This window comes from Nocardia sp. MDA0666, from assembly GCF_003023875.1.
In the GTDB taxonomy this organism is placed as follows: Bacteria; Actinomycetota; Actinomycetes; order Mycobacteriales; family Mycobacteriaceae; genus Nocardia; species Nocardia aobensis.
Genome location: NZ_PYHT01000008.1, coordinates 1 through 56,647 on the forward strand (window position 1 = coordinate 1; position 56,647 = coordinate 56,647).

At 68.9% G+C, this 56,647-nt stretch carries 58 protein-coding genes (1 of these 58 cut by a window edge); 24 read left to right on the forward strand and 34 right to left on the reverse strand.

The annotated features are described in order from the left end of the window. The coding region (locus C8258_RS13645; RefSeq protein WP_146161231.1) for a FeoA family protein at positions 1 to 256 on the forward strand (256 nt) is incomplete at its 5' end. Positions 257 to 274: 18 nt separating this feature from the next. Here the strand turns inward: C8258_RS13645 and C8258_RS13650 are convergent. After that, entirely contained in the window at positions 275 to 1,336 is a 1,062-nt protein-coding gene (locus C8258_RS13650; protein WP_106955519.1) for a tartrate dehydrogenase, read from the reverse strand. Next, entirely contained in the window at positions 1,336 to 2,811 is a 1,476-nt protein-coding gene (locus C8258_RS13655; RefSeq protein WP_106955520.1) for an NAD-dependent succinate-semialdehyde dehydrogenase, read from the reverse strand. The genes C8258_RS13650 and C8258_RS13655 overlap by 1 nt, the downstream gene beginning before the upstream one ends. A 148-nt stretch (positions 2,812 to 2,959) precedes the next feature. Between C8258_RS13655 and C8258_RS13660 the strand changes: the two genes are divergently transcribed. From C8258_RS13660 to C8258_RS13675, 4 genes are all read left to right on the forward strand, one after another. Beyond that, positions 2,960 to 4,201, forward strand: coding sequence for an aspartate aminotransferase family protein (locus tag C8258_RS13660; RefSeq protein ID WP_106955521.1), 1,242 nt, complete (start codon positions 2,960 to 2,962; stop codon positions 4,199 to 4,201). A gap of 36 nt (positions 4,202 to 4,237) precedes the next feature. After that, a complete protein-coding gene (locus C8258_RS13665) occupies positions 4,238 to 4,753 on the forward strand; it encodes a DUF3830 family protein (protein ID WP_106955522.1) in 516 nt (171 codons plus the stop codon). Between the two features lie 154 nt (positions 4,754 to 4,907). Beyond that, positions 4,908 to 5,375: a hypothetical protein gene (locus C8258_RS13670; RefSeq protein ID WP_106955523.1), complete on the forward strand. Its 468-nt coding sequence runs from the start codon at positions 4,908 to 4,910 to the stop codon at positions 5,373 to 5,375. Further along, positions 5,362 to 5,727 carry a hypothetical protein gene (locus tag C8258_RS13675; RefSeq protein WP_106955524.1) on the forward strand — a complete coding sequence of 122 codons (366 nt, stop codon included), beginning with the start codon at positions 5,362 to 5,364 and terminating at the stop codon, positions 5,725 to 5,727. The genes C8258_RS13670 and C8258_RS13675 overlap by 14 nt, the downstream gene beginning before the upstream one ends. A 49-nt stretch (positions 5,728 to 5,776) precedes the next feature. Here C8258_RS13675 and C8258_RS13680 read toward each other — a convergent pair whose 3' ends face one another. After that, entirely contained in the window at positions 5,777 to 7,168 is a 1,392-nt protein-coding gene (locus C8258_RS13680) for an amidase (protein ID WP_233225073.1), read from the reverse strand. A gap of 11 nt (positions 7,169 to 7,179) precedes the next feature. After that, positions 7,180 to 8,145, reverse strand: a complete 966-nt coding sequence (locus C8258_RS13685; RefSeq protein ID WP_106955526.1) for a D-2-hydroxyacid dehydrogenase — start codon at positions 8,143 to 8,145, stop codon at positions 7,180 to 7,182. An 85-nt stretch (positions 8,146 to 8,230) separates the two neighbouring features. On the opposite strand from C8258_RS13685, the gene C8258_RS13690 reads away from it, so the two are divergent. From C8258_RS13690 to C8258_RS13700, 3 genes are read left to right on the forward strand one after another with little or no spacing between them, the layout of a single operon-like run. Further along, entirely contained in the window at positions 8,231 to 8,971 is a 741-nt protein-coding gene (locus tag C8258_RS13690; protein WP_063028649.1) for an Asp/Glu/hydantoin racemase, read from the forward strand. Positions 8,972 to 8,979: 8 nt separating this feature from the next. Beyond that, positions 8,980 to 9,726 (forward strand): maleate cis-trans isomerase, encoded by a 747-nt coding sequence (locus C8258_RS13695; RefSeq protein ID WP_233225074.1) that lies wholly within the window; start codon positions 8,980 to 8,982, stop codon positions 9,724 to 9,726. Continuing rightward, positions 9,713 to 10,384 carry a GntR family transcriptional regulator gene (locus C8258_RS13700; protein WP_106955527.1) on the forward strand — a complete coding sequence of 224 codons (672 nt, stop codon included), beginning with the start codon at positions 9,713 to 9,715 and terminating at the stop codon, positions 10,382 to 10,384. Before C8258_RS13695 ends, C8258_RS13700 begins: the two co-directional genes overlap by 14 nt. 8 nt (positions 10,385 to 10,392) lie before the next feature. Here the strand turns inward: C8258_RS13700 and truB are convergent, their stop codons facing one another. Together truB and npt are read right to left on the reverse strand one after the other, a co-directional pair. Further along, complete coding sequence (gene truB / locus C8258_RS13705) at positions 10,393 to 11,316, reverse strand: tRNA pseudouridine(55) synthase TruB (protein ID WP_106955528.1); 924 nt, start codon at positions 11,314 to 11,316, stop codon at positions 10,393 to 10,395. Next, positions 11,316 to 11,954: a 4'-phosphopantetheinyl transferase Npt gene (npt, locus tag C8258_RS13710; protein ID WP_269750228.1), complete on the reverse strand. Its 639-nt coding sequence runs from the start codon at positions 11,952 to 11,954 to the stop codon at positions 11,316 to 11,318. The genes truB and npt overlap by 1 nt, the downstream gene beginning before the upstream one ends. A 158-nt stretch (positions 11,955 to 12,112) precedes the next feature. Here npt and C8258_RS13715 point away from each other — a divergent pair, with 158 nt between their 5' ends. After that, the gene (locus C8258_RS13715) at positions 12,113 to 12,343 is read left to right on the forward strand and encodes a DUF6374 family protein (protein WP_036503363.1); all 231 of its coding nucleotides are present in this window, start codon (positions 12,113 to 12,115) and stop codon (positions 12,341 to 12,343) included. A gap of 9 nt (positions 12,344 to 12,352) precedes the next feature. Here C8258_RS13715 and C8258_RS13720 read toward each other — a convergent pair whose 3' ends face one another. The 9 genes from C8258_RS13720 to rimP form a co-directional block, all read right to left on the reverse strand. Beyond that, positions 12,353 to 13,312, reverse strand: a complete 960-nt coding sequence (locus tag C8258_RS13720; RefSeq protein WP_106955529.1) for a metallophosphoesterase — start codon at positions 13,310 to 13,312, stop codon at positions 12,353 to 12,355. 119 nt (positions 13,313 to 13,431) lie between these two features. Beyond that, positions 13,432 to 14,787, reverse strand: coding sequence for an MATE family efflux transporter (locus C8258_RS13725; protein WP_106955530.1), 1,356 nt, complete (start codon positions 14,785 to 14,787; stop codon positions 13,432 to 13,434). A 2-nt stretch (positions 14,788 to 14,789) separates the two neighbouring features. After that, a complete protein-coding gene (locus C8258_RS13730) occupies positions 14,790 to 15,806 on the reverse strand; it encodes a bifunctional oligoribonuclease/PAP phosphatase NrnA (RefSeq protein WP_106955531.1) in 1,017 nt (338 codons plus the stop codon). Between the two features lie 82 nt (positions 15,807 to 15,888). Then, complete coding sequence (gene rbfA / locus C8258_RS13735; RefSeq protein ID WP_036503370.1) at positions 15,889 to 16,332, reverse strand: 30S ribosome-binding factor RbfA; 444 nt, start codon at positions 16,330 to 16,332, stop codon at positions 15,889 to 15,891. Positions 16,333 to 16,355: 23 nt separating this feature from the next. Then, positions 16,356 to 16,646, reverse strand: coding sequence for a DUF503 domain-containing protein (locus C8258_RS13740; RefSeq protein WP_036503372.1), 291 nt, complete (start codon positions 16,644 to 16,646; stop codon positions 16,356 to 16,358). Between the two features lie 100 nt (positions 16,647 to 16,746). Continuing rightward, complete coding sequence (gene infB, locus C8258_RS13745) at positions 16,747 to 19,722, reverse strand: translation initiation factor IF-2 (RefSeq protein WP_106955532.1); 2,976 nt, start codon at positions 19,720 to 19,722, stop codon at positions 16,747 to 16,749. 120 nt (positions 19,723 to 19,842) lie between these two features. Next, positions 19,843 to 20,223 carry a YlxR family protein gene (locus C8258_RS13750; RefSeq protein WP_081879203.1) on the reverse strand — a complete coding sequence of 127 codons (381 nt, stop codon included), beginning with the start codon at positions 20,221 to 20,223 and terminating at the stop codon, positions 19,843 to 19,845. Positions 20,224 to 20,286: 63 nt separating this feature from the next. Continuing rightward, positions 20,287 to 21,315, reverse strand: coding sequence for a transcription termination factor NusA (nusA, locus tag C8258_RS13755; RefSeq protein WP_036503481.1), 1,029 nt, complete (start codon positions 21,313 to 21,315; stop codon positions 20,287 to 20,289). Continuing rightward, positions 21,312 to 21,947 carry a ribosome maturation factor RimP gene (gene rimP / locus C8258_RS13760; RefSeq protein ID WP_106955533.1) on the reverse strand — a complete coding sequence of 212 codons (636 nt, stop codon included), beginning with the start codon at positions 21,945 to 21,947 and terminating at the stop codon, positions 21,312 to 21,314. The genes nusA and rimP overlap by 4 nt, the downstream gene beginning before the upstream one ends. Before the next feature lie 403 nt (positions 21,948 to 22,350). Here rimP and C8258_RS13765 point away from each other — a divergent pair, with 403 nt between their 5' ends. The 3 genes from C8258_RS13765 (at position 22,351) to C8258_RS13775 (ending at position 23,952) form a co-directional block, all read left to right on the forward strand. Next, the gene (locus C8258_RS13765) at positions 22,351 to 22,890 is read left to right on the forward strand and encodes a hypothetical protein (RefSeq protein WP_233225075.1); all 540 of its coding nucleotides are present in this window, start codon (positions 22,351 to 22,353) and stop codon (positions 22,888 to 22,890) included. Positions 22,891 to 22,960: 70 nt separating this feature from the next. After that, positions 22,961 to 23,392, forward strand: coding sequence for a ferritin-like domain-containing protein (locus C8258_RS13770; RefSeq protein ID WP_106955534.1), 432 nt, complete (start codon positions 22,961 to 22,963; stop codon positions 23,390 to 23,392). A gap of 131 nt (positions 23,393 to 23,523) precedes the next feature. After that, positions 23,524 to 23,952 (forward strand): hypothetical protein, encoded by a 429-nt coding sequence (locus C8258_RS13775; RefSeq protein WP_146161232.1) that lies wholly within the window; start codon positions 23,524 to 23,526, stop codon positions 23,950 to 23,952. Positions 23,953 to 24,022: 70 nt separating this feature from the next. On the opposite strand, the gene C8258_RS13780 is transcribed toward C8258_RS13775, so the two are convergent. Next, entirely contained in the window at positions 24,023 to 25,780 is a 1,758-nt protein-coding gene (locus tag C8258_RS13780; protein ID WP_106955536.1) for a proline--tRNA ligase, read from the reverse strand. 58 nt (positions 25,781 to 25,838) lie between these two features. Between C8258_RS13780 and yaaA the strand changes: the two genes are divergently transcribed. The 3 genes from yaaA to C8258_RS13795 all read left to right on the forward strand — a co-directional run bounded on the left by yaaA (position 25,839) and on the right by C8258_RS13795 (position 29,247). After that, on the forward strand, positions 25,839 to 26,603 hold the full coding sequence (gene yaaA, locus C8258_RS13785) for a peroxide stress protein YaaA (RefSeq protein WP_036503492.1): 765 nt from the start codon (positions 25,839 to 25,841) through the stop codon (positions 26,601 to 26,603). A 212-nt stretch (positions 26,604 to 26,815) separates the two neighbouring features. Further along, positions 26,816 to 28,783: a three-helix bundle dimerization domain-containing protein gene (locus C8258_RS32885; protein ID WP_199195699.1), complete on the forward strand. Its 1,968-nt coding sequence runs from the start codon at positions 26,816 to 26,818 to the stop codon at positions 28,781 to 28,783. A gap of 68 nt (positions 28,784 to 28,851) precedes the next feature. After that, complete coding sequence (locus C8258_RS13795) at positions 28,852 to 29,247, forward strand: ankyrin repeat domain-containing protein (RefSeq protein ID WP_106955537.1); 396 nt, start codon at positions 28,852 to 28,854, stop codon at positions 29,245 to 29,247. A 22-nt stretch (positions 29,248 to 29,269) separates the two neighbouring features. Here C8258_RS13795 and C8258_RS13800 read toward each other — a convergent pair whose 3' ends face one another. The 4 genes from C8258_RS13800 to C8258_RS13815 all read right to left on the reverse strand — a co-directional run bounded on the left by C8258_RS13800 (position 29,270) and on the right by C8258_RS13815 (position 33,360). Further along, positions 29,270 to 30,730, reverse strand: coding sequence for an MFS transporter (locus C8258_RS13800; protein WP_036503497.1), 1,461 nt, complete (start codon positions 30,728 to 30,730; stop codon positions 29,270 to 29,272). Positions 30,731 to 30,862: 132 nt separating this feature from the next. Beyond that, positions 30,863 to 32,122 (reverse strand): uroporphyrinogen-III C-methyltransferase, encoded by a 1,260-nt coding sequence (gene cobA, locus C8258_RS13805; RefSeq protein WP_106955538.1) that lies wholly within the window; start codon positions 32,120 to 32,122, stop codon positions 30,863 to 30,865. Between the two features lie 70 nt (positions 32,123 to 32,192). Then, entirely contained in the window at positions 32,193 to 32,798 is a 606-nt protein-coding gene (locus C8258_RS13810) for an LGFP repeat-containing protein (RefSeq protein ID WP_233225076.1), read from the reverse strand. A gap of 154 nt (positions 32,799 to 32,952) precedes the next feature. Then, complete coding sequence (locus tag C8258_RS13815; RefSeq protein WP_106955539.1) at positions 32,953 to 33,360, reverse strand: PPOX class F420-dependent oxidoreductase; 408 nt, start codon at positions 33,358 to 33,360, stop codon at positions 32,953 to 32,955. Between the two features lie 87 nt (positions 33,361 to 33,447). Between C8258_RS13815 and C8258_RS13820 the strand changes: the two genes are divergently transcribed. Then, entirely contained in the window at positions 33,448 to 34,416 is a 969-nt protein-coding gene (locus C8258_RS13820) for an alpha/beta hydrolase (protein ID WP_146161233.1), read from the forward strand. A 2-nt stretch (positions 34,417 to 34,418) separates the two neighbouring features. Here the strand turns inward: C8258_RS13820 and C8258_RS13825 are convergent, their stop codons facing one another. Next, positions 34,419 to 35,759 carry a DoxX family protein gene (locus C8258_RS13825; RefSeq protein ID WP_233225092.1) on the reverse strand — a complete coding sequence of 447 codons (1,341 nt, stop codon included), beginning with the start codon at positions 35,757 to 35,759 and terminating at the stop codon, positions 34,419 to 34,421. A gap of 389 nt (positions 35,760 to 36,148) precedes the next feature. On the opposite strand from C8258_RS13825, the gene C8258_RS13830 reads away from it, so the two are divergent. From C8258_RS13830 to C8258_RS13840, 3 genes are all read left to right on the forward strand, one after another. After that, on the forward strand, positions 36,149 to 37,285 hold the full coding sequence (locus C8258_RS13830; protein ID WP_036503505.1) for a phosphotransferase family protein: 1,137 nt from the start codon (positions 36,149 to 36,151) through the stop codon (positions 37,283 to 37,285). An 8-nt stretch (positions 37,286 to 37,293) separates the two neighbouring features. Continuing rightward, complete coding sequence (locus C8258_RS13835; RefSeq protein WP_106955541.1) at positions 37,294 to 38,424, forward strand: hypothetical protein; 1,131 nt, start codon at positions 37,294 to 37,296, stop codon at positions 38,422 to 38,424. A gap of 135 nt (positions 38,425 to 38,559) precedes the next feature. After that, positions 38,560 to 39,069, forward strand: a complete 510-nt coding sequence (locus tag C8258_RS13840) for a hypothetical protein (protein WP_106955542.1) — start codon at positions 38,560 to 38,562, stop codon at positions 39,067 to 39,069. Positions 39,070 to 39,252: 183 nt separating this feature from the next. Here the strand turns inward: C8258_RS13840 and C8258_RS13845 are convergent, their stop codons facing one another. The 4 genes from C8258_RS13845 to C8258_RS13860 all read right to left on the reverse strand — a co-directional run bounded on the left by C8258_RS13845 (position 39,253) and on the right by C8258_RS13860 (position 44,099). Then, complete coding sequence (locus C8258_RS13845) at positions 39,253 to 39,627, reverse strand: cobalamin biosynthesis protein (RefSeq protein ID WP_106955543.1); 375 nt, start codon at positions 39,625 to 39,627, stop codon at positions 39,253 to 39,255. Between the two features lie 103 nt (positions 39,628 to 39,730). Further along, positions 39,731 to 41,299 carry a cobyrinate a,c-diamide synthase gene (locus C8258_RS13850; RefSeq protein WP_106955544.1) on the reverse strand — a complete coding sequence of 523 codons (1,569 nt, stop codon included), beginning with the start codon at positions 41,297 to 41,299 and terminating at the stop codon, positions 39,731 to 39,733. Between the two features lie 13 nt (positions 41,300 to 41,312). Beyond that, on the reverse strand, positions 41,313 to 41,927 hold the full coding sequence (gene cobO, locus C8258_RS13855) for a cob(I)yrinic acid a,c-diamide adenosyltransferase (RefSeq protein ID WP_036503569.1): 615 nt from the start codon (positions 41,925 to 41,927) through the stop codon (positions 41,313 to 41,315). A gap of 120 nt (positions 41,928 to 42,047) precedes the next feature. Next, positions 42,048 to 44,099: a magnesium chelatase subunit D family protein gene (locus tag C8258_RS13860; RefSeq protein ID WP_233225077.1), complete on the reverse strand. Its 2,052-nt coding sequence runs from the start codon at positions 44,097 to 44,099 to the stop codon at positions 42,048 to 42,050. 139 nt (positions 44,100 to 44,238) lie between these two features. Here C8258_RS13860 and C8258_RS13865 point away from each other — a divergent pair, with 139 nt between their 5' ends. Beyond that, a complete protein-coding gene (locus C8258_RS13865) occupies positions 44,239 to 45,015 on the forward strand; it encodes an EI24 domain-containing protein (protein ID WP_106955546.1) in 777 nt (258 codons plus the stop codon). Positions 45,016 to 45,093: 78 nt separating this feature from the next. On the opposite strand, the gene C8258_RS13870 is transcribed toward C8258_RS13865, so the two are convergent. Together C8258_RS13870 and mqo are read right to left on the reverse strand one after the other, a co-directional pair. Further along, entirely contained in the window at positions 45,094 to 45,543 is a 450-nt protein-coding gene (locus C8258_RS13870; protein WP_039779600.1) for a GNAT family N-acetyltransferase, read from the reverse strand. A 21-nt stretch (positions 45,544 to 45,564) separates the two neighbouring features. Further along, complete coding sequence (gene mqo, locus C8258_RS13875; RefSeq protein ID WP_106955547.1) at positions 45,565 to 47,082, reverse strand: malate dehydrogenase (quinone); 1,518 nt, start codon at positions 47,080 to 47,082, stop codon at positions 45,565 to 45,567. A gap of 191 nt (positions 47,083 to 47,273) precedes the next feature. Between mqo and C8258_RS13880 the strand changes: the two genes are divergently transcribed. Next, positions 47,274 to 48,281, forward strand: coding sequence for an alpha/beta hydrolase (locus tag C8258_RS13880; RefSeq protein ID WP_233225078.1), 1,008 nt, complete (start codon positions 47,274 to 47,276; stop codon positions 48,279 to 48,281). 50 nt (positions 48,282 to 48,331) lie between these two features. Here the strand turns inward: C8258_RS13880 and C8258_RS13885 are convergent, their stop codons facing one another. The 5 genes from C8258_RS13885 to C8258_RS13905 form a co-directional block, all read right to left on the reverse strand. Continuing rightward, the gene (locus C8258_RS13885) at positions 48,332 to 48,892 is read right to left on the reverse strand and encodes a hypothetical protein (RefSeq protein ID WP_039779602.1); all 561 of its coding nucleotides are present in this window, start codon (positions 48,890 to 48,892) and stop codon (positions 48,332 to 48,334) included. A 193-nt stretch (positions 48,893 to 49,085) separates the two neighbouring features. Beyond that, the gene (locus C8258_RS13890; RefSeq protein ID WP_106955549.1) at positions 49,086 to 50,639 is read right to left on the reverse strand and encodes a cobyric acid synthase; all 1,554 of its coding nucleotides are present in this window, start codon (positions 50,637 to 50,639) and stop codon (positions 49,086 to 49,088) included. A 31-nt stretch (positions 50,640 to 50,670) separates the two neighbouring features. Further along, a complete protein-coding gene (map, locus tag C8258_RS13895; protein WP_106955550.1) occupies positions 50,671 to 51,534 on the reverse strand; it encodes a type I methionyl aminopeptidase in 864 nt (287 codons plus the stop codon). Positions 51,535 to 51,593: 59 nt separating this feature from the next. Then, positions 51,594 to 52,025: a hypothetical protein gene (locus C8258_RS13900; protein ID WP_106955668.1), complete on the reverse strand. Its 432-nt coding sequence runs from the start codon at positions 52,023 to 52,025 to the stop codon at positions 51,594 to 51,596. 281 nt (positions 52,026 to 52,306) lie between these two features. Continuing rightward, positions 52,307 to 52,921 (reverse strand): TetR/AcrR family transcriptional regulator, encoded by a 615-nt coding sequence (locus C8258_RS13905; RefSeq protein ID WP_106955551.1) that lies wholly within the window; start codon positions 52,919 to 52,921, stop codon positions 52,307 to 52,309. A 75-nt stretch (positions 52,922 to 52,996) separates the two neighbouring features. Here C8258_RS13905 and C8258_RS13910 point away from each other — a divergent pair, with 75 nt between their 5' ends. Both C8258_RS13910 and C8258_RS13915 read left to right on the forward strand, forming a co-directional pair. Next, positions 52,997 to 53,551 carry a peroxiredoxin-like family protein gene (locus C8258_RS13910; protein ID WP_106955552.1) on the forward strand — a complete coding sequence of 185 codons (555 nt, stop codon included), beginning with the start codon at positions 52,997 to 52,999 and terminating at the stop codon, positions 53,549 to 53,551. Beyond that, positions 53,548 to 54,168 (forward strand): YHS domain-containing protein, encoded by a 621-nt coding sequence (locus C8258_RS13915; protein ID WP_106955553.1) that lies wholly within the window; start codon positions 53,548 to 53,550, stop codon positions 54,166 to 54,168. Before C8258_RS13910 ends, C8258_RS13915 begins: the two co-directional genes overlap by 4 nt. A 15-nt stretch (positions 54,169 to 54,183) precedes the next feature. On the opposite strand, the gene C8258_RS13920 is transcribed toward C8258_RS13915, so the two are convergent. Continuing rightward, positions 54,184 to 54,945: a pirin family protein gene (locus tag C8258_RS13920; RefSeq protein WP_106955554.1), complete on the reverse strand. Its 762-nt coding sequence runs from the start codon at positions 54,943 to 54,945 to the stop codon at positions 54,184 to 54,186. A 178-nt stretch (positions 54,946 to 55,123) separates the two neighbouring features. Here C8258_RS13920 and C8258_RS13925 point away from each other — a divergent pair, with 178 nt between their 5' ends. Next, entirely contained in the window at positions 55,124 to 55,987 is an 864-nt protein-coding gene (locus C8258_RS13925) for a helix-turn-helix transcriptional regulator (protein ID WP_036503530.1), read from the forward strand. Between the two features lie 21 nt (positions 55,988 to 56,008). Here the strand turns inward: C8258_RS13925 and C8258_RS13930 are convergent, their stop codons facing one another. Next, positions 56,009 to 56,647 carry the 3' portion of an ABC transporter permease gene (locus C8258_RS13930; RefSeq protein ID WP_106955555.1) on the reverse strand. 183 nt of this gene lie beyond the right edge of the window, so 639 of the gene's 822 nt are visible here — the last part of the coding sequence; the start codon falls outside the window, past its right edge; it ends in the stop codon at positions 56,009 to 56,011.

Below are 56,647 nucleotides of genomic sequence, written 5' to 3' on the forward strand. Positions count from 1 at the left end.
GGCAGCGTCAGATGTGTATAAGAGACAGGCCCATCAGCTCAGCGACTTCCAGGCCGGACAGTCCGGCCGGGTGGCGCGCATCTCCGATTTCGATCCCGCCATGCTGCGGTATTTCGATTCCGTCGGCATCGCGCTGGACACCGTGATCACCGTGGTGGAGCGGCGCGATTTCGCCGGCACCATCGCCGTGCGGATCGGCGAGCAGACCATCGATCTGGGAAGCCCTGCGGCAGAAGCGATCTGGCTGACGTCCTGACCTTATGTATCGCCGCCCCTAGTGCGCGACGAGGGCCGTGGCCCGCTCGGCGATCGCGGTGCCGAGATCGGCCGTGGTCGCCGTACCGCCCAGATCCGGTGTGAGGACCTTCCCCTCGGCGAGCACATCGCAGACCGCGCGGTCGACGGCCGCGGCCGCCGCGGATTCGCCCAAGTGGTCGAGCATCATCGCGCCGGCAAGGATCTGTGCCACCGGATCGGCGATACCCATCCCCGCGATATCGGGCGCGCTGCCGTGCACCGCCTCGAACATCGAGGGCGCGTCGCGCTCGGGATTGATATTCCCCGACGGGGCGAGCCCGAGCCCTCCGGTCACGGCGGCGGCGAGGTCGGAGAGGATGTCGCCGAACAGATTCGAACCGACGATCACGTCGAGCCGATCCGGATGCAACACGATCTCGGCGGCCAGCGCGTCCACATGCATCTGCCGCGTCTCGACATCCGGATACTCGGCGGCGATCCGCTCGAATACGCTGTCCCAGTACGGCATCGAATGGATGAGGCCGTTGGATTTGGTGGCTGAACACAGTCTGCGATCGCGGCGCCGGGCCTGTTCGAAGGCGTACCGGATGATGCGTTCACATCCGGTACGGGTGAATATCGATTCCTGAACCACGAATTCGTCGGGCCGCCCGGGGTTGTGTATTCCGCCGATCGCGGAGTACTCGCCCTCGGAATTCTCCCGCACGATGAGAATGTCGAGATCGTCCGCGCCGCGCCCGCGCAACGCGGATTCGGTGCCGGGCAGCAGCCGGACCGGGCGCAGATTCACGTACTGCCCGAAGGCGCGGCGCAGCGGGATCAGCAGGCCCCACAGCGAAATATGATCGGCGACACCGGGAAATCCCACGGCGCCGAGCAGAATCGCGTCGAAAGCGGCGAGCTGCTGCGGACCGTCGTCGGGCATCATGGCGCCGGTGCGCAGATACTGCTCACAGGACCAGTCGAATTCGGTCCAGGCGATGCCGGGCAGCACCGCGTCGAGAACCTTGACCGCCTCGGCCGTGACGTCCACGCCGATACCGTCGCCGGGAATGGTGGCAATGCGATACATCGGCATCACAGTGCCACACCGATGTATTTGGTCTCGAGGAATTCGTCGATGCCGCCGAAGCCGCCCTCGCGTCCGAGACCCGATTCCTTCACCCCGCCGAACGGCGCCGCGGGATTCGACACCACGCCCTGATTGAGGCCGACCATTCCGGTGTCGAGCGCCTCGCTCACCCGCAATCCGCGCCGCAGATTCTCCGTGAACACGTAGGCCACCAGTCCGTACGGGGTGTCGTCGGCGCGTTCGATCACCTCGTCCTCGGTATCGAAGATCGACAAACCCGCTACGGGGCCGAAGATTTCGGTGCCGAACATCGCGGCGTCGTCCGGGACGCCGGTCAGCACCGTGGGCGGATAGAAGTATCCGGGCCCCTCGGCGGCGGTCCCACCGAGCAGGACGGTGGCGCCGCGTCGGCGCGCGTCGGCGACCAGTTCCGATACCTTCGCCACGGCGGCGGCGTCGATCAGCGGTCCGACCACCACGCCCGGGTCGGCGCCCCGTCCCATCGGCAGCGCCGCCATCCGCTCGGTGAAGCGGCGGGTGAACTCCTCGGCGATGCCGCGCTGCAGATAGATCCGGTTCGCCGCGGTGCAGGCCTGACCGATATTGCGCATCTTCGCCGCGAGCGCCCCTTCGACCGCGGTGTCGAGATCGGCGTCGTCGAACACGATCAGGGGTGCGTTGCCACCCAGTTCCATCGAGGTGCGCATGACCGATTTCGCGCACTGTTCCAGCAGGATCTTGCCGACCGCGGTAGATCCGGTGAACGACAGCTTGCGCGAGCGGGGGTCGGCGATCATCGCGCCGGTCACCGCCGCCGGATCGGAGGTAGTCACGACATTGACCACCCCGTCGGGAACGCCTGCGGCGGAAAGTATTTCGGCGATCGCCAGGGTGCACAGCGGGGTCTGCTCGGCGGGTTTGACGACACATGTGCAGCCCGCGGCCAGCGCCGGGCCGATCTTGCGGGTCGCCATCGCCATCGGGAAATTCCACGGGGTGATCAGGATGCTCGGCCCGACCGGCCGGCGCGCCACCACGAAGCGGGACCCACCGGCCGGCGCCGGCATGTATCCGCCGTCCAGCCGCACCGCCTCCTCGGCGAACCAGCGGAAGAACTCCGCCGCGTACGCGACCTCGCCGCGCGCCTCGGCCAGCGGCTTACCCATCTCGGCGGTGGCGATGCGGGCGAGCCGCTCGGCGTCGTCGAGCAGCGCCCGGTGGGCGCGCATCAGGATCTCGGACCGGGTTCGCGCGGGCACATCCGCCCAGGCGCCCTGTGCCGCCGCGGCGGCGGCCAGCGCGGCGACGCCGTCCTCGGGCGCGGCGTCGGCGACCGCGGTCAGCGTCTGCCCGGTGGCCGGATCCTCGACCGGCAGCTGCGCGGCGGTCTCGCGCCATCGGCCGCCGATGAACAGGCCGGTCGGCACGCTGTCGATCGCGGCGATCGTCGCCTCGTCCGATTCCGTCACGGTGTGCGTCATCGCTCGCCCCTCAGCTCGGAACAGCATCTCGCATCAGCGCTGTCATTGCCGTCACCATCGCGGTCATGTTATACACATTGTCAACAATCCGACAATAAGAATCCGGCCGTCGTACGCCGGATTTCCCGTCGCCGGGAGGCGGATCACCATGACTGCACTTTCCCCCGTTCTCCGGCAGGCCACGCCGGTCACCGTCGATCACGGCGAGGGCTGCTACCTGTACGGCACCGACGGGCGCCGGTACCTCGACTTCACCGCCGGGATCGGCGTCACCAGCACCGGGCACTGTCATCCGCGGGTGGTGGAGGCCGCGCGCGAGCAGATCGGCAGCCTCATCCACGGCCAATACACGACGGTCATGCACCGGCCGCTGCTCCGGCTGACCGAACGACTAGCCGATGTGCTTCCCGTGCATCTGAATTCGGTGTTCTTCGCCAATTCCGGAAGCGAGGCGGTGGAGGCGGCGCTGCGGCTGGCCCGGCAGGCCACCGGCCGGCCGAACGTGGTGGTCTTCCACGGCGGTTTCCACGGCCGCACGGTCGCCGCCGCGACCATGACCACCTCCGGAACCCGGTTCTCGGCCGGCTTCAGCCCGCTCATGGGCGGCGTCCACGTGGCCCCGTTCCCCACCGCCTACCGCTACGGCTGGTCGGAGGAGGAAGCCACCGACTTCGCGCTGCGCGAGCTCGACTACATCCTGACCACGCTGACCGCGCCCGCCGAAACGGCGGCGTTCGTCGTCGAGCCGGTGCTCGGCGAGGGCGGCTACATCCCGGGCAACACCCGGTTCTTCCAGGGCCTGCGCGAACGCGCCGACCGGCACGGCATCCTGCTGATCTTCGACGAGATCCAGACCGGTTTCGGACGCACCGGAAAGTTCTTCGGACATCAGCATTTCGACGTGCAAGCCGATGTCATCACCATCGCCAAGGGATTGGCGAGCGGATTCCCGTTGTCCGGAATCGCCGCGCCGCAGGAACTGATGGCCAAGGCCTGGCCCGGGTCCCAGGGCGGCACCTACGGCGGCAATGCGGTGGCGTGCGCGGCCGCGGTCGCCACGATCGACGTGATCGAATCGGAAGGGCTGGTGGACAACGCCGCCGCCCGCGGCACGCAACTGCTGGCCGGAGCGCGGGCCGCGGCCACCAAGGCGATCGGTGATGTGCGCGGCCTGGGACTGCTCGTCGGAAGCGAATTCACCACGGCCACAGGTGACCCCGATACCGCGACGGCTGCGGCCGCGCAGCAGCTGGCGGCGCAGCGTGGCCTGCTCCTATTGACCTGCGGCGCCTACAGCAATGTCGTGCGGATGATCCCGCCGCTGATCGTGACTTCCGAACAGGTCGACGAGGCACTGGCGCTCTGGATCGGAGTCCTCGACGAGCTGTAGCGCCGCACCGGCATCCGATCGGAACAGGAGATCCCGATGGCCCGATACCTCACCATCACCCTCACCAAGGCCGGCGTGCGCTGCCGGGCGCGACTGCTGGACGACCAGGCGCCCCGCACCTGCGCGGCCGTCTGGGACGCCCTGCCCCAGGAGGGCGACGCGTTCCACGCCAAATACGCGCGCAACGAGGTGTACACCCTGGTGCCGCGCATCACGGCGGCCCCCCATCGCGAAAACCCCACGGTCACACCGATTCCCGGCGACGTCTGCCTGTTCGATTTCGAACCGTGGGAGATCGGCAACCCGGCCTACGGCTACGAACCCGGTTCGGCCGCGCACGCCGAACAGGGCGCCACCGACCTGGCCCTGTTCTACGACCGCAACAACCTGCTGATCAACGGCGATATGGGCTGGGTGCCCGGCAACGTCTTCGCGACCATCGAAGAGGGCCTGCCCGAACTGGCCGCGGCATGCAACGCGCTGTGGCTACGCGGGGTGGAGGGCGAAACCCTGTCTTTCACAAGGTCTCTCGACGCAGGCCAAGACATCTGATCTGAACCACCACGCCGGCAATCGATTTCATGGCCGCTCGGAAATTCGGTTGGCGGATCTCGTCGACAGTCCTACTCTGATCCGTGGAGTCACCGCAGGGGGCGGTGACGACACGGATCGGCACCGATCGGTGCTCGATGGAGGGGGACGCAAAGTGAAGATTCGTGCATTCGTCATGGCCGCGGCCGCACTGGCCGCCCCGATGGTGCTGTCCGCACCCGACCCAGTGGCCTATGCCTCGTCGCCTTGGGGCGCCTGTGGGATCAGGACCGACGAGTCGAAGGTGGTCACCACCTATGGCGAGTGGAAACTGTTGTGCGGGAATAAGAGTTACGGATACCGCCATATCCAGGATAGGCACCAGGCGGAGTGGGAGGGGCTCGCGGATATCGAGGGCCGCAACTGGCGCGACATAGCCGATATGGCTATCGCGAAGGCACACGACGCCCCTGACTGGCATGGCCCGCAAGGCTCCGGCAAGTACTGTTACACCGGCCAGATCTATCTGGTCAACCACGTCACCGGAGCGATCGTGAAGACGGTCCAGCCCACCGTGATCGTGGCCGAGAACGGGCAAGTGGTCACCGCTTTTCCTGGAGGAGCATGCCGTGGACAAGTCTGAGCCGAGTGCTGACGAACTCGTGGAGTCGGTGATCCGCGCCGGTGCGGAAGCCGGGTATCGGGTCGACCGGGATGAGGCGGGGAGATTGCGCATCACGGCGGTCCGCGAGGTGCCGGTCGACCCTGCCTTGGTATTCAGGGTGACCAACGGGGAGTTGCGCGATTACTACACCCGCTTGTCAGCGGAATCTGGTGGACCGTTGGGGGCGGGAACTCCGTGGGAGGCATGGATGCTTCTGATGTCAACCCATCTCGACGAGGCCGTTTACGAGGCAGGACGGTTGGACGGTCCTGGCGCGATCGTGATCGGTGACACGGGTTTCCGGGCGGTGTCTCGGTCGACCACCGATTAGGAGCGCAGCACGGCACCAGCGGTTGCGACGGGGCCCGCTCGCCCCGGATTCAGCCCACAACCAGTTCGGCGAAGCGGGCCAGGGCCAGGACGAAATCGTCGGAGTGGCGCGGGCCGACGATCTGCAATCCCACCGGCATCCCCGCGGCGGTCGTGCCCGCCGGAATGCTGATCGCCGGTTGCTGGGTGAGGTTGAACGGATAGGTGAACGGCGTCCACTGCGGCCAACTGTCCATCGAACTGCCCGGCGGCACATCGTATCCGGCCTCGAAGGCGGTGATCGGCATCGTCGGTGTGATCAGCACGTCGTAGACGGTGTGGAAGGCGCCCATGGCGATTCCGATTTCGGCGGCCACCGCGCGGGCGTTCAGATAGTCGACCGCGCCGAGCGCCAGACCGCGATCCCACATGGCCCCCAATCCGGGATCGACGCGGTCGCGCGAACCCGGGGGGAAGGTCGACAGCAGGGTCGCCGCGCCGGCCGCCCACATCCGTTCGAACGCCTCCCGCGGATCGGCGAAGCCCGGATCCGCCTCCACCACCCGCAAGCCGGCCTCGTCCAGCTTCCGCACGGCCGCCGCGACGACCGCCGCGACCTCCGGATCCACCTGGGCGAAGCCGAGATTCGCCGAATAGCCGACCGTCGCTCCGCGCACCTCACGCTGGAGCTCACCCCGGAAGGTCGTCAGCGGTGGTGCGCCCGCGGTCGGATCCCGCGGATCGGGCAGGGACAGGATGTCCATCAACAGCGCCACATCCTCCACCGTTCGGGCGATGGGCCCGGCATGCGCCAGCGGTCCGAACGGACTGGCCGGATACAGCGGGATGCGCCCATGGGTCGGCTTGAAACCCACGACACCGCAGAACGACGCGGGGATCCGCACACTGCCGCCGCCGTCGGTGCCGATCGATACCGGCCCCATCCCGGCCGCGACCGCCACCGCCGAACCGCCGGAGGAACCGCCGGATGTCATAGCGGGATCCACCGGATTGCGGGTGATGCCGGTGAGCGCGCTGTCGGTGGTCGCCTTCCAGGCGAGCTCCGGCGTGGTGGTCTTGCCCAGGAAGACCAGACCGTCCTCGCGCAGCCGCGCGGTCGCGGGGCTGTCGACCGGCCACGGCGCGTCCGGTCGGATGGAGGTCGACCCGCGCAGAGTGGGCCATCCCTGGGTGAGGAAAACATCCTTGATCGAGATCGGCACGCCGTCGAGCAGTCCCTGCGCATGTCCGTTGTTCCAGCGGATTTCGGATTCCTTTGCCTGGATCAACGCTCGCTCGGAATCGACCAGGCAGTAGGCGTTGAGGACGTCGTCGCGCGCGGCGATCGCGTCCAGCGCCGCCTGCGTGGCCTCGACGGGAGACAACGCCCCGGCCGAATAGGCGGAGGCCAACTCGGCCGCGGTCATCGCCGAGGGGTCGGTCCCGGTTCCGGGGTGGGCCATCGTGACTCCCTTCAGCTGGGCACGTAACCCAGCTTCTTGTCGACCACATTCTGTAGGGGCTGACCGGTGATCCAGCGCTGGAAGTTGTCGGTGAACGCGGCGACGATCTCCGACCGCCAGCCGATGAAGTCGCCGCTGTTGTGCGGGGTGACAACCACATTCGGCAGATCCCACAGCGGATGACCAGCCGGCAGCGGTTCCGGATCGACCACGTCCAGCGCCGCACCGGCGAGCGCGCCACCGCGCAGCGCGGCGACCAGATCGTCGGTGACGACCGATTCCCCTCGGCCCACGTTGATGAAACGCGCATGCGGTTTCATCGCCGCGAACGCGTTCGCGTCGAACAGATGCCGGGTCTGCGGCGTCAGCGGCGCCACGCAGATCACGTAGTCGGCGCCGGGTAGTTCGGCGTGCAGATCGGTTGCGACGGTACCGAAATCGGGATCGCCGGTGCGGGCGGTGCGGCCCAGCCCGCGGACCCGCATACCCGCGGCCCGCAGCAGGCGGGCGATGGCGCGTCCGATGGAGCCGGTGCCGACCACCAGCGCCGCGGCTCCGGCGACGCGCTCGGATTCGCGATGGTGCCATTGGTGGCGCCGCTGCAGACGCAGCGATTCGGGCAGATCCTTGGCGAAGGCGAGGATCTGTGCCAGCACGTACTCCGCGATGGGCTGATCGAACAGGCCGCGGGTGTTGGTCACCAGCACATCGCTGTCGATCAGTTCGTCGAACATCACGGCATCGACGCCGGTGGCTCCGACATGAACCCACCGCAACCGGTCGGCGCGATGCCAGGCGCCGGGCAGGGCGGTGCTCTGGAAGTCGTAGACGAACAACGCCTCTGCGCCGGGCAACGCGTCCGCGAGTTCCGCACCGTCGGCGAAGCGAACGCTGGCCTGCTGCGACACCGGACGCAGATATGCCGCGTCGGGCTCGACGCCGTCGTGCAGGACGGTGACAACTGGGCCCGCGTTCATATTGACAGGCTAAAAACCCATCGTATGCTTGTCAACAATCCGATTGTGTGCGGAGGTTCGTCGCCCGAACGCGAGAGGGGCCCTCGTGGAACTGAATTTTCCCGAGTTGGACGGACCTGTCGCGCAACGAGGTATCGGGATCATCGCGCCGTTCGACCTGGCACTGGAGCGCGAACTGTGGCGGTGGGCGCCACTCGAGGTGAGCCTGCATCTCGCGCGCACGCCCTATGAACCGGTGCCGGTCTCCTTCGAAATGGCCGAATTGGTTTCCGACGCAGCACATCTCACCGCCGCCACCCGCAACGTCCTGCACGTCGAGCCCGAGGTCATCGCCTATCTGTGCACCTCGGGCAGCTTCATCAAAGGGCTGGCCTACGAACGGTCGCTGCGCGACACCATCTGCCGGGCCGGCGCCCGGGACGCGATCACCACCTCCGGCGCGCTGATCGAAGCGGTGCGCAAATTGGAGTTGTCCCGGCTGTCGGTCATCACGCCCTACGACGACATCCTCACCGGGAAACTGCACGAGTACCTGCACGAGGCCGGCTGCGAGGTGCTGCGGTCGGACCATCTCGGGCTGGGCGGCGGCATCTGGAAGGTCGGCTACCGCACCATCGCCGAACGCATCATGGCCGCCGACGATCCCGCCGCCCAGGCCATCTTCGTCAGCTGCACCAACCTCCCCACCTACGACCTGGTCGAGCCGCTGGAACGACTTCTCGGCAAGCCGGTCCTGACCGCCAACCAACTGACCATGTGGGCCTGCCTGGGACGGATGAAACTGCCGATGATGGGTCCCGGCAAATGGCTGCAGAACGTTTTCTAGGAGGCGCTGTGCAACGGCTACCGACCGTCGGCTTCATCTACCCCGACCACGCCGCCGAGGACGAATATCCCTGGGCCGCGGCACAACTCGGCGTGGATCTGCGGGTCACGCACATCTACGGCACCGATCTGCACGCGGTGCCGGAGCTGCTCGACCTCGGCAGTCCGGAGAAGTTGCGCGAGGGTGCGCGACTGCTCGCGCCCTTCGAACCGCGGGCGGTGGTGTGGGCCTGCACGTCGGGCAGTTTCGTCTACGGCCCGCTGGGGGCGCGCGATCAGGTGGACCGGCTCGCCCGCGACTGCGGAGTTCCCGCGTCGAGTACCAGTTTCGCGTTCGTGGATGCGGTGCGCGCGATCGGTGTCCGCGACGTGGCGGTCTGCGCCAGCTATCCGGACGAGGTGGCTACCCTGTTCGTGGATTTCCTCGCCGCGGCGGATATCCGGGTGGTCTCGATGTCGAGCGCCGGAATCGACACCGCCGCCGAAGTGGGCACCCTCACCCCGGAGCAGGTTCTGACGCTGGCGGCGGCGAACGATCATCCCGACGCCGAGGCGTTGCTCGTTCCCGATACCGCGATGCATACGATACAACTGCTTCCGGAGCTGGAATCAGCGCTCGGCAAGCCGGTACTCACCGCGAACCAGGTCACCGTCTGGCAGGGGTTGCGACTGGCGGAGCTGCCCGCCGTGTCGCCGCCGTCCGGACCGGGGCTCGGGACGCTCTTCTCGGAAAGGCCGATTCATGTCGGTGATTGAGTTCGAACCCGTGAATCGGCAGTCCACGGCGGAAATGATCGCCGACCGGCTGCGCACGGCGATCATGCACGGCACGGTCGCGCCCGGTACCCAGCTGGTCGAGGCCGATCTGGCCACGCAATTCGACGTCTCCCGCGGGCCGGTGCGCGAGGCCATGCAGCGGCTGGTCTCGGAGGGGCTGCTGCACAGCGTGCGCCACCGCGGCATCTTCGTCATCGAACTGAGTCTCGACGACGTCGTGGACATCTACCGGGCTCGCACCGCGATCGAGGGCGGCGCGCTGGATCTGGTCCTGGACGGCCGCCGCGAGATCGCCTACGCGGCACTGGAAACCAGTGTCGCCGACATGCAGGCCTGCGCCGCGCGGGGTGATGCCACCGGCGTCACCGAGTCCGACCATTCTTTCCACCAGGCCCTGGTGACCAGCGCCGACAGTCCGCGGCTGGTGCGCGCGGCGCGGACCCTCCTGATCGAGACGCGAATGTGCCTGGGCGCGTTGCAGACCACCTACACCGACCTCGGCGAGCAGGTCCGTGAACACATCGCCCTCCGCGAGGCGATCGCCGCCGACCCGCCGGATCACGTTCGCGAATTGCTGGCCGGGCATATGCGCGATGCCGTCGAACGACTCCGGGAGCAGGCCGGCGGCGAGGAGTAGCCGGCGTCTCAGTCGATGAGCCCGCGCGGGCGCACCACGAAGACCGGCGAGGAGCGCTTCCCCTTCTCCTCCAGCAGGGCGATGGTCCGGCCGTCGGCGGTCGTGGCCGCGTGCACACCGCGCACGCCGACCGGATCCAGCCAGCGACCGTCGCGCAACGATTCGGCTTGGTCGGCGTCGATCTCCCGATGCGGGAAGGCAAGGCGCACAGCGGCATCGACGTCGAGATTCAGGCTCGGATCGTCGGCGAGCTGATCCACGGTGCGGGCGTGTTCGAGCGTGAACGGGCCGACCCGGGTCCGACGCAACGCGGTCAGATGTCCACCGACCCCCAGCGCGGCGCCGAGATCGCGGGCCAGGGCACGGATGTAGGTGCCCGAAGAGCAGTCGACCTCGACGTCCAGATCGACGAATGTCGTTGCGCCGGTGTCGATATCACGACGACCCAGAATGTCGAACCGGGAGACCGTGACCGGCCGGGCAGCCAGTTCCACCTGCTCGCCGGCCCGGGCGCGCGCGTACGCCCGTTCGCCGTTGACCTTGATCGCGCTGACCGTCGAGGGCACCTGCTCGATATCGCCGGTGAGCGCGGCGACGGCGGCGGCGATATCGACGTCGGCGACATGGGCGGCGGGGATGGTGGCCAGCACCTCCCCCTCGGCATCGTCGGTGACGGTGGCCTGGCCGAGGCGGACGGTCGCGGCGTAGGACTTGGTGGTCAGGCTCAGCAGGCCCAGCAGTTTGGTGGCGCGCTCGACACCGAGCACCAGCACGCCGGTGGCCATCGGGTCGAGGGTGCCGGCGTGGCCGACCTTCCTGGTGCGCAGGATCTTCCGGCAGCGCGCGACCACGTCGTGGCTGGTCTGCCCGCCGTCCTTGTCGATGATGAGCAGCCCGCCGAGCGGATCGACGACCGCCTCGCGTTCGGCCATCAGCCGGCCACGATCGCGGTCAGGATCAGCCCGTCGGTGATCGTCCAGCGTCCGTCGAAGGCGGTCAGCGGCGCACCGCCGTCGACGGTCTGCCCGGGAACCAGCAACGCACTGCGGAAGGTGCCGGCGGTACCGGTGTCGTCGACGGTGAAGGTGATGTGGGCGTCCTCGAAACCGAGCCAGCGCTGCGTGAGCGGGAACCACGCCTTGTAGGTGGCCTCCTTCGCGCAGAACAGCAGCCGGTCCATATGCAGTCCGGTGGCGGGGATCGCGCCGCGCAGCCAGTCTCGCTCGGCGGGCAGGCTCACCGAGTCCAGCACGCCTTCGGGCAGCGTGTCGTGCGGTTCGGCGTCGATGCCGACCGACCGCCAGCGCAGCCGATGTGCCAGCACCGCCGCCCGGTAACCGTCGCAGTGGGTGAGACTGCCGACCACCCCGCGCGGGAACAGCGGCATCCCGCGCTCGCCCTTACCGATCGCCACCGGCGGTTCGCCGAGCTGGGCCAGCGCCAGCCGCGCACAGTGCCGGGCGCCGATGAAATCGCGCCGCCGCTTCTCGACGGACTGCGCGATCAGATGTTCCTCACCGGGATGCGGTTTCAGATCCTCCGGATACCGCAACAGCTCCGCCGCGGCCACTCCCGCGGGCAGAATGCTGCCGATGACGCGCGCCTGTTCCTCGATGACCGCCTCCTGAGTCGCCCCTGTCTGCGCTACGAGCCTAGCCGGACTCCGCAGAGCCGCCCGTCGCAGCAGGGGTATCGAAAGTATGTTCGAAGTGGAGTAGTCTCCCGCGCATGGAGCTCACCCCGCTGGAGTACGCACGACTGAACCTGGAACAGGTACGAGCCCAACTCGTCGACGCGGCGGCCTTCGACAAGGCGCTGACCCCCGATCAGCTCGAGCGGGCCGCGTGGAAAATTCGCGAGGGCCTGCGAATCTATCGCGAGCACACCGAAACCCACCCGGCGAGCCGGCCCGGCGGCGGCTGCCTGGACTATCGGGGGGCGCGCCGGCGGCCGTGGTGAAGCGCCAGGTCAGCGCACGCCGCGGCGGCGGTCGGCGAGACGGCGCATCTCCGCGGCGGCTTCCCGCATCTCCGGGGTGATCTTGAAGTGGCCACCCCATTCGTTGAGGTCGCCGGGACCGTATTCGGGGGCGGGCAGGATCTGGCGCAGTAGTTTGTCCGGGAGCCCGCGGCGTTGCCATTCGCGCGGATAGCCGAGGGAGACCTCCTCGAACCGGACACCGTCGTAAAAGGTGGTGCGCGGAATGTGCAGGTGGCCGTAGACCGAGCACACGACGTTGTAGCGGGTATGCCAGTCGGCGGTGTCCTCGGTGCCGCACCACAGCGCGAACTCCGGATAGAACAGCATCCGGGTGGGTTCGCGCAGCATCGGGAAGTGGTTGATCAGCACCACCGCGGTGTCGGGCTCCAGCGCGTCGAGCCGGCGCTTGCTGTACTGGACGCGGGCCCGGCACCAGGCGTCACGCGTCAGATAGGGGTCGCTGGCCAGCAGGAATTCGTCGGTGGCGACCACATTGCGGTCCCGGGCGATGGTCAGGGCCTCCGCCTTGGTGTGCGCGCCCTCGGGCATCCACGAATAGTCGTAGAGGATGAACAGCGGCGCGATCGTCACCCGTCCGCCGTACTGTTCGGCGCCCGCGCCCTCCCACACCGGGAACTCGTCCTCCGGGGTCACCACATCGAGGTCGCGGCACAGGGCAACCAGATAGTCGTACCGGGGAGCACCCTTGATCTGCACGGGATCCTTGGTGGTCGTCCACAATTCGTGATTGCCCGGAACCCAGATCACCTTGGCGAAGCGTTCGCGCAGGGTGCGCAGCGCCCAGCGAATGTCGTCGGTCTTCTCCCCCACGTCGCCGGCGACGATCAGCCAGTCCTCCGGCGAATCCGCGCGGATCTGCTCGACCACCGGTTTGTTCCCCTGATGACCGACATGGATATCGCTCACCGCCATCAACTTAGGCATCACCGTTCCACCATCCCATGATCATCGTCGTGCGAGCACACCCGGCCCACGCGTGCGGACATACCCGGCTCCGGAGTCGGCGAACAGGCGCCGCGACCATCGACCGGGCTCGCGATGCGCGGTCATACCGACCGGGGAATCTCGGTTCCGGTCCGGGCCCAGCGTCCCGACAGCGCGCGAGCGCCGACCGCGATCATGCGCAGCAGGATGAACGCGCTCAGCCCGGACCAGATTCCGGAGATACCCCAGTCGAAGCTCAGCGACAGCCAGATGGCGGGCAGGAAACCCAGCAGCGCCGCGGCCATCGTCGTGTTGCGCAGATACGAGGCGTCGCCCGCGCCCAGCAGTACGCCGTCGAGTGCGAAGACCACCCCGGCGGCGGGAATGAGTGGCACGAAGAACCACCAGATGACACGCACCCGATCCAGGACCGCCGGATCGTCGGTGAACACCTGGGGGATAACGGTGTACCCGGCGGCGAAGACCACCGCGAGCACTACCGCGAAGAGGGTGGACCACAACGTGATCCGGCGCGCCAGCACGCGCGCGCCGGAGGCGTCACCGGAGCCCAGCGCCGCACCGGTGAGGGTCTGCGCCGCGATGGCCAGCGAATCCAGTGTCAAGGCAAGGAAATTCCACAGCTGCAGCACGAGCTGGTGGGCGGCCACCGAGGCGGCGCCGAACCGGGCGGCGACCGCGCCGGCGGAGACGAAACAGGCCTGGAACGCCAGACTCCGGACGATCAGATCCCGGCCGAGCACCAGCTGCGCGCGCATGACCCGCGGATGCGGGCGCAGCGGCACCCGCCGGCGCACCAGCGCGGCCACGAACAATCCGCCCGAAACCATCTGCCCGGCCACATTGGCCACCGCCGAGCCGGCCAGTTCCATCCGGGGCGCGCCCAGCAGGCCGTGCACGAGCAGCGGACACAACAGTGCCGAAACAACCAGTCCCGCAATCACATACACCAACGGCCGCCGCGTCTGCTGCACACCGCGCAACCAGCCGTTACCGGCCATCGTCAGCAGGATCAACGGGACCCCGAACAGCGCGATCCGCAACCAGCGCAACGCCTCGTCCGCGATATCGTCGCCACCGGCGATCACATCCACGACCGGTCGTGCGAACACCTGCAGCACAACCACGATCGCCAGCCCGGCCGCCACGGCGAGCCAACTCGCCTGCACTCCTTCGGCGACCGCGCCGCGCTCGTCACCGGCGCCGTGGCGGCGCGCGGAGCGCGCGGTGGTTCCATAACTCAGGAACGTCAACTGCGTGCTGACCTGTCCGAGTATCAGACCGCCCACGGCGAGGCCCGCGAGCGCCAGCGCCCCCAGCCGCCCCACCACCGCCATATCGAACAGCAGGTAGATCGGTTCGGCGACAAGCACTCCCAGCGTCGGGATCGCGATGCCGAGAATGCGGCGGGGACCCGCATCGTGAACGGTAGAGCTGCCGACGGCGTCGTCCACCGCCATGGTCAGCTCTCCCGGCCGAGCGCCAATTCCGCGAGCAGATCGCCCACCACGTTCTCGGCGGTGCCGTGGGTGGTGTAGCCGGCGGCGTAGCGATGGCCGCCCCCGCCCAGACCGGTCGCGACGCGGGCGACGTCGACTGCATCACCGGTCCCGACACCGCTGTCGCGCGAGCGCAGCGATACCGTCCAGCAGCCGGCATCGGTGCGGGATTGTTTGAAGACCGCCGCCACATCCGCCTCGGCGGTGGTCCGGACGACGTCGATGACGCTTTCCACCTCCTCCGACCGCAATCCGTCGGAGTCGTCACTGTGGACGAAGGCGTAGACGAGTCCGGCGCCGCCGGCCGCGCGCGGTTCCAGCCGCGCCGATCCGAGCACCCGCGACAACATCGGCAACCAGCCGAAGGGATGGGTGTCCATCAGCGTGCGCGTGATTCCCGCGCCGTCGATTCCGGTGGCCAGCAAACGATCGGCTAGCAGATGGGTGCCGGGGCCACCCCAGCGGAAACACCCCGTATCGGTGACCAGACCGGCGAACAGGCAGTGCGCGATGTCCCGGTCGATCTCCTCGCCCCAGGCATCGAACAGCCGCGCCAGCACACTGGTGGTGGACTCCGCGGTCTCGTCGATCAGGTTCACATCGCCGAAGCGGGTGTTGGAGCGATGGTGGTCGATCACGACAGTGGTTGTGGCGCCGTCGATTCGGTCCGCGAGCGCGCCGAGGCGCCCGACGCTGCCGCAGTCGACGGTGACCAGCACATCCACCTGCGCGGCGACCTGTTCGGCCGGCACCAGATACTCCACACCCGGCAGCGAGCGCATCGATGCCGGAAGTTCCGCAGGCTCGGCGAACGACACCTGTACCGGCACCCCGCGCCGATGCAGCACCTGCGCCAGCGCCAGCCCACTGCCGACGGTGTCGGCGTCCGGCTGCACATGACACAGCACGGTCACCGATCGCGCGGCCGCCAATACCTCGACTGCCGCGGCCGGATCCGCCGACGACGTCACAGCTGTCATCTCCAAGCTCGATTCTCGGGCGACAGAACCGGGACGCCGCCTCGCGAACCCGGCCCGTCCGCCGCATCGACCGCCGCGGCGGTCAGTCTTCCTCGTCGGGGTCGGGTTTGTAGGGATCGGCGTCGCCGGCATGGGTGGCATTGGCCGCTACCTGCGCCACCTTCTCGTCGGCCGCGCGGGCCTTCGCCAGCAGCTGTTCCATCTCGCGCGCCGCATCCGGCACGGTGTCGAGGACGAAACTCAGCGACGGCGTGAACTTGATCCCGGTAGCCGCGCCCACCTTGGAGCGCAGCACCCCCTTGGCCTTCTCCAGTCCGGCCGCGGCGCCCGCGAAATCCGGTTCGGCGGCGAGGGTTTCACCCATCACCGTGTAATAGACGGTCGCCTCCCGCAGGTCACCGGTCACCTTGGCATCGGTGACGGTGACGAAACGCAGCCGCGGATCCTTGATCTCGTATTCGATCGCCGTCCCGACGATCGTGACGATCCGCTTCGCGAGTCGGCGTGCCCTGGCCTGATCCACCATGGCGGGCCCTCCTCACTTGTCATTCAGTCTTCGGGTCCGAAGATGCGGCGGCGTACTGCCAGCAACTGTAACTCCGGACGGGCCGCCACGTGGCGTTCACACTTGTCCAGCACCGCTGTGAGATGTCCCATCTCGGAGCTGACCAGCGCGACACCCAACTGTGAGCGGCGGTATTGATCGTGATTCCCGCCCTCGACCGCGCTGACGCCGAAGCGCTGCAGTTCGGCCAGTATCGGGCGGATCACCGACCGCTTTTCCTTCAACGAGTGCACATCGCCGAGCAGGATGTCGAACTCCAATGCACCGACGAACAACGGCTCACCTCTTCACATGTCGCGACGGGCGCCCGGCGAAACGAACGTCACGTTCGGTCGATGTCTGCACCGAACGTGACGTTCGTTCACCATGGACGACTCAGTCGCGCGGCTTCTCCCGAAGCTCATAGGCCTCGATGATGTCGCCTTCCTTGACGTCGTTGTAGCCCAACGTCATACCGCATTCGAAGCCCTCGCGGACCTCGGTGGCGTCGTCCTTCTCGCGACGCAGCGACTGGATCGTCGTATCGGCGATCACCACGCTGTCGCGCAGCAGACGGGCCTTGGCGTTGCGCTTGACCGTCCCGGAGGTGATCATGCAGCCGGCGATGTTGCCGAACTTCGAGGAGCGGAACACCGCGCGGATCTCGGCGCGACCCAGTTCGGCCTCTTCGTAGATCGGCTTGAGCATGCCCTTGAGGGCCTTTTCGATCTCGTCGATGGCCTGGTAGATCACCGAGTAGTAGCGGATGTCCACACCCTCGCGGTTGGCGAGTTCGGTGGCCTTGCCCTCGGCCCGGACGTTGAACCCGATGATGATCGCGTTCGACGCCGAGGCCAGGTTGACGTTGGTCTCGGTGACACCACCGACACCGCGGTCGATGACCCGCAGCCGGACCTCGTCGCTGATCTCGATGCCGAGCAGCGCCTCTTCGAGGGCCTCGACCGTACCGGAGTTGTCGCCCTTGAGGATCAGGTTGAGCTCCGAGGTCTCCTTCAGAGCGGCATCCAGATCTTCCAGGCTGATCCGCTTGCGGCTGCGCGCGGCCAGAGCGTTGCGCTTGCGCGCATTGCGCCGGTCGGCGATCTGGCGGGCGATGCGGTCCTCCTCGACGACGAGCAGGTTGTCGCCCGCGCCCGGCACCGAGGTGAAACCGATGACCTGCACCGGACGCGACGGCAGCGCCGCGTCCACATCCTCGCCGTGTTCGTCGACCATGCGGCGGACGCGACCGTAGGCGTCACCCGCCACGATCGAGTCACCGACGCGCAAGGTACCGCGCTGCACCAGCACGGTGGCCACCGGACCACGGCCGCGGTCCAGATGCGCCTCGATGGCGACACCCTGGGCGTCCATATCCGGGTTGGCCCGCAGGTCCAGTGCGGCGTCCGCGGTCAGCACCACGGCCTCGAGCAGGGCTTCGATATTGGTGCCCTGACGCGCCGAGATGTTGACGAACATGGTGTCGCCGCCGTACTCCTCGGCCACCAGGTTGTATTCGGTGAGCTGCTGGCGGACCTTCTCCGGGTTCGCGCCTTCCTTGTCGATCTTGTTGACCGCCACCACGATCGGCACGTCCGCGGCCTGCGCGTGGTTGATGGCCTCCACCGTCTGCGGCATGACGCCGTCGTCGGCGGCGACCACCAGGATCGCGATGTCGGTGGCCTTGGCACCACGGGCACGCATGGCGGTGAACGCCTCGTGACCCGGGGTGTCGATGAAGGTGATCAGGCGCTCTTCGTCGTTGACGTTGGTGAGGACCTGGTAGGCGCCGATGTGCTGGGTGATACCGCCGGCCTCGCCCTCGCGGACGTTGGTCTTGCGGATCGTGTCCAGCAGTCGGGTCTTACCGTGGTCGACGTGACCCATGACGGTCACGACCGGCGGGCGGACCTGCAGGTCCTCCTCGTCGCCCTCGTCCTCGCCGTAGCTGAGGTCGAAGCTCTCCAGCAGCTCGCGGTCCTCGTCCTCGGGCGAGACCACGTGCACGACGTAGTTCATCTCGCCGCCGAGCAGCTCGAAGATCTCGTCGTTGACCGACTGGGTCGCGGTGACCATCTCACCGAGGTTGAACAGCACCTGTACCAGCGAGGCCGGGTTGGCGTTGATCTTCTCGGCGAAGTCCGACAGCGACGCGCCGCGAGCGAGACGGATGATCTCGCCGTTACCGCGCGGCAGGCGCACACCGCCGACCGACGGCGCCTGCATGTTCTCGTATTCGGCGCGTTTCGCCCGCTTCGACTTGCGGCCCTTGCGGGGGGCGCCACCGGGACGGCCGAAGGCACCCGCGGCACCGCCGCGACCACCGCCACCACCCGGACGACCACCGCCGCCACCGGGACGACCGCGGAAACCACCGGCCACGGGCGCACCCGCGCCACCGCCGCCACCGGCACCGCCGCCGCCGCGGTAGTTACCGCCGCCGCCACCACCGCCGGGACGACCGCCGCCGCCACCCGGCGCACCGCCGGGACGACCCGGACGACCCGCCGACGGGCCCGGACGGGCCGCACGAGCGGGCATCGCACCCGGATTCGGCCGGGGCGGCATCGAGCCGGGAGACGGACGCGGGCCACCGGGACGGGGACCGCCCTGACCGGCCGGCGGACGCGGCGCACCCTGACCCGGGCCCGGACGCGGACCACCCTGGCCGGGACGCGGACCGCCCTGACCCGGACGCGGCGCACCCTGACCGGGCCCCGGACGCGGGCCGGGAGCCGGACGCGGCGCCGGACGCTCGGGCGCCGACGAGAACGGATTGTTGCCCACCCGCGGGGTCTTCGGACCGGGCTTGGGGCCGGGCGCCGCCGGACGCGGCGCGCCCTGCTGCCCACCCGGAGTGCGGGGCTGGCCGGGACGCGGCGCGCCCTGGGCCGGACGGGCGCCGGGCTGCTGCGCCGGAGCCGACGGGGCGGACGCCGAGGGCGCCGCACTCGCCGAGGCCGCCGGAGCGGCCGGAGCGGCCGGTTTCGGACCCGGCCTGACGGCCGGTCCGGGCTTCACCGCATCGGGACGCGCTGCCGCCGCCGGGGTTTCGGCCGCGGGGGCCGAATCTGCCTGGGCCGCAGCCGGAGCCGGACGCGGGCCGGGACGCGGACCCGGGGTCGCACCGGCGGCCGGCTTGGCGGCCGGACGAGCCTGGGCGGGACCGGGTTTCGCGGAGGATTTCGCGGAGCCGTTGGACGGGGCGGACTTCGCCGCGAACGACTCCCGGAGCCGACGCGCGACGGGTGCCTCCACCGTCGACGACGCCGACTTCACGAACTCGCCCTGCTCCTTGAGCGTTGCGAGTAGTTCTTTGCTCGTGACACCGAGTTCTTTAGCCAACTCGTGCACGCGGGCCTTGCCTGCCACTGCTCTCCTCACTGAGAGGTCGAGCGCGACAGTCTCTTGCTCCCCGTTCAGGGGTCAGGACGCCCGCACGACCTCGGGTTATCTTCGATGGCCGTTCATCGTTGGTACTTCACGGTGTGCTCATGAGTGCTCGTGCCTGTTCTCGACGTAGTGCTCCAGGGCTGAGATATCCAGTTTTCCGGACACTCGTAGCGCTCTGCCGAACGCTCGGCGCCGCTCTGCCATGCTCAGACAAGCCGAAACGGGGTGCAACCAGGCACCCCTCCCGGGAAGTCTGCGCCGCGGATCGGGAACTATCGCGACGACGGCGTCCCTGTCGGGAGCGCTGCCGGGCGATTGCGCCACGACCCGCAACAGATCGGCGGCCAGCTCGCGTTTCCGGCATCCGACACAGGTCCGGACCGGGCCGGGAGTCCGGGTTCTCACCCGAGCACCGACCTGGGCGGAAAGTGCGGATACCGAAGACTCGCGCTGAGCCTGTGTCCACTGTACCGCTGCCATGTCCCGATCTCCGCATCCAGCCCCTGGTTGACTTCCGCACTCGCGTTGCCGTCCCGGCGCGACCTACCCGTGCTGGGCGTGTGGTCGCGGCGATCCGGCCACGTCGGGGGCGGCGTCGGAGCGGATATCGATGCGCCAACCGGTCAATCGCGCGGCCAACCGGGCGTTCTGGCCTTCCTTGCCGATCGCCAGCGACAGCTGGAAATCGGGGACCACGACCCGGGCGGCACGGGCCTCCGGATCGACGATCGTGACCGAGACAACCTTGGACGGACTCAGTGCATTCCCGACGAAGGCGGCCGGATCCTCGGCCCAGTCGATGATGTCGATCTTCTCGCCCGCCAGCTCGCTCATCACATTGCGCACGCGCTGCCCCATCGGGCCGATACAGGCGCCCTTGGCGTTCACGCCGGGCACGGTGGAGCGCACCGCGATCTTGGAACGATGGCCGGCCTCGCGGGCCACGGCGACGATCTCCACCGACCCGTCGGCGATCTCGGGCACCTCGAGCGCGAACAGCCGGCGCACCAGATTCGGGTGCGTGCGCGACAGCGTGATCTGCGGGCCGCGCGCGCCGCGAGACACGCCGTAGACGTAGCACTTGATGCGGTCGCCGTGCTCGTAGGTCTCGCCGGGAACCTGCTCGGCCGGCGGGATCACTCCCTCGGCGCCGTTGGCCTCGCTGCCGATGCGCACCACGACGGTGCCGCGGGCGTTCATCCGGGCGTCGCGCTGGACGACGCCGCCGACGATATCGCCCTCGTGCGTCGAGAACTCACCGAAGGATTTCTCGTTCTCGGCGTCGCGCAGCCGCTGCAGCACGACTTGGCGCGCGGTGGTGGCGGCGATGCGGCCGAAGCCTTCGGGAGTGTCGTCCCATTCGGAGACGACGTTCCCGTCGGCGTCGGTCTCGGTGGCCATCACGCGCACCACGCCGGTCTTCTGATTGATGTCGATGCGTGCGTTGGGCTCATGGCCCTCGGTGTGCCGATAGGCGGTCAGCAGAGCCGACTCGATCGCGGAGAGCACTGTCTCCATCGAGATTCCCTTATCGGCGACGATCGCACGCAGGGCTTCGATTTCGATGTTCATTCCACGATCCCTTCGGTCGGCGCAACTACTGAGTGTTCTTCCCGGGCGGCGGGTGCGGCCGGATCGACGGCCTGATCGGCGGCCCCCGGTTCCGGGCGGCCCGTGGCCACGCCCCCGGCGAGTTCCATCTCCGCCGCACCGGGGGGTGAGAACTCCACCTGGACGACCGCGGACTCGATATCGGCCAGCGGCACGCTCACCCGGTGGGGCGCGCGTTTACCGCCGAGCACCAGGGCCACCTCGGTATCGGTGCTCGCGCCGACCCGGGCGTCGAAGCTGGCGGGACCGTCGGGGGTCTGCGCACCCGGCCGCATCCGCACTCGCACCTTGCGACCGCGAGCTCGTCGCCAGTGACGCGGAGCCGTCAGCGGGCGCTCGACACCCGGGGTGGTGACTTCCAGCAGATAGGGGGTTTCGCCGACATCGGCGGCCTCGTCGAGCGCTTCGGAGATCTCGGAACTCACTTCCGCGATCGTGTCCAGATCGACGGTCTCGTCGCCGTCGACGGTCACCGTCACCCGCGCCTGCGGCCCGCCCGCGGCCGTGATGTGCACGCCCTCGAGGTCGAGCCCTCGGCGTTCGACGAGCCCAGCAACGAGCTGGCTCACCCTTTCCTCGGTCGGCATCGGCATATGGGGCGGCTCCTGGTTCAGTTGTGACGCGGTATTGGTCCTGGTCCGGCATGGTCGGCGCGCATGTCCCGCGGATTGTTCCGCCGGAGGTCTAGCGTAACGCGCTGCAAGAGTGTAAAGGACCAGCCAACCCGGTCGAGTCGGCCCGGGTCGGGTTCTTCTGCGCGCCCGCGGTCCGCCGGACCGCCTCGGGCTCGCTGAACGGACCGTCCCACGGGCCACGCCCCTTCCGGACGGGAGCATTCCTCCGCGGGGCCGGCGGGAGAGACCGGGGCGTATACCGACGGCGGCACCAGGGCTCAGCTGGGCGGACGGACGGCGGCCCCGGCGCGAACGGACGCGAGCGAGGCATGCCGGCGGGCTGGGCGCGGGGGCCGGTGATGATCACTGGCACGATGTAGGCGTGCCCAGCCGTCTCGATGTGATTCCGGTGCCGCCGGATCGGACCGTCCCCCCGCGCCTCGACCGCCGCTCGCTGTTGCGCTCGGCCGGCGGCGGCGTGGTCGCGCTCGTCGCCGTGAGCGCGGTCGCGGCCTGTTCCGACGACAAGCCGTCCGCACCGGATGTGCTTGTGTCGCAGGAGGAATCGGCGCGCACCGACGCCGTGTGGGCGAAGGCGGCGATCGCCGCCGCACCGGAACACACCGCCGCGCTGACCGTCGTCGCCGCACAGCGCGCCCAGCACGCCGATGCGCTGCGCACCGAAATCGACCGCGCGGTAGGCGTGTACGGCGACGGCACGAAACCGAAATCCGCGACCCCACCCGTCGCCGAACCGCCCGCTCCCACCCCGCCGCCGACCGTCGCCGCGCTGCGGGCCCGGCTCACCGACTCCCAGCACTCCGCGGCCGAACTGGCCGCGGCCCAGACCGGATACCGTGCCGGCCTGCTCGCCTCGATCAGCGCCTGCTGCGGCGCCCACGTGGCGGTGGTGCTGGCGTGAGCGGTCAGGCGCGGAGGCGGCAGCGCAGCGTCACCACGCAGCGCCCCGCACACGCCCGAAAGGACACAGCGTGAGTACCGATCAGCAGGCGCTGCTGGACGCGCTGAACGCCGAATACACCGCGGTCTACGCCTACGGCCTCATCGCGGCCTACGCGTCCCCGGAGCGGGCGAAGATCGTCGCCGAATTCACCGCGACCCACCGTGCCCGCCGCGATGCCACCGCCGACGCGCTGAAGGCGGCCGGCGCGAGCGTCCCGGCCCCCGCCGCGGCCTACACCCCGCCCTTCCCGGTCGACGATCCCATCCCCGCGGCCAAACTCGCCGTCACCGTGGAAACCGATACCGCGGTCGCGTGGCGTGCGGTCGTGGAACACTCCACGACTCCGGATCGCCGCCGCACCGGCACCGAGGCCCTCACCGAATGCGCCATCCGCCTGGCCACCTGGCAGTCGATCCTCGGCGTGAATCCCGCGACCACGCCGTTCCCCGGCCAGCCCTGAGCCCCGGGCGGCCACTCGACGACTGCCCGGCCGCACACATCGCGGCCAGGGTCCGCGCCCCACTCGTGGCCCCCGCAACACCGGTAGCGTGCTCCGGTATGCCGCGGAGAGACGTCGAAGGGAGAACGGGAATGGCCGTGAGGATGCGACGGATCGGTGCGGCGGCGGCCGCGGGGGCGCTCGGATCGCTGCTCGCCGTGAACGTGGCCGGCGCCGACGTCACGGGCGTGCGTGTCGACGCCGGGGCGGACGGGCTGCGCACCGGATGTTCCGCCACGCTGACCGCGACGGTCGACACCCCGGTGCCGGACGGCAGCGCGGTGACATTCATCAACAGTGGCGGGTCGGTTCCGGGTAACGGCGAACCTATCGCTGGCACTCCGGTCTACCACCCCGAGAACGGCACGGTGACTGTGGCGTGGACGCCGAAATACACCGGGCGGCAGAACATCACGGCACAGCAGTTCAAGCCCGGCAGTTACACGTCGAGCAGCTATATCACCGTCGACGTCGTGGGCAGCGGGCTGAACACCGGCAGCTCCTGCCTTCCGCTGCCGTAGCGCGGCGCGTCGCCGGCATCGGGACGGCGCGGGGTGCACCCGGTCCGGCCGACCGGGTGCACGCGAGCGATCAGCCGCGGATCTTCGCGAGCACAGTGTCGACGGCCGCGGCCGCCGCAATGTCCTCGGATTCCCCGGTGAAGCGGTTCCGCAGTTCCACCTTGCCGTCGGCCCAGCCCCGGCCGATGACGAGAACCCAAGGCATGCCGAGCAATTCGGCATCCTTGAACTTGACGCCGGGTGAGGCGGTGCGGTCGTCGAACAGCACCTCGAGGCCCTGGGCGTCCAGACCGGCGACGACCTCCTCGGCGCCGGCGCGGGCCGCCTCGTCCTTGTTGGCGATGACGACGTGCACATCGAAGGGGGCGACCTCGGCCGGCCAGCGCAGGCCCTTCTCGTCGTGCATCTGCTCCGCGATCACCGCGACCATCCGGGAGACGCCGACCCCGTAGGAACCCTGGACGAGCCGGACCGGTTTGCCGTTCTCACCGAGCACGTCCACCTCGAACGCATCGGTGTACTTGTAGCCGAGCTGGAAGATGTGGGCGATCTCGATACCGCGCGCCGAGTGCAGCACACCGCGGCCGTCGGGTGAGGGGTCGCCGTCGCGCACCTCGGCGGCCTCGATCGTGCCGTCGGGGGTGAAATCGCGGCCCGCGACGAGTCCGACGACATGCTTGCCGGAGGCGTCGGCGCCGGTGATCCACGCCGTGCCGGTCACCACGCGCGGGTCGACCAGATAGCGAACGCCGTTGTCCAGCAGCGCCTTCGGACCGATGTACCCCTTCACCAGGAACGGGTTGGCGGCGAAGTCCTCGTCGGTGAGCAACTCCACCTCGGCGGGCTCGAGGCTCGCGCCGAGCCGCTTGGCGTCGACCTCGCGATCACCGGGCACGCCGATGCCGACGATCTCGGACTTGCCGTCGGGGTGGCGCAACTTCACCATGACGTTCTTCAACGTGTCGGCGGCGGTCACCGGGCGGCCGAACTGTTCGGCGATCCCGGCGTCGTTGGCCCAGTCGACGAGCGACGCGATGGTCGGCGTGCCCGGGGTGTCGTGCACGACGGCGGCCGGCTGCCCCTCGATCGGGATCTCCGGCGGCGCGGGCGTCACCACGGCCTCCACATTGGCCGCGTACCCCGATTCGCGGCAGGTCACATAGGTGTCCTCACCGATGGGGCTGCTGGCCAGGAACTCCTCGGAGGCGCTGCCGCCCATCGCGCCGGAGGTGGCGGCGACGATCACGTATTCGACCCCGAGCCGGGCGAAGATGCGCTGATATGCCTGGCGGTGGGCGGCATAGCTGGCCTTCAGGCCGTCCTCGTCGAGATCGAAGGAATAGGAGTCCTTCATGACGAATTCGCGCCCGCGCAGAATTCCGGCACGCGGCCGTTCCTCGTCGCGGTACTTGGTCTGAATCTGGTACAGCGTGACCGGCAGATCCTTGTAGGAGTTGTATTCACCCTTGACCGTCAGGGCGAACAATTCCTCGTGGGTGGGTCCGAGCAGCATGTCGGTGCCCTTGCGGTCCTGCAGACGGAAAAGGCTGTCGCCGTATTCGGTCCAGCGATTGGTGGTTTCGTACGGCTCGCGCGGCAGCAGCGCGGGCAGCGAAATCTCCTGGCCGCCGATCGCGTCCATCTCCTGACGCACCACGTCCTCGACCTTGCGCAGCACCTTCAAACCCAGCGGCAACCACGAATAGACGCCCGGCGCGATCCGGCGCACATATCCGGCGCGGACCAGAAGTTTGTGGCTGGGCACCTCGGCGTCGGCGGGATCGTCGCGCAGGGTGCGCAGGAACAGGTGCGAGAGACGGGTGATCACGGATGCACAGACTAGCCGCTGCTGCGTGGATGCCTGCAGGGCATTACCGTATCGGCTCGTGCTGGTGATTCTGCCTCCTTCCGAAACCAAGTCCGACGGCGGAACTCTCGGTCCGCTCGATCTGGATTCCCTGTGGTTACCGCAGCTCACCGCCGTGCGGGACAAGCTGATCACCGAGCTGATCGAATTGGCCGCGGACCCGGAGGCGGCGCGGGTGGCATTGGGGCTGGGGAAGGCGACCGGCGCGGGCGCGGAAGGTTTGCAGACCGCGCTCGCCCGCAACGCGTCACTGCGGACCGCCGCGACCGCACCCGCGCTGCGGCGCTACACCGGTGTGCTCTACGACGCGCTCGACGCCGGTTCGCTGACCAAGACACAGCGCGCTCGCGCCGAGGAGCGGCTGGCGATAGGTTCGGCGCTGTTCGGGGTCGTCCGCGCGGGGGACGCGATTCCGGGGTACCGGCTCTCGGGGGGTTCGAAACTGCCGGGCCTGCCGACGCTGGCTTCGCTGTGGAAACCGGTGCTGGCCCCGGCATTGCGGGAAGCGACGGCCGGTCAGCTGGTCGTCGACCTGCGTTCGGGGACCTATCAGCAATTGGGGCGGTTGCCCGGCGCGGTGACCGCGACCGTACTGACCGAACGCCCGGACGGCAGCCGCACGGTGGTGAGCCATTTCAACAAACATCACAAGGGGCTGCTGGCGCGGGCCCTGGTATCGACCCGCGCCGAACCCGGTGATATCCGGGCGCTGGCGCGGATAGCCGAAAAGGCCGGGCTGCGTGTGGAAATCGCGTCGTCGAGCGAACTGCTGGTCCTCACGTGAGTGAATTCTCGGTGACCGCCGACGTAATTCGAGCCGAATGCGACCTGCCCAACCACGGGAACAATCGCCGAAAAATGCCTCTCCACCAGCACATTTCAGGGTCTCCGGGCCGAAACACCGCCGCACGGAACGGGTATTCCGGCTCGCTATCGTAACTTCGGCGCGGCCGGCCGACCGCTGCCGTTGGGATGCGATTGGGCGAGGAGTTCGGCGTGGGTGACGCCACCGACCGTGAAGAAAAGGCACTGCGTCAGTTGACCGATCGACTGGTCGGCCATTACGGCAGCAGCCATTCCCCGGAATTGGTACAGGAATTGGTCGGCCAGGTGCGCCGGCGCTTCGACGGCCACGCCGTGCGCGATTTCGTGCCGATTCTGGTGGAACGCATCGTGCGCCGCGAATTGCAGCACACCCCACCGCAACCCAAGGCCGAGGATCCCTCGCACGAGCTCGAATACGCTGCCGCGCCGGTTGTTCCGGAACGGGTCGCGGCGCCCTCGATCGAGGAGGACACCACCGACGCCGCACCCGAATCCGCCGATCACGCGCCGGGCGCCGCCGCGGAACCTGCGACCGATGCTGTCGCGGAACCTGCGACCGATGCCGCCGTGACATCTGCGACCGATTCCGCCGCGGAAGCGGCCGCCGTTGCGGAACCTGCACCCGGCGAAGCGGATTCGCCGGACTCCGTCGACACTACGCACACCGGCGACACCGCGGCCGAAGCCGGCGCCGAGTCCTCGCCGCCCGCCGACCGCACCGCATCCGCCGACAGCGGCGACGCGGGCGCCGGCCAGTCTGATACCGGCGCCACCGAAAGTACTGCACCTCAACGCAATTCGATTACCGACACCGCCGCTGAGGCTCCGGTCGAGACCACGGCGGACGAGCGGAAACACCTCGAATCGCCGGCGGTTTCCGCGACATCCGCCGGCGCGGTCGCGTCCCGCCACGCCCCCGTCGAACCGACGAAACCGGAGACCGTGGCGGAGCCATCGCCCGTCGGTGACGCTCCGCCGGAACCGGACCGCGAGACCACGCCGAGCCCGGCCTCCGCGACTACGTCCACACCGAGCCTCGTGACCGCGCTGCGACAGCCGCGGATCCTTGCCGGGGCGGCCGCGGTGGTCGTCGTGGTCGTGGCACTGGTGGTGGCCTTCGGCTTCCGCGGCGGCGACAGCGCCGCCCCCGCCCCGGCTCCCGCGCTGACCGTCGCGCACGGCGTGGTCGGGTCGGAGAAGATGGGCTTCTTCACCGACCAGCGCGTAGTGGATGCCTTGGCGCGTAAGGGGATTCGACTGGAGGTCGATCCGGCCGGATCTCGGCAGATCGCGACGTCGGTGAAGCTGGACGGTGACGACTTCGCCTTCCCGTCGAGCAGCCTCGCCGCCGAGCGGATTCAGCGCGAGCGCGGGATCACCGCGAAATACACACCGTTCTCCTCGCCGATGGTGGTCGCGAGTTTCCGGCCGATCGTGGACCTGCTCACCCGCGCGGGAATCGTCCGGCAGGGGCCGGTGCCCGCGTTCGATATGCGGCGGTATCTCGATCTCACGCAGCAGGGCACGCAGTGGGATCAGCTGGAGGGCAACACCGCATATCCGGTGCGCAAGAACGTGTTGATCTCGACCACCGACCCGCGGACCTCCAATTCGGCGGCGATGTATCTGGCGGTGGCCGCCTACGTCGCCAACGACGATGCGATCGTGCAGGGCCCGGCCGCCGAGAATTTCGTCCTCTCGAAGGTGTCGCGACTGTTCACCAGACAGGGATACACCGAGAACTCCAGCGCGGGACCGTTCGGCGAATATCTCGCCGCCGGAATGGGTCCCACGCCCATGGTGTGGGGATACGAATCGCAGTTCGTGGAGGCCGCCGTCGCCGGCAAGCTGCCCGCCGACGCGGTGATGCTGTACCCGTCCCCGACGGTGCTGTCCCGGCACACGCTGGTCCCGCTGACCGCCACCGGCGACCGGGTCGGGCAGTTGCTGAGCACCGATCACGAATTGCAGCGTCTGGCCGCCGAACACGGCTTCCGCACCGCCGATCCGGCCCAGTTCACCGCGGTGACCGCCGAGCACCACATGCCGGTCGCCCCGGATGTGGTCGACATCGTCGACCCGCCGACCTACGACACCCTGGAACACCTTCTCGACGGGGTCGCGCGTTCCTACAACTGATCGAGCACAGATCGACGGACAGGTCGCCGGTTCCCCGGCTCCCCGCCCCGCCGTGGTAGTAATGGCCCGTGGGTACCGACGGCGTGGATCCGGATCTGGTCGAACTGGCGACCAAGGTCTTCGAGCTGGCCCGCACGGGCGAGGCGGCGACGCTCGCGGCGTATATCGACGCGGGCGTTCCGGTGAATCTGACCAACGACAACGGCGACACGCTGCTGATGCTGGCCGCCTACCACGGCCATCGGGCGGCCGTGACCGCACTGCTCGAACGCGGCGCCGAGCCCGATCGCGCCAACGACCGCGGCCAGACGCCGGCCGCGGGAGCGGTATTCAAGGGTGAGGACGACATTCTGAAGGCCCTGCTGGCGGCCGGGGCCGACCCGGACGCCGGCACCCCGTCGGCTCGGGAATCGGCCACCGTCTTCGGCAGAACGGAGCTGCTGGAACTGCTCGATCGCCGCTGAGTCGCTCGATCGCCCGGCGGCGTTACACCTGCTGCGCTTCCTCCTGCGCGTGCTGGGCTTCGGCGAGCTGCTGGGGGGTGTAGCGCAGCGTGAGCACCAGCAGTCCGATGATCACGGCGCCGATCGCGCAGATGAGCAGGACGAACGTGTAACCGCTGGACAGCGCCGCGACCTCGGTGGGCGTCAGATTCGACGTCCGGTCGGTCCTGCCGCCGAGCGAGAGCGTGCGCGAGGCCGCCAGCGGGGTCAGCAGGCCGACCGCGAAGGGGGTGCCCAGGGTGAGAATCATCTGGCCGATCGCCGACAGCGGGCCGACCTCGTTCACCGGCACGCCCACCAGCAGGCACAGCGGCCCGACCACGATCACGAAACCGATCGCCATACCGACCACCGCCAGCAGCACCAGCAGCGTCGGCAGATATTCGACGGAGCGGTCCAGCGTGGAGCCGAAGAACAGCGCTCCCGCCAGGACGGCCGCGGCACCCGCGAGCAGCCAGCGCGGCCGGATCATCAACGCGGCCTTGGACGCCACGCCGGTACCGATGCCGGCACCGATCGTGAACGGAATCGAGGCCAGGCCGGCGACGAGCGGGCTGTAGCCGACGACGTTCTGCAGGAACTGCGCGACGAAGTAGGTCATCGCACCGAGGACACCGGAGCCCAGCAGCAGCGCGATGAACGTGATCGACCGGTCGCGATCGCGGAAGAGGGTGAGCGGCAGCAGCGGATTGACGGCGGACCGTTCGGCCAGCACGAACGCCACCAGCAGCAGCAATCCGGCGATCAGCGCACCGATGACATACGGGCTGGTCCAGCCGAGATCGGGGCCCTCGGTCGCACCGAACACCACTCCCACACAGCCGAGGGTGCCGAGGAAGGCGCCGCGCACGTCCAGGGGCAGCCGGTGGTGGGTCGAATCGTGCAGCTGGAAGGCCGCGCCGAGGATGATCAGGAGCCCGATCGGGACATTGATCAGGAAGATCAGCCGCCAGTTCCATTCGGCCAGAGCGCCGCCGACGACGAGTCCGCCGACCGAGCCGACACCCATCATCGAACCGAAGATGGCGATCGCCTGGTTGCGCGGCGGCCCGGGTGCGAAGGTGCTGACCACCAGCGCCATCGCCACGGGTGCGGCGATGGCGGCGCCGGTGCCCTGCAGGGCCCGCGCGAAGATCAACATGGCCTCGTTCTGCGCCAGCCCACACAGCAGTGAGGCCAGGGTGAAGAACGAAACACCCAGCAGCAGCATCTTTTTGCGCCCGAACGAGTCGCCGAGACGGCCACCCAGTAGCATCAGCCCGCCGTAGGTGAGGCCGTAGGCGGTCACCGTCCACGCACTGCCCGAACTGGTCAGGCCCAGATGACGTTGCAGGGCGGGCAGCGCCAGGATCACGACCGTGCCGTCCAGTACGACCATCAACTGCAGGCCGGACAGGACCAGGATCGGCAACCCGAAGGCCCGCTTCGTCACCGGATATTGCATCGTCGCAGCGGGGTTATCGAGCACAGTGACTCACTGTAACGGATATCGGCACCGGCCAGCCGAATGCGTACTCGCGCTGCCCACGCGACACTCGACACGGCTGTACCCCTGTCCCGGGCACGCACCGCGGACCTAACCGGCCTGCTCGTCGGCAGCTGGCGCGCCCGCGGTGAAACCGGCGGTCGGGCCGATGACGATGATCGCCGGGGGCCGGATGCCCTCGGCGCGCACACGTTCGGCGACCGTGGACAGATCCGCGCGCACGATCCGCTGGGTGCGCAGGCTGCCTTCCTGGACGACGGTGACCGGCGTGTCGGCGGCGCGGCCACCGTCGACGAGCGCGGCGGCGAACTTCTCGATGCGTTCCACCCCCATCAGCAGCACGAGAGTGCCGCGCAGCCGGGCCAGTGCGGGCCAATCCACCAGCGAATCCGGGTGATCGGGCGGGATGTGCCCGCTCACCACCACGAATTCGTGGGTGACGCCGCGGTGGGTCACCGGAATACCGGCCAGGGCGGGCACCGAGATCGCGGAGGTGACGCCCGGAACCACGGTCACCGGCACGCCGGCGTCCACGCACGCCTCGAGTTCCTCGAAGCCGCGGCCGAAGACGTACGGATCGCCGCCCTTGAGCCGGACCACGAATTTGCCGGCCTTGGCGCCCTCGACGAGGGCGGTGTTGATCGCCTCCTGCGCCATCGCGCGGCCGTACGGGATCTTCGCCGCGTCGACGACCTCCACATGCGGTCCGAGTTCGGCGAGCAGCTCCGGCGGCGCCAGCCGGTCGGCGACGACCAGATCGGCGCGGGCGAGTAGCCGGCGGCCCCGCACGGTGATCAGATCGGGGTCGCCCGGCCCGCCGCCGACCAGCGCGACACCGGGTGTCACGGGTTCGGAGTCGTCGGCGATCACACCCGATTGCAGCGCCTCCAGCAGTGCGGTGCGCACCGCGGCCGATCGGCGGTGCCGCCCACTGGCCAGCACCGCGAGCGTCAGCCCGTCGTAGCGGGCGCTGGCGGGAGTGACGGCGGTGCCGAGGCGGGCATTGTCGGCGCGCACGCAGAAGATGCGGCGGCGGGTGGCCTCCTCGACCACGGCGGCATTGGTCTCGGGCTCGTCGGTGCAGGCGATCGCGTACCAGGCGCCGTCGAGATCGCCGTCGGCGTAGGCCCGCTGGGAGATGCGCAGTTGACCGGAGGCGGCCATACCCTCCACCGCGGGGGTCACCGTCCGGCTGATCACCTCGATATCGGCCCCGCTCGCGATGAGCAGTCCGAGTCGGCGCTGGGCTACCGAGCCGCCACCCACGACGACGACGCGGCGGCCGGCCAGATCGAGCCCGACGACATAGTTCGGGTCACCGGATTGCTGGTCGTCTGTCGTATTCGGCACAAGGTTTCAGCCTACGGCGTGGCCGGGCAAACTCCGCAATCACCCGTCGCGACGCCGCAGGCTGGGATTATCAGGGCTTCCAGGTGATCCGGCCGCCCTGGAAATCCTGGGCCTTGCCGCCGTTGTAGTCGTATTCGTCGCTGGTCGGCAGGCCGTAGCGGCCGCCGTCGGCGTTGCTGCCTTCCCACATGCCGAGAATCGATCCCCACACCGGGTGCGCGCCGGTGTTCGCCGACCACACGATGACGCCGCCGGGGAATCGGGTGAAGCGGCCCTTGCCGTCCTTGCCGGCCTTGGCCTCGTCGGTGAGCGGGAAGCCCAGCGGGCTGTTCTCCCAGCCCATCGAGCCCCACTTGTCGCGGATCAGGCCGCAGATCGCATGGGCGTCGGTGCCCACGGACCAGTAGATCGAGCAGCCGCGGTCGAAGACCTGGAATTTGCCGCCGTTCGCGTCGGACTCCGGGCCGGTCGGGTTGCCGAGGACCGCGGTACCGCCGGCGCGGTCGTATTCCTTCTCGATCGCCCCGCCCACGTCGAACGCGCCGACCGGCCGGGCGGCCGCGACACCGGCGCCCGTGCCGGTGAGCGCCGCCAGTGTGGCGGCAGCCGCGGCTGCCGTGCGCAGCCCGGCCCGGCGCGTGCTGCGTCTACTCTGTCTGCGACCTGACGAAGCCAAGTGAAACTCCCTTTACCTGCGAAGTTGGTGCGACGGAAGCTGTCGCTCCCGTCATCCTGCAGGGGTTACACCGGCTCTGCAACGATCGCCGTATCACGGTCGAGACTCATCTCACAGAATTACACGAGGTGAATTCGGTCGCATCGGAAGTGGCTCAGAGGCGGCCGTTGACCCGTTCCGGGGTTACCCGCACGATCACTCGCTCGGCGTCGTCGACGGAGGCTGGATTGAATTCCACATACGGCAGGCCGGTGTATTTCGCCGACAGCCGGTCGGGCAGGGCCTTGTCGGGGTCGGGCGTGACGGTGGCGGTGCCGCGGATCTCCGCGTAGGCGTACGGATTGTCCGGCGGGTTGATCATGATCGTCACCCGCGGGTCGCGCACCACGTTCTTGTACTGCTGACGCGAGACGGTGGTGGAGTACAGCAGGTCCTCACCCTCGCGCAGGAGCCAGGTGACGGTCAGATGCGGCTGCCCGTCGCGGCCGATCGTCGCCAGCGTGGCGAAAACCTTTGTGTCGTCGAGGATCTTCTTCAGGTCGTCGGAGAGTTCAGCACCCATGCCACGACACAACCGGGTGCCGCGCACACTCATTCCCGCTCGCCGCCGGTACGTCACGGTGCGCTCGGCGCGTTCTATGCTGCGAACATGCGACGAGCGGTGTTGCAGGTTCTGACCGTGCTGGTGACGGTGGCGGTCGCCGCCGCGGTGGCCGCCACCGCGTATGCGCAGGACCCCTATCGCGCGAGCGGCCCGACCGAGGCCCGCTACTCGGAGCCGGGGCCGTGGCGGGTCACCGAGCACTACGGATTCGGCTGCTGCGACAGCACCGGCGCCGCCTACGACATCTGGTATCCGACCGATGTGGCCGCGCGCGGTCCTCGCCATCCGATCATCACCTGGGGCGACGGCACGAACGCGCAACCCCGGCAGTACGCCCATCTGCTGCGGCATCTGGCGTCCTGGGGTTTCGTGGTGATCGCGACCGAGAATCGCAGTACCGGCTCCGGCGCCGACATCGCCGGAGCGGCAAGGTATCTCATCGATCGGGCCGCCGATCCGGCGAGCGTCTTCCACGATCGGCTCGACACCTCGGCGATCGGCGCCGTCGGACATTCCCAGGGCGCCACCGGGGCGCTCAACGCGATGATCGACTCGGGCGGGCTGATTCGCACCGCCGTGCCGATCGAATTGCCCGCTCAGTCGTTCTGCTCGAACCGGTTGAGCTGCACCGACACTCGTCGCCTGGCGGGCGGTTCGGTGTTCTTCGTCAACGGCTCCGACGACGCGCTGATCTCCCCCTCGCAGAAGCTGTGGGCGCTTCCGGGACTGCAGTCCAACCAGGATTACTACGAGGCCACGCCGGCTTCGGTGACGAAGGCGTGGGGCACACTGGTCGGCCCCAACCACAACGACGTCCAAGGTCAACCCGACTGCGCCCGGGCCTCGTCGCCGTGCACCGACGGCGTGTACGGCTACCTCGGCTATCCGACCGCGTGGCTGGCGGCCCGGCTGTGGAAGTGTGCCGCGGCGGCGGCCGCCTTCGCTCCCGGCACCGGGGAGTTCTATGCTCCGAATCCGCATTGGGGCAACCAGATCGGCGCGACGGCCGGCTGACCTCACCCCTCGGGTGCGTCCTGGATCCAGTGGAAGCCGCGGCTGCGTTGCGGGAAGGCGTCCGGGTCCTGGCGCCGGAAGGTCACCGTCACCGGATGCCCGTCCAGGTCGCCGGTGAACCGCAGCCGGTCCGGTCCCTGCTGTTCGTAGACGAAGCCGCCGGCGGTCACGGATTGCTGCTCGGCGCCGGGCACGGCATGCAGGTCCAGACGATGGGCGCCGGTATCGACCCGCACCTGTACCGGCACGAACGTCCCGTCCATCCGCTGATACTGCATGACTCCGTCGAAGTCGAATACCGCGCGCTGCCACCGGTCCCGGTCCGTGAGCAGCGGCGCGACCGGCTGCCCGTCGCGGCTGAATTCGTCGACCTGCCAGATCCCGTACAGCGGCGGTTTCGTCCGGCCCGGCCCCTCGTCCCACAACTGCAGGCTCACGTGGGTCAGAGCCACCGCCACCCAGATCCCGATTCCGATCTGCACCAGCGCCGCGAACCAGCGGGCCCGGCGGGTGCGGAACGGGTACGGCGCCGTCGAGCGTCCGACCGGGCGATCGAGTACCAGCACGTCCAGCAGCCGTCGCGCCTGCGGAGCGAGCAGCACCATCGACATCAGCATCAGGTGCCCGGACAGGATCTTGACCGGCACGTCGAAGGTCATGTTCAGGATGAAGACCTGCGCCATGCTCACCAGCGTCAGCATCGCGCCCACCGTCGCCGTGCGCGGAATGAACAGCAGGATCCCGGCCAGCAGTTCCGCGGCGCCGAGCAGGATCTCGTAGGTCGGGCTCATCCCGACCTGATTCCACAGCACCCCCATCGGCGTCAGGTTGCCGTACGGCTCCAGCAGCGTCGACAGCATCGGTTCGGGCATCTGGGTGGGGATGACCTTGGCGAAACCGTAGTTGAGCATCTGACCGGCCACACACAACCGGAGCAACAGCAGAAACCACCCGGCCAGCCGCCGGTAATCGGCGCGACGGCGGTCCAGCAGTGTCCAGATCAGCGTGCCGGCGACGGCGACGACCAGGATGCAGAACACCAGCACCCACAGAATCGTCTGATCGCCGCTGCCGTTCGGACTCAGCACCGGATGCACGCCGAAGACCGTGCGCCCGACCCACTCCAGCACCGGGCGCAGCAACCGCGGTTGCCACAGCACCGCGTCGGCGTCGAGCCAGCGGCCGAACCAGCCGGTGAAGGCGAACACGATCTGCGGATAGATCAGACAGAACAACCCGAAATACAGGAACGTGAACCGGAAGGCCACGCGGGTCAGGGGCTTCCAGCCCACCGCCGTCTCGGATTCGGGTTCCAGCCGCGGCGTTTCGGCCTGCGCCACCATGACACTCACTACCCACTCCTCTCCCCGACGGATCCGGCGCACGGCTGCGTCGCCGAACGCCGAGGCGAACGGGGTGCGCGGATCGGTGCACGACGTTACGAGGGCCCGCGGCGAAAGTCCTCAGGGCCGGACCCCGATTCCGCGCTACTCCGCGCGGCGTACGTGGCAGCACGAATCTCAGGGGTGGCCCCTGCCCCCGTTCGTGCGCACCGCGGGCAAACCGGATCCCGGTGAGCGGAACGGCGGAAGATTCGCCGCCGATTCCGTGCCACCGCGCACTAGAACGCGTTACATTTCATCCACACGCCACCCGCGCCGGGCCGGATATCGCCGTGCCCGAGCGTAATGAGTTGGCGCACAGACGTTTTCATCCCGTCAGGAGGTCCGATATGTCGGGCGAATCCGATACCGACCCCGGGCAGCGGCGGCAACTGACCACCAGCGCTCGCGATCTCGACGAACTCGCCGAGCGACTCACCCAGTGGCTGGCCGGCAAGCTCACCGGCACCACCGCGCCGGTGATCACGGGGCTGTCGCGGCCACAGGCAGGTGGTATGTCCAGTTCCTCGGTGATGTTCGAGGCGAGCTGGGAGCGCGACGGCCGCACGGAGGGCGGCTCGTATGTGGCACGCATGCCTCCCGAGGAGGGCTCGTTCCCGGTCTTCGAGAACTACGACCTCGACACCCAGTACGCGGTGATGGCCGGGGTCGGCGCGCACAGCGATGTGCCGGTGCCCCGGCTGTGCTGGTTCGAGCCGGACGAATCCGTGCTCGGCACACCGTTTTTCGTGATGGAACGGATCCACGGCCGGATCCCGGAGGACAATCCGCCGTACGTCTTCGTCGGCTGGGTCTTCGACGCCACGCCGCAGCAGCGCATGCGGATCACCCGCGCCACGGTCGACATCATCGCGAGAGTCCACGCCATCGCCGACCCGGCGGCGAAATTCCCCGCCCTGGCCGGGGAAGGATCGTCACTGCGCCGCCACTTCGATGCCCAGCGCCACTGGTACCGATGGGCGCTCGCCGACGACGGTTACCGAATCCCGTTGCTGGAGCGCGGTTTCGACTGGCTCGAACAGCACTGGCCCGCCGATCCGGGACCCGACGTACTGAACTGGGGCGACGCCCGGCCCGGCAACATCATCTTCGACGAATTCGACCCGGTCGCGGTCCTGGACTGGGAGATGGCCACCCTCGGCCCGCGCGAACTCGACGTGGCCTGGTTGATCTTCATCCACCGCTTCTTCCAGGACATCGCCACCCGCTTCGATCAGCCCGGCCTGCCGGACTATCTGCGCCGCGACGACGTGGTCGCGCGCTACGAAGAGCTCACCGGCCATCGGCCGCGTGATCTGGAGTGGTATCTCGTCTACGCCGCGCTGCGCCACGGCATCGTGATGGCGCGCATCAAGCGGCGGATGATCCACTTCGGTGAGGACACCGACACCGACGACCGCGACGACTACGTGATGCACCGGGCGGCCCTCGAGGCCCTGCTCGACGGCACCTACCAGTGGGATTGAGGAGATTGATGGCAGGCATCGACGGACATCCGGCCCACCAGGCGCCGGTTCCGCTGGACGAATATCCGGTGCACCAGACGCCGCTGTCGCTGGCGCGCGCGGCCACCACCGACCGAAACTTCTACGACCGCAGCTACTTCAACGCGCACGACCGCAGCGGCGGCACGATGCTGGTCACCGGGTTCGGCGTCTATCCGAATCTCGGCGTGATCGACGCCTACGCCGCGGTCCGCCGCGGCGACATCCAGCGCACGGTCCGATTCTCGGACGCGCTGCCACCACGCGATCTGAACATGAGCGTCGGCGGCTATCGCATCGAGGTGGTCGAACCGTTGCGGCGCGTCCGGGTGATCTGCGAGCACGACGATCTGTCGTTCGACCTCACCTGGGACGGGTCGTTCCCCGCCGTCCAGGAGCAGCCGCATCTCATCCACACCGGCAGCCGGCCGATCATCGACGCGTCCCGGTTCGCCCAGGTCGGCTCCTGGTCGGGGACCCTGCACGTCGACGGTGACGACATCGCCGTCGATCCGGAGATCTGGATGGGGACCCGGGACCGGTCCTGGGGTATCCGGCCGGTCGGCGAGACCGAACCACCCGGCCGCGACGCGAGCGAACCGGCGGCGGGATTCTGGTGGCTCTACGTGCCGCTGCGGTTCGACGACTTCGCGATCGTGGTCATCGTGCAGGAGAATCCGGACGGCTTCCGCACCCTCAACGACGCCGTGCGGGTGTGGCCGGACGGGCGCGTCGAACAGCTGGGCTGGCCGCGCATTCACCTCGATTATCGTTCCGGCACGCGGATTCCCGTCTCCGCGCGGCTGGACATGACCGCCGGTGACGGCTCCCCGCTGACGGTCGAGGTGCGTGCGCACACCTGCATTCCGCTGCATATCGGCTGCGGTTACGGCGGCGATCCGGATTGGCTGCACGGGCAGTGGAAGGGACGCGACTGGTCGTCGAGCAGCCGCTACGACCTGACGGATCCGGCGGTGGCCGGGCGAATTCCGTGGGGTGTGATCGACCACGTCGGGCAGGCGCGGTGCGGCGACGCCGAAGGCTGGGGGTTGTTCGAACACGGCAGCCTCGGTCGTCACGACCCGACCGGCTTCGCCGATTGGTCCTCGGTCGCACCGTAACCCGGGGCCGCTCCGCGAGCAGCATTGCCGGGGCCGCTCCGCGAGCCGTGCCCGATGTGAGCTGGATCTCAGGTAGCCTGCGACGGATCGACGCCGGGCCGCCGGCCCGGGACGGCACAGCGAGAGGCAGGCACGATGAGCGGTTTCCGTGTTTCGCGTGGTACCTCCCAGGTTCTCCCCCGCCCGGCGCTGCCGTCCGGGCGGGCGTGGCGCGCCCGCACCCGGGCCGGGTTCGTCCTGGCGGCCGGGACACTGGCGGGTGCAATCCTCCCGTTCGTGGGGGCGGCCCCGGCCGAAGCGACGGTGGCCCCCACGATCGCGGTCTCGATGTCCGGTTCGGCACTGAGCCCGGTCAGCGGGGCGCTGGTCGGCTGCGCCCAGAACGCGGTGGCGACGGTGCGCAACCCGGACGGCAGCCCCGTCACCCACGGCACGGTCGACTTCTTCAGTCACCTCTCGGGGATCAGCGGCAATATCGTCGGCACCGCGCCTGTGGTCAACGGCGTCGCCAGCATCGGGTGGATGCCCGACCGGGCGGGCGAACACGTCGTCAGCGCGGTGTACTACGACGGACTCCCGGAACTCTCACCGGTCGCCGGATACACCATCGTGACGACCGCAAGCCTCGGCGGCGCCTGCGTATAAGGCGGTGCGAGACAGCAACTTTCGCATCCACCCGGCCGGATCCGCACAGTCGCGGATTCGGCCGGTTCTCGTTCCAGCCGCCTATCCGCCGGTTCGTCGAGGCCGGACCACGATCCGATCAAAGACGGGCGCTCGTGGCACCGCCTGCGAAACAGAGCCGGCGAGTATGGCGGCCGTCCTGCGTCATTCTTCCTCCGCGACGGCGACCGTGATGGTGCCGAACGCCGTCTTCGGCACGATCAGCCGCCCGCGCCGTCCCCAGCGCACCCAGGCGAGCAGCGCGGCCGCTTCGGCGACACTCGGCGTGCCGACCGCGACGGCCGCACGGTCGCCCGGATGAGGAACGTCGACGTGAGCCAGTTCGTCCGCACCGAACCCGATCACCGGCACCTCGAATGCGGCCGCGGCCGCCACCGTTCCCGGCTCCTGCGCCCGCCGATCGATAGTCGCAAGGCATCGGATCGCGATGTCCCCCACCACTTCCCGCACGGCGGCAACGATGGCGTCCGCCGCCGGATCGGGCCGTGACCCGATACCCACGACCACCGCTCCGCTCATCGGTCCCCGTTCGCCCGGCCGGTGATCGAAGGCCGACCGGGTGCGCCGCAACGATCCATTCCGATCGGGCGCGGGTGTGATGCCGACACCTCAGGCATCGCCGTCACACGCCGGCGTGCGCCGCGGCGAACTGTCCACACGCCACGACGAAACGGACTGTGGCCGTGGGATTTCCGGCGGGGTGGGTGTGCAGATAGGACGCATGCACCCGGTGGGCCACCGCACCTTCCCGGACCGCGGCCTCGTCGGTGCGCCAGCGCCAGGCGGGCGGGTTCGATCCCGTGGTGACCAGGCGGGTGCGGTGGAATTCGTGGCCGCGCACGCGTTCTCCGGTGCGCCACAGCACCGAGTCGGCCAGCGCCACGGCATCGCGGTAGCCGAGAGTCAGCCGCGGTCCGAATTCGGCGGTGGCATCGAGGACTCCGGCCATGCGGTGCCCGTCCAGCGAACGGGTCAGATAGAGCAGGCCCGCGCATTCGGCATGTATCGGCATGCCCCGGGCGGCGGACTCGGCGACCGCGGTCAGCAGTGGCGTATTCGCGGCCAGATCGGCGGCATGTTCCTCCGGGAAGCCACCGGGCAGCACCAGACCGGCTGCGCCCGAGGGCAATTGCTCGTGCAACGGATCGAACACCGCCACCCGCGCCCCGGCTGCCACCAGCAGTTCACGATGTTCGGCGTAACCGAAGGTGAACGCCGGCCCGCCCGCCATCGCGACGATGGGCGCCGGCTCTCGCACCACACTGCCCGAGGCGGACGTCGGTACGGGCGTCGCCGGCGCGCCGGTCTCTTGCGGCCCTGCCGTCTCCGACGAGATCCGCGACGTCGCGGCCGCCGTGCTGCCGGAGGGCAGCGCTGCTCCGGCCGGGCCGGTGTCCTCGCCCGGCTCCGGGCCGTCGAGGGCAGTCCGGCCCTGTCGATGCAGGGCCGCGACCTCACCGATCGGATCCCACGCGGGCCCGTCCACGTCCGCGGCCGCCAGTCGCGCGACCGCACCCACATCGACGTGCGCGCCGACGAGTTCGGTCATGGCCTCGACCGCCGCATGCGCCGCGGAACCGTGCTCGACCGCCGGAACGAGGCCGAGATGCCGTGCCGGAACCGATAATTCGTCCATCCGAGGTAGCGCGCCGAGCACCGGAAGGCCGACCCGGGCGCAGGCGGCGCGCAGCACCTGTTCGTGGCGCGGGCTGCCGACGCGGTTGAGGATCACGCCGCCGAGCCGGATCCCGCTGTCGAAGGTCGCGAAGCCGTGCAGCAGGGCGGCCAGGCTCTGGCTGTGGCCGCGCGCGTCGACGACCAGCAGAACCGGGGCGCCGAGCAGCGCGGCGACCTGTGCGGTCGACCCCTCGGCGATCGGGGCGGGATTCGCGGCGTCGATCCGGCCGTCGAACAGGCCCATCACGCCCTCGACCACGGCCACATCGCAGCCCGCGCTGCCGTGCCGGTACAGCGGCACCACCCGCTCCGCACCGACCAGCACCGGATCCAGATTGCGTCCCGGCCGCTCGGCGGCCAGACCGTGATACCCGGGATCTATGTAGTCGGGTCCCACCTTGAACGGCGCGACCCGATGTCCGGCGCGGCGCAGCGCCCCGATCAAACCGGTTGCCAGCGTGGTCTTTCCGCTGCCCGAGGCGGGCGCGGCGATCACCACGGCCGGAGTGGTCATCGGCCGCCCGCCGTCACCATTCGATACCCCGCTGGCCCTTGCGCCCGGCGTCCATCGGATGTTTCACCTTGCTCATCTCGGTGACCAGATCCGCCGCGTCGACCAGCGCCTGCGGGGCGTCGCGGCCGGTGATCACCACATGCTGGTTGCCGGGCCGGTTCCGCAGCGTCTCGACCACCTCGTCGACGTCCACCCAGCCCCATTTCAGCGGGTAGGTGAACTCGTCGAGGACGTAGAAGCGGTGCTGTTCGGCGGTCAGCCGGCGCGCGATCTCCCGCCATCCGGCCAGGGCCGCGGCGGCGTGATCGTCCTCGCTGCCCTGTTTGCGGGTCCACGACCAGCCCTCGCCCATCTTGTGCCATTCCACCGGGCCTCCGGTGCCCGTCTCCTCGTGCAGCCGGCCCAGGGTGCGGAAGGCGGCTTCCTCGCCGACCTTCCATTTCGCGCTCTTCACGAATTGGAAGACCGCGATGTCGAATCCCTGATTCCAGGCCCGCAACGCCATCCCGAACGCGGCGGTCGACTTGCCCTTGCCGGGACCGGTGTGCACCGCCAGCACCGGCTGATTACGCCGCTGGCGAGTGGTCAGCCCGTCGTCGGGAATCGTCTCCGGAACGCCCTTCGGCATCGCTGCATCCTCCTGGTCGAGCACCTACGCATCACATTCCCACATCCGCGTATCCGATCCGGCGCGCGGGTCCGTCAGCCCTGCCGGTCCGACCGGTCGCGGACGATATCGATCGAACGCTCACGCCGCCAGGTGATGCGGCAGCCCGGACTTGACCGCGGCAGCGACCGAATCGCCGGTGAGCTCGCCGAGGCGCAGGTAGGTCGCGCGCAGTTCCCGGGCGAATTCGGCGGCCAGACCCAGCCGGACCATGCCGCGCTCGCAGTCCACGACCACACCGGCCACACCGTCGCGGGCGAGCAGGCGGGCGGCGGCGCGGGCACGCGGGATCGGGTCGACACCGCCGGTGGCGCGGCCGTCGGTGAGCAGTACGACCATCGCGCGGCGCTGCGGATCGCGGACGTGTTCGCGGGCCACCACCTCGCGCGCCTTCAGCAAACCTTGTGCCAGCGGGGTTTTGCCGCCGGTGCGCAGATCGGCGAGGCGGCGGACCGCGATGTCCACCGAGGAGGTCGGTGGCAGCACCAGTTCGGCCTCGCTGCCGCGCACGGTGATCACGGCGACCTTGTCGCGGCGCTGATAGGCGTCGCGCAGCAGGGCCACCACCGCCCCGGTGACCGCCGACAGACGATCGCGGGCGGCCATCGACCCGGAGGCGTCGACCACGAACACCACCAGATTGCCTTCGCGCCCTTCGCGATACGCGCCCCGCAGATCGGCCGCCTCCAGTGCCAGCGGGCCGTCGAGGCGGCCGCGGGCATGCTGATGGGGCGCTGCGGCGAACAGGGTGCCCAGCAGATGCAGGCCGGTGGAGGTATCGATGACCGACCGCACCACCCGGCCGTGCCGGGTGTGGGCGCGGGATCGGCGTCCGGGAGCGCCCTCCCCGACCCCCGGGATCTCCCAGTGGGGAGGGCGGGCAACGGAATTCGCCGGGGCCGCCGCATTGCCCTCGCGGGCGCCGCCGCGCGGGCCGCCGCCCGGTGAGCCGGGACCGTCGTCGTCGGGGCCCTCGTCGCCGGGACCGCCGTCGGAGCCGTTGTGCTCGGGAGCTCCGGCGTCCGTATCCGGCTCGCGCTGGTCATGATCGAATTCGCGCTGCGGATCGGACTCCGATTCCGCTGCGTCGCTCCGTGTTTCGTCTTCCGCGGCTCGACTCTGCTCGGCGCGGGCCCGCTCGGCCTCCTGTTCGGCATCGCGCATCGCATCGTCGAGTTGTTCGTCGGTGATACCCGGTTCGTCGAACGGGTCACGCCGACGACGGTGCGGCAGTGCCAGTTCCGCGGCGATACGCACGTCGTCGGCAGTGACGCGGTCACTTCCGCGCCACGCCGCGTGCGCCGTCGCGGTCCGCGCCACCACCAGATCCGCGCGCATGCCGTCGACGTCGAAGGAGGCGCACAACGCCGCGATCCGGCGCAGTTCGATATCGTCGAGCGCCACCTCGGCGAGGCGTTCGCGCGCGGCCAGAATGCGCTCGGCGACGTCGCGGTCGGACGCGGCGTAGGCGGCCGCGAAGCCGGCCGGATCGGCCTCGTAGTCGAGGCGGCGGCGCACCACGGCCATCCGCACGTCCACATCGCGGGAGGCCGCGACGTCGACGGTGAGGCCGAAGCGGTCCAGCAGCTGCGGGCGGAGTTCACCCTCCTCCGGGTTCATGGTGCCGACCAGGACGAATCGCGCCGGATGCGAATGCGACACCCCGTCACGTTCGATGTGCACCCGCCCCATGGCCGCCGCGTCGAGCAGGACGTCGACCAGATGGTCGTGCAGCAGATTCACTTCGTCGACGTACAGCACGCCGTGATGGGCGGCCGCCAGCAGCCCCGGCCGGAACGCCTGTTCCCCGTCGCGCAGCACCCGCTCCAGATCCAGCGATCCCACGACCCGGTCCTCGGTGGCACCGACCGGCAACTCCACCAGCCGGGCGGGCCGCTGCCCACTCTCGTCGGCCACCGGCGGCAACAACTGCGCAAGCGCCCGCACCACGGTCGATTTCGCGGTCCCCTTCTCCCCGCGCACCAGCACCCCGCCGATCCCCGGATGCACCGCACACAGAATCAGCGCCAGCTGCAGCTGCTCCTGCCCCACCACCGCCGAGAACGGAAACCCCGCCTCACCGTCGTGATGCGCGGACACAGCCGATGCGGAATCACCTCGGAAATCGGACACGCCCCCACTGTATGCGCGCCCCTCTCCGCCCCCGCACCGGGCTGCCCTGTCCGCTAGAGCCGCTCCCCCGCAGCGATCCGCCGCACCACCAGTGGCAACACCATTCGGCGCGCCCCTCACCGCCGAATACGCTGGGCGGGTGCGGGATGTGGTGCGGGGCTTCGGGTATCTGATGCGGGGGCAACGGTGGGCCGTGGCGCATCGCCGGGAGCTGGGGCTGGGATTGCTGCCGGGCGTGGTCTCGATGGTGCTGTATCTGGGGCTGCTGGTGGCGCTGGTGTGGTTCGCGGGGGATCTGGTGGCGTGGGCGACGCCGTTCGCGGCGCACTGGTCGTCGCCGTGGGCCGGCCTGTTGCGCGGCGGCCTGGCCGTGCTGCTGGTCCTGCTGGGGCTGTTCTTGGCGGTGATCACGTTCACCGCGGTGACGCTGGTGATCGGCCAGCCGTTCTACGAGGCACTGTCGGAACGGGTGGACCGGTCACTGTCGGCCGACGGGCGTGCGCCGGAATCTGGACTGCCGCTGTGGCGGGAGGTGTGGATCGGGGCCCGCGACGGGGTGCGCATTCTGATCCGGGCCGCGGTGTGGGGTGTGGCGCTGTTCTGCGCCGGATTCCTGCCGCTCGTCGGGCAGACCGTCGTTCCGGTGCTCGGGGTCTGCGTGGCCGGGTTCTTCCTGGCGCAGGAACTGACCGCGGTCGCGATGCTGCGCCGCGGAATCGAGTTGCGCGAACATCTGACGATGCTGCGTTCGCATCGAATGCTGGCGTGGGGCTTCGGCATTCCGCTGGCGGCCGCATTCCTCGTGCCGTTCGTGGCGATCGTCCTGATGCCGGGTGCGGTCGCCGGCGCCACGATGCTCGCCCGCGAATTGTGCGGTGCGGACAGCGATCCGGCACCGAATCCGTTGCGGGACTGACAACCCGCACCCCGGCACGAGAGGGCCCCGCACCCGGGAACGGGATACGGGGCCGACATCTCCGCGGTGGACCGCCACTCAGCCCCTGCGCATCGGGATGTGCGCGATCCCGTCTTCCTCGTACTCCTCACCGTCGGGTTTGAACCCGTGCTTGGTGTAGAGGTCGACCAGATAGGTCTGGGCGTTCAAACGCACTGTCGCCGAACCGGCTTCGGCGATGGCCGCCTGCAGCACGCGGGTGGTGTAGCCGTGACCGCGCGCCTCGGGGGTGGTGCACAACCGGCCGATGCGGAACGACTTGACCCCGTTGTGGTGCTCCTCGAGCAGCCGCAGGGTGCAGATGATCTCACCCTCGTCGTCGAGCCAGAAGTGGCGTGTCTCGGGGAGCAGATCGAGCCCGTCCAGTTCCGGATAAGCGCATTTCTGCTCCACGACGAACACTTCGACGCGCAGTTTCAACAGCTTGTACAGCGTCGCGGTATCGAGATCCGCGGCCCACGACCGTTTGAGCGCAACCGTTGACATCATCGCGTCTTGCTATCACATGATTCAGCTGTGCGCGACCCCAGCGGCGATCGGCGTGTTGTCGGCACGGCCGCTGCCGTTGAGATTGAGGGCCTTGGTCGACCAGTCCCACACCTCGTGGAACAGCGCCTGGTTCTCCGAGAGCTTCACACCCAGCGACGGCACCATTTCCTTGAGTTTCGGTGTCCAGTCGGCGTATTCGCTCGGGAAGCAACGCTGCAGCACGTCGATCATCGCGCTGACACAGGTGGAGGCGCCGGGCGAGGCGCCGAGCAGTCCGGCGATGGAACCGTCACCGGCGGCGATCACCGCGGTGCCGAGTTCCAGGACGCCGCCCACCCCCTTGCGCCGGATGATCTGCACGCGCTGACCGGCGGTGATCAGCTCCCAGTCGTGACCGTCGGCGCGCGGGATGAACTCCTCCATGGTGTTCACCTTGCCCGACGGCGACTTCAGCAGCTCGCTGACGAGGTACTTGACCAGGCCGAGTTCGGTGACGCCGACACCCAGCATCGGGGTGACGTTGCCGGCCCGCACCGACTTGAACAGGTCGCTGAACTTACCGTCCTTCAGGAACTTCGGGGTCCAGCCGGCATAGGGGCCGAACAGCAGGCCCGGCTTGCCGTTGATGACGCGAGTGTCCAAGTGCGGCACCGACATCGGAGGCGCACCGACGGCGGCCTTGCCGTACACCTTGGCGTTGTGCTTGGCGATCAGCTCGGGGTTGGTGCAGCGCAGGAACTGGCCGCTGACCGGGAATCCGGCGAAGCCCTGGATTTCCTTGATGCCGGCCTTCTGCAGCAGCGGCAGCGCGTACCCACCCGCGCCGACGAAGACGAATTTGGCGTCGATCGTGCGCGTGGTGAGGGTGCGGGTGTTGCGGACCTTGACCGTCCAGCTGCCGTCGGACTTCTTGGACAGGTTGCGCACCTCGTTGCCGAACGCGATCTCCACGCCCGAGGAACCGAGGTAGGCCAGCAGCTGCTTGGTCAGCGCGCCGAAGTCGATATCGGTGCCGGTCTGGGTCCAGTTCAGCGCGACCGGCTCGGAGAAGTCGCGGCCGCGGGCCATCAGCGGCAGGCGGCGGGTGAACTCGTCCGGGCTGTCGATGAACTCCATGCCCTCGAACAGCGGGTGCCGCGACAGCGCCGCGTGGCGCTTGCGCAGATAGTCCACACCGTCGGCACCGTGGCAGAAGCTCACGTGCGGAATGGGATTGATGAAGCCCGACGGGTCGGCGAGCACACCGTTCTCGGCGCCGTAGGCCCAGAACTGGCGCGACACCTGGAAGCGCTCGTTGATATCGATCGCCTTGGTGATGTCGACCGAACCGTCGGCGGCCTGCGGCGTGTAGTTCAGCTCGCACAGCGCCGAGTGGCCGGTGCCCGCGTTGTTCCACGGGTCGCTGCTCTCGGGCGCGGCCGCGTCCAGCCGCTCGAACATGGTGATCGACCAGTCGGGCTGCAACTGGCGAAGCAGTGCGCCCAGGGTGGCACTCATGATGCCGGCACCGATGAGGACTACATCGGTCTTTTCAGTCATCGCAGCGTTCGGCACGGGGTGATCGACTTCCTTGTCCAGCGCGGGCACTTGGTGAGCGGGTAATGAGGTTACCCGCCGTTCACTTCAACTTGATTCTGCCCCTCACCATGCCCGTTTCCGAAACCGTCACACATGCAGGTTCGGCACGGCTCGCCGTGCACGCCCCTGAGCGGGTCGAATATCGTGAAGCTGTGACGAACGAGACGCCCCTGGCCCCGTCGACCACCCACGCCTGGCAGCCCGATGTTCTGGGCGAGGAATATCGGCAGCTGACCATTCCGCTCGGGCCCGATCCCGACGGTGAGGGCGTCGTCGACGCCACCCTGGTCCGCCACGAGCCCGATATCGCCGAGCCGGCCGCCGGTGCGGTGCTGTACGTGCACGGCTTCACCGACTACTTCTTCCAGAAGCACCTCGCCGAGCACATGAGCGCGCGCGGCTACCGCTTCTACGCTCTGGACCTGCGCAAGTGCGGACGCTCCCGCCGGCCCGGCCAGACCGCGCACTACGTCAGCGACCTGCGGCTCTACGACGCGGAACTGGATCGCGCGGTGCAGATCGTGCGCGAGGAGACCGGATTGCCGGTGCTGCTGATGGCGCACTCCACCGGCGGTCTGGTGTTGCCGCTGTGGCTGAACCGCCGCGACGCCGCCGAGCAGGGCATCACCGGACTCGTTCTGAACAGCCCCTGGTTCGATCTGCAGGGCCCGGCCTACTACCGCCACATCGGCACCGCCGTGATCGGCGGGGTGGGCCGGTTGCGCGCGATGACCCGCCTGCCCGGCGGCGAGCTGAGCACCTACGGTGACAGCCTGCACACCAGCGTCTCCGGCGAATGGGACTACAACCTGGATTGGAAGCCGCTGGCCGGGTTCCCGGTGCATCTGGGCTGGCTGCGCGCCATCCGCAGGGGCCATGCGGAGCTGCATCGCGGGCTCGACGTCGGCGTTCCGGCGCTGATTCTGCGGTCCAAGGTGACGAAGTTCATGCGCAAGTACGGCCCGGCCGCCGATGTGTCGGATGTGGTGCTCGACGTGCGCCAGATTCAGCGCTGGTCGGGATGTCTGGGCGGGCGCACCAACATCGTGCCGATCGAGGGCGCTCGCCACGACGTGTTCCTGTCGGCGCCGGAGGTGCGCTCCCATGCGTTCACCGAGCTGGACGCGTGGCTGAGCTGGCTGCGCGACTTCCGCGCCTGAATCACGTTGCCGCGCAGGGTGTTCGCCGCAGTTCTATTCGGAGCTCGCGCTCACCACAGACCCGAGCGCAGCACGATCTCGGTGGCGAATTCGTGATCGGCCTTGATCGGCACCTCGGCGGTGTCGACCTGGGTGACACGGAATTCGCCGAAGACGTGGCGACCGCAGGAATCGGCGACCGCGCGCGGCAGGTCCTCGGTGGCGATGACGGTGGTCGGCAACTCCACTGCCGGGCAGGTGGCATCGGCGGCGGTTCCGTCCACGGCCACGGCCGGATGCGGTCGCCCGGCCACCACCAGTCCGACGAATCGGCCGAAGCCGCGCGCGCCCAGCTGCCAGGCCAGTTCCGCGCCCGCGCCGTAACCGGCCAGATTGGCCCAGGCCACGCCGAGATCGTCGAGGATGGCGTAGACCGCGGCCTTGTCCAGGCCGTCGATCGACTCCACCGTGATGGTGCGCAGATCGGAATTGTGCAGTCGCTCGCACACCTGGTCGTAAACGTCGGCCGGAGCTCCGGCGTCGGGTAGCAGCAGCACCGTATGCCTGGACTCCGGCCCGCCGACTCGTACGGTCCAGGCGCGGTCACCGACCGCGATTCGCCGGGTCTCCATGCCGATCAACGCTACACGGGAGCGGACGGGCGCACGCCATGTCCTCGGCCACGTTCATCGCCCGGTGATGACGCGGATCGCACCGCTGTGAGGTGGGCGGCCCCGGCACCGGAAACTCGACCGCGGCACATCGAGCGAGTACGGCATCGGCCCGCGAACGGTTCCGGAGCGCCGCGCGCAACCGGACCGGCACTCACCGGCCGACGGTGAGAGTGGGCAGCCCCGCGGGTGCGCCGTCGCTGATCAGGCGCTCGAGCGCCGCGACGTCGAGGTGTTTCTCGATCAGGTCGGCGAGCAGATCCAATTGAGCGGTACGCACCGCCTCCACACAGGTATCGGGGGCGACCGCGAAGCCGGTGCGACCGGCCTGCCGCGCGGCCTCCCGCAGCCAGGCGCGGCGGAACTCGTCGGATTCCAGCAGCCCGTGCAGATGTGTGCCGCGAACGGCCCCACGCACGCTGCCTTCGCGCCCCTCCGGATCCGTCTCGACACCGCTGGTCTCGACCCAGGCCGGATCACCGCTGCGCCGCACCCGGCCGTGGTGAATCTCATAGCCGGACAACGGGATTCCGGCGACGGCTCCCCCGCTCGCCGCGCCGTGGCCGGCACTGCGTCGCAGCACCTTCGGATCGGCGAATTCGATCTCGAGGTCCAGCAGGCCGAGACCGGCAACCTCGCCCGCCCCGGATTCGACGTCGTCGTGAATGCGGCGGCCGAGCATCTGATAGCCACCGCAGATGCCCAGCACCGGCTTTCCGTCGCCGGCGTGGGCCGCGATCGCGTCCGCGATTCCGGTGCGGCGCAACCAGTTCAGATCCGAGACGGTGGATTTGCTCCCCGGAACGACGACCACATCGGCACCGGCCAGCCGCGACGGGTCGCTCACCCAGCGCACCGAGACGCCCGGTTCGCACGCCAACGCCTCGATATCGGTGGAGTTGGAGATGCGTGGCAGCCGGATCGCGCCGACGCTCAGCCATTCGGTGCCCACCGGCGGGCGCGGGCGGCCGACCGGGGCGTCGGCGACGGTGCCGAGCGAATCCTCCGCGTCGATCCACAACTCGTCGCTGTAGGGCAGGACCCCGAGCGTCGGGCGGCCGGTGAGCGCGGTCAGCTGGTCCAGCCCCGGTCGCAGCAATTCCACGTCGCCGCGGAACTTGTTGACGATGTAGCCCGAGATCAGCCGCTGATCCTCGGGATCGAGAATCGCGACTGTGCCGAACAGGTGCGCCAGCACCCCGCCGCGATCGATATCGCCCACCAGCAGGACCGGCAACTGCGCGGCCCGCGCGAGACCCATATTCGCCAGATCGGTCGCGCGCAGATTGATCTCGGCGGGTGAGCCGGCGCCCTCGCAGATCACCACGTCGAATTCGGCACGCAGGGCGGCGAGTTCACCGGCCACCACCTCGCGCAACCGCCGCCGGTGCCGGAAATAGTCACGGGCGCCCACGGTGTCGACGGCGATACCGCGCACCACCAGCTGGGAGCGGCGATCGCTGCCGGGTTTGAGCAGCACCGGATTGAACCGCACGCTGGGTTCGATGCCGCAGGCGCGCGCCTGCAACGCCTGTGCCCGGCCGATCTCACCCCCGTCGAGGGTTACGACCGAATTGTTGGACATGTTCTGCGCCTTGAACGGCGCCACCCGCACGCCGCGCCGCGCCAGCATCCGGCAGATGCCGGCCACCACCACGCTTTTGCCGGCATCGGAGGTGGTGCCGGCGATCAACAGCGCGCCGTTCACCGCGTCACCGCGGCGGCCGCAGCGGCGAACCTCATGGGAGCGTGAGGATTTCGGCGCCTTCCTCGGTCACGACCAGCGTGTGCTCGAATTGCGCGGTCCACTGGCGGTCCTTGGTGACCACGGTCCAGCCGTCGTCCCAGATCTCGTAATCGATACCGCCGAGGTTGATCATCGGCTCGATGGTGAAGGTCATACCCGGCTCGATGACCGATTCGATGGCGGGCTGGTCGTAGTGCAGGATCACCAGGCCGCTGTGGAAGGTCGGGCCGACACCGTGGCCGGTGAAGTCGCGGACCACGCCGTAGCCGAAACGGTTCGCATACGACTCGATGACCCGCCCGATCACGTTCAGCGCACGACCGGGCCGGACCGCCTTGATGGCCCGCATGGTGGCCTCGTGGGTGCGCTCCACCAGCAGCCGGGCCTCCTCGTCGACGTCACCGGCGAGGAAGGTGGCGTTCGTATCGCCGTGCACGCCGTTGATGTAGGCCGTGACGTCGATATTGACGATGTCACCGTCCTCGATCACCGTGGAGTCCGGAATGCCGTGGCAGATCACCTCGTTCAGCGAGGTGCAGCAGGATTTGGGGAAACCCTTGTAACCCAGGGTCGACGGGTAGGCCCCGTGATCACAGAGATAGTCGTGCACGACCGCGTCGAGGTGATCGGTGGTGACGCCCGGGGCGACGGCTTTACCGGCCTCCTGCAGCGCCTGGGCGGCCAGTTTACTCGCCAGCCGCATCTTCTCGATGGTCTCCGGCGTCTGCACCCACGGTTCGCGGCCCTCGTTCACGGTCTTCTTCCACGCGTACTCCGGCCGCTCGATCGAGCGCGGCACCTCGCGCACGGGCGAGAGCGTTCCGGGGGCGAGCGGCTTGCGGGTGCGCACAGACATGTATTCAGACTATCCGCCCCGGGGCGGGGCCACGGCGGCGACGCCGCTGTGCGCTGGGGTTACCGTGCGGGCGGCACGGTGACGCCGCTGACGAGGTCGGTATAGCCGTCGACCAGTTCGGCGAGGTGATACCAGTGCTTGTGGGTGGTGTCGCTGCGGGCGCCGTCGCGGTCGATGGCACGGTTGGCGGCGACCCAGCTGCCGGCCATCCGGTCCACCATCGGCCCGAGGACATCGGTGCGCAGCGCGACGCCGGTGCGATAACCCGGCAATTCGCGTTCGACCCATTCGTTGATGTCGTCGATGAGTTCGCCGCGGCGGCAGTCGATTTCCGCGATGAGAATCGGGTCGGCGATCTGCGCGCGCCGGGTGTGCAGTTCGGCCAGCGCCCGCGCGGACCGCAAGAGTTCACGGTCCGGGAATCGCCGACCTTGGAAGGCGCACAACAATTGCGGGGCTGCGGGTAACGCACTGGCAATCGAAGTCGTCATCGTCGCACCGTCATCACTGATCTCCGGATTTCGCTCGTCCGTCGTTCGGATCGAATGTGGCGAATTCAAGGGTAGATCGGATTCTGCTCTTGCATATGCAAGAACGCAAGATTGCGTCCGCATTGCTGGAATCACGGTGTGGTCACAGTCTTCCCGGCGTCAGGGTATGCCCGCGACGTGCGGTGATGCCTCGAGAACGACTGTGCTGGTAATCATTTCACGGGCCGTCCGTCCATGGCCGGAACCCGCCACGGCGCGTCGGCAGTGATCATGCGGCGCGCTCAGTGTGGCGACAAACCACGCAAAACGATCTCCAGACCGCCGCGAAACTCCTCCTCGGCCGAGATGTCGCGGGCCTGCGCGGCGGTTTCGATGAGGTACGGATAGTCGGCCGACGGCAGCGTAGTAATTGCCGCGGTGCCCGCACCGCCGATCGCGGCATGGTGTTCGTTCTCCAGACAGCCGAGCAGGAAGGCCACCAGCGTCCGCTGAGCTATCACTCGCTCCCGCCCCGTGAAACCGCCCGCGGTGAGTGCGGCGAGGGTGGCATCCATCCATCGCAGTGCGGCCGGACTCGCGTGCCGATGCCGCGGCACCAGTGGCGCCGCCGCCGGATGGGCCGCGACCGCCGCCCGCATGCGCTCGAGCAATACCGCGATCGCCGCCCGCCAGTCGGCGTCGACGGGGGTGGACACATCGACGTCGCCGAGCAGCCGGTCGACGATCAGCACTTCGAGAGCCTCCCGGTCGGCCACATAGCGATACAGCGCCATAGTGGCCATACCCAGTTCGGCGGCCACCGCGCGCATGGTCAGACCAGGCAGGCCCGCGCGGTCGATCACGGCGAGGGCCGCCGTCGACAGGTCCGCGGTGGTCAGCGAGCGAGGGCGGGGCACGGATTGACAGCGTACAAGATACGCGCATACTGGTCCGTAGGCGTACGAGGTACACCTACCTACCGAGGAGCATGTATGTCGGCACCCACCACCGTCGCGAGCCGGACCCTGACCGCGGTCACCGGCGAACCGATTCCCGTCCCCGATCCCGATCGCCTGATTCATCTGCAATTCCGCCGGTTCGCCGGATGCCCCATCTGCCATCGCCATCTGCGCACCTTCGTCACCCGGCATGCCGAGATCGAGGCCGCCGGAATCCGCGAGGTCGCCGTCTTCCATTCCGCGGCAGCCGAATTGACCGACTATGCCGCCGATATCCCTTTCGACCTGATCGCCGACCCGGACAAGACTCTGTATCGCGAATTCGGCGTGGAATCCGCACCTCGCGCATTGCTGCACCCGCGGGCGTGGCCCGGTATCGCACTGGCGATCGGCAGCGCCGTCGGCCCGATGGCACGCGGCGCACAACCCACCCCCCGCGGCACCCCGCAGGGCGGCCGCCTCGGCCTGCCCGCCGATTTCCTCATCGCCTCCGACGGTTCCCTCGCCGCCTCCCACTACGGCACACACGCCGACGACCAGTGGACGGTCGACGAAGTGCTGTCCTATGCAAAGGAACTCCGCTCATGATGACCGTCGAACTGTTCCTCTCCGAGGCCACACCGGCGCGCGAGCGCCGCGCCGCACTGGCCGAACGCATCCTGCACGCCCTGACCACCGGCGAGTCGGCGCCCGATCAGGTTCTGGATCGCGCCAGGGAGTTGACCCACGTGCTGATCCACACGCCGGAGGTGTGGGCGACCGGCGGTCCCGAGCTCTCGGCCGCGCCGCGTTATCTGGCGCGCGTGACGGTGCCCGGGTCCTGGAGCAACACGGAAGGATTGGGCACGCATGTGATCGCGGCGATCACCGCGGCCGTCGCCGCGACCGAACCGGATCCGGACCGGCTGTCCCGTGACCCGCATTGCCTGGTGCAGATCATCGGCCTGCGCGAGGGCAATGTCGGCACGCTGGGACATGCGACCTCCGGAACCGAGATCACCCGGCTGATCACCCAGGACTACCACCCGGCCGAGGATCACCGGGACGTGCCCGAAGGCCATGTGATCGACCCGGTGTGCGGGATGACCGTGGAGTGGGCGACCGCGCACTTCACCCTGACTCACGACGGCGTCGACTACGCCTTCTGCGCCCCGGGCTGCCGGAAGGTCTTCGCCGAGGAGCATTCGATCACCGCCGGCGGCTGAGCCGGTCCGGCCGGATCAGCTCGTACTCGCGTGCATCTCCCAGATCAGCACCTCGCTCGGCACCACGGCCGTGATGCGTTGCCCGCCGGTGGCCGTGGTGCGGACCGCGTCACCGGCGGACAAGGTCGTCCGCCCGTCGGCCGTGCCCTCGAAGACGACAGATCCGCGGGCGAGGAAGATGTGGCCGAACGGCGCCTCCGGCACCAGGACCGAACGGCCCGGGTCCAGCCGTGCGACATGGAAGGCCGCGTAGCGGTTGCCGAGGGTTATCGCCGTCTCGCCGCGGTGCCGGGGCATTCCGGATGCGACGGTGACCAACTCGTTGTGCGACAGACCGGCCTCGACATCGGCTTCCTGATAGCTCGGCGGCCGACCGGCCTCGTCCGGCGGAATCCACATCTGCACCACGTGCAGGTTCGCGCGCTCGCCGTACACCGCGCCGTTGCGCTCGGAATGCAGGATGCCGGTTCCCGCGCTCATGCGCTGCGCCAGACCGGGACGGATCAGGCCCGTGTGGCCTGCCGAATCCTGGTGCACCACAGTGCCTTCCAGGACCCACGTGACGATCTCGGTATTCAGATGCTGATGCGTGTCGAAACCGGCACCGGCCTCGACGACATCCTCGTTGTGCACCAGCAACATTCCGTGCGCGTTGGCGGCGAGATCGAAATTGCCGGTCGCGAGAAACGACTGCCGGGAATCGAGCCATTCGTTCTTCCAGCCGTATCGCTGCCCGGACCGTACGACCCGCACCGCCTCCACTGCCGTCGACGCCATGGCGATCGACCTCCGTTCCACCGTATTTCTCCTGCTGCAATCCGCGGGCAATCGCGGATATTCCCACGCGGGCACGATCGCGCCGGGACCTGCGCGGCGGGCGGTATGCTCGCCCGACCGTTCCCATATCCGTGGAACGTGCTCGAGCGTCCCGAATCTCACAAGGAGTACGCGCGCGATGGCAGGTAAACGCACGGTGCTGACGGTTCAGCTGCGGCGGCTCGCCGCACTGCTGTCGGAGATGCGTGAGCAGGCGGGGATCAGCAAGGAGGTGGTCAGCGCCCGCACCGGCATCAACGTCACCACGCTCTACCGGATCGAAACCGCGCAGGCGCGCCCGCAGCGACGCACCCTCACCGCGATGCTCGACCTGTACGGCATCGGCGAACCACAACGCTCCGACGCGGTGCAGTTGCTGATGGAGGCGCAGAAGCCGGGCATGTCGCGCCCGTTCGAGGCGGCCGTCTCGGAGGTCTACGCCGCCTACATCAACTTCGAGACCGAGGCGCTGTCGGCGCGTCTGTTCCAGACCTCGTTCATCCCCGGCCTGCTGCAGACCGAGCGCTACGCGTGGGCCGTGCTGGACACCGCGATGCCGAAGGTCGAGACCTCGGTGATCGAACAGCGCCTGCGGGCCCGGGTGGAGCGCTCCAAGGTGCTGACCCGCGACGGGAATCCGCTGGAGTTGTGGGTGGTCCTCGACGAGGCCGCCATCCGCCGGGTGGTCGGCGGGCCCGAGGTGATGCGCGAACAGTTGCTGCGCCTCACCGAGGACACCGACAAGCGCAATGTCATCCTGCAGGTGCTGCCGTTCGGCGCCGGTGCGCATCCGGCGATGGTCGGCTCCTTCGTCGTCCTCGACTTCCCCGATCCGGCCGACCCCGAACTGGTCTACGTCGAAGGCATCGCAGGCGACGATATCGTCGAGGGCCACAACGAGATTCGGCGCTTCGGCGTGATGTTCGACCAGCTGCGCGCGATGGCGTTGAGCCCGCGTGACTCCGCGGAGATGATCAACGAGATCGCCGACGGCCTGCGCTGAGCGACGCCGGCCGGGTTCCGCTCACTGCCGGCTGGCACGCCGGAATCCGACCGCCGCCGGCACCGCGAACACGACCATCGCACCGACCGACCATCCCACCGTCGCCCACAACGGCCCGCGGGCCGACTCGCCGAGCGCCAGCGCGCTCATCGAGTCGATCGCAGTGGACAGCGGCTGATGGGCCACGATCGGCTGCGCCCAGTCGGGATAGGCGGGCAGCGGGACGAATCCGGTGCTGAAGAACATCAGCAGCGAGGATCCGAGCGAAATGGCCTCCACCACGAACGTTTTGGCCGAATACACCGCCACCGCCGTCACCATGGTGGCGAATCCGATTCCGTAGAGCAGCGGCACCCCGAGCACCGCGAGTGCGGCGGCGGGACGGTGGAACCGGAAACCGAGCGCCATGCCCACCGCGAAGAGCACCACCGTGCAGAGCACGATCCGGGCGACCTCGGCGAGCAGCCGCGACAGCAACCCCGAGGCGCGGTGTACCGGCAGCGCCCAGAAGCGGCCCAGCAGACCCGCGTCGCGTTCGCGGCCCAGCGTCACCGCCCCGGCCAGCGATCCCGACATCACCGACACCACGGTCACCATCGGCACCGAACCATAGAGCGCGTCGACCCCGGAGAACGAAGAGATCTGCCGGCCGAGCACCGT

Coding starts and splice junctions, on each gene's coding strand:
- C8258_RS13650 (WP_106955519.1), bottom strand. CDS start 1,336: ATGCCGATGTATCGCATTGCCACCATTCCCGGCGACGGTATCGGCGTG.
- C8258_RS13655 (WP_106955520.1), bottom strand. CDS start 2,811: ATGACGCACACCGTGACGGAATCGGACGAGGCGACGATCGCCGCGATC.
- C8258_RS13660 (WP_106955521.1), top strand. CDS start 2,960: ATGACTGCACTTTCCCCCGTTCTCCGGCAGGCCACGCCGGTCACCGTC.
- C8258_RS13665 (WP_106955522.1), top strand. CDS start 4,238: ATGGCCCGATACCTCACCATCACCCTCACCAAGGCCGGCGTGCGCTGC.
- C8258_RS13680 (WP_233225073.1), bottom strand. CDS start 7,168: ATGGCCCACCCCGGAACCGGGACCGACCCCTCGGCGATGACCGCGGCC.
- C8258_RS13685 (WP_106955526.1), bottom strand. CDS start 8,145: ATGAACGCGGGCCCAGTTGTCACCGTCCTGCACGACGGCGTCGAGCCC.
- C8258_RS13700 (WP_106955527.1), top strand. CDS start 9,713: ATGTCGGTGATTGAGTTCGAACCCGTGAATCGGCAGTCCACGGCGGAA.
- truB (WP_106955528.1), bottom strand. CDS start 11,316: ATGGCCGAACGCGAGGCGGTCGTCGATCCGCTCGGCGGGCTGCTCATC.
- C8258_RS13715 (WP_036503363.1), top strand. CDS start 12,113: ATGGAGCTCACCCCGCTGGAGTACGCACGACTGAACCTGGAACAGGTA.
- C8258_RS13725 (WP_106955530.1), bottom strand. CDS start 14,787: ATGGCGGTGGACGACGCCGTCGGCAGCTCTACCGTTCACGATGCGGGT.
- C8258_RS13730 (WP_106955531.1), bottom strand. CDS start 15,806: ATGACAGCTGTGACGTCGTCGGCGGATCCGGCCGCGGCAGTCGAGGTA.
- rbfA (WP_036503370.1), bottom strand. CDS start 16,332: ATGGTGGATCAGGCCAGGGCACGCCGACTCGCGAAGCGGATCGTCACG.
- C8258_RS13750 (WP_081879203.1), bottom strand. CDS start 20,223: ATGGCAGCGGTACAGTGGACACAGGCTCAGCGCGAGTCTTCGGTATCC.
- nusA (WP_036503481.1), bottom strand. CDS start 21,315: ATGAACATCGAAATCGAAGCCCTGCGTGCGATCGTCGCCGATAAGGGA.
- rimP (WP_106955533.1), bottom strand. CDS start 21,947: ATGCCGATGCCGACCGAGGAAAGGGTGAGCCAGCTCGTTGCTGGGCTC.
- C8258_RS13775 (WP_146161232.1), top strand. CDS start 23,524: ATGGCCGTGAGGATGCGACGGATCGGTGCGGCGGCGGCCGCGGGGGCG.
- C8258_RS13800 (WP_036503497.1), bottom strand. CDS start 30,730: ATGCAATATCCGGTGACGAAGCGGGCCTTCGGGTTGCCGATCCTGGTC.
- C8258_RS13815 (WP_106955539.1), bottom strand. CDS start 33,360: ATGGGTGCTGAACTCTCCGACGACCTGAAGAAGATCCTCGACGACACA.
- C8258_RS13820 (WP_146161233.1), top strand. CDS start 33,448: ATGCGACGAGCGGTGTTGCAGGTTCTGACCGTGCTGGTGACGGTGGCG.
- C8258_RS13825 (WP_233225092.1), bottom strand. CDS start 35,759: ATGGTGGCGCAGGCCGAAACGCCGCGGCTGGAACCCGAATCCGAGACG.
- C8258_RS13830 (WP_036503505.1), top strand. CDS start 36,149: ATGTCGGGCGAATCCGATACCGACCCCGGGCAGCGGCGGCAACTGACC.
- C8258_RS13835 (WP_106955541.1), top strand. CDS start 37,294: ATGGCAGGCATCGACGGACATCCGGCCCACCAGGCGCCGGTTCCGCTG.
- C8258_RS13840 (WP_106955542.1), top strand. CDS start 38,560: ATGAGCGGTTTCCGTGTTTCGCGTGGTACCTCCCAGGTTCTCCCCCGC.
- C8258_RS13845 (WP_106955543.1), bottom strand. CDS start 39,627: ATGAGCGGAGCGGTGGTCGTGGGTATCGGGTCACGGCCCGATCCGGCG.
- C8258_RS13850 (WP_106955544.1), bottom strand. CDS start 41,299: ATGACCACTCCGGCCGTGGTGATCGCCGCGCCCGCCTCGGGCAGCGGA.
- cobO (WP_036503569.1), bottom strand. CDS start 41,927: ATGCCGAAGGGCGTTCCGGAGACGATTCCCGACGACGGGCTGACCACT.
- C8258_RS13870 (WP_039779600.1), bottom strand. CDS start 45,543: ATGATGTCAACGGTTGCGCTCAAACGGTCGTGGGCCGCGGATCTCGAT.
- mqo (WP_106955547.1), bottom strand. CDS start 47,082: ATGACTGAAAAGACCGATGTAGTCCTCATCGGTGCCGGCATCATGAGT.
- C8258_RS13885 (WP_039779602.1), bottom strand. CDS start 48,892: ATGGAGACCCGGCGAATCGCGGTCGGTGACCGCGCCTGGACCGTACGA.
- map (WP_106955550.1), bottom strand. CDS start 51,534: ATGTCTGTGCGCACCCGCAAGCCGCTCGCCCCCGGAACGCTCTCGCCC.
- C8258_RS13900 (WP_106955668.1), bottom strand. CDS start 52,025: ATGACGACTTCGATTGCCAGTGCGTTACCCGCAGCCCCGCAATTGTTG.
- C8258_RS13910 (WP_106955552.1), top strand. CDS start 52,997: ATGTCGGCACCCACCACCGTCGCGAGCCGGACCCTGACCGCGGTCACC.
- C8258_RS13915 (WP_106955553.1), top strand. CDS start 53,548: ATGATGACCGTCGAACTGTTCCTCTCCGAGGCCACACCGGCGCGCGAG.
- C8258_RS13920 (WP_106955554.1), bottom strand. CDS start 54,945: ATGGCGTCGACGGCAGTGGAGGCGGTGCGGGTCGTACGGTCCGGGCAG.
- C8258_RS13925 (WP_036503530.1), top strand. CDS start 55,124: ATGGCAGGTAAACGCACGGTGCTGACGGTTCAGCTGCGGCGGCTCGCC.